The organism is Undibacterium parvum (genome assembly GCF_003955735.1).
GTDB lineage: Bacteria > Pseudomonadota > Gammaproteobacteria > Burkholderiales > Burkholderiaceae_D > Undibacterium > Undibacterium parvum.
This window is the reverse complement of record NZ_CP034464.1, coordinates 1,614,666-1,672,336: the sequence shown is the minus strand read 5'-3', so window position 1 is coordinate 1,672,336 and position 57,671 is coordinate 1,614,666. Positions and strand designations below refer to the sequence as shown.

The window sequence follows — 57,671 nt, the reverse complement described above, 5'->3', positions numbered from 1 at the left end:
TTTTGCTGGCGGACGAGGTATTTTGATAGCGAGGGCCATGCTGCGGTATGCCTTCCAGATCCGGATAAATCTTGCTGGCGTCTCCCAGCATGTGATCGAAAGAGCGGTTCTCCAGCATGAGCACGATCACGTGGCGTATCGGGTCGGGATGCGTGGCCACACTGATTGTTGGGTTGGCGCCCAGGATGCGCTTGTGCTCCTGCTCTTTGACGATAGTCGCATCGGCGCGCTTGCGCACATAACTGCGCCCGAATTTCACTTTGCCTTTAATCGCTATCCGCTGCTGCGCCTTCTTATCATCGGGGGCCGCATAGGTTTCATGGGTGCGCGACTGCGGATCGTAATAACCGACATAGCCACCCGGATTGACGCCGAAAGAGTTGAGCGCTTTGCCCTTCGTCAGGCGGCCGAGAAAATCATTACGCCCGCCTTCCTGTTCTTCTGTGGTGAAATACAGCGGTAAGACAAAATTCGATACCTCCACATCGTCAATGGCATAGGTATCCGATTGCACCGCATCGCACATCTCAAACCAGTGAAATACTTCTTTACCCGGGATGCTCGGGTGCGGCCCCTGCACTAGCAGATTGGCTTGCGCATCACCGATTAATTCCATCGCCTCATGCGACAACGTTACCGTCCAGCTTTCCTTGAGCTGTTCGCATAATTCTGTGAACACAAAACCATACGGGATGCCACGAAAATTTTTATCATGATAGCCCAGCGCATCTTCTACATCGGCCTTGTCGGACAGATAGAGTATGGCGTCGCCACGTAATTCTGGCAGCGCATTTTTATTGACGCTTTTGCCGATTCGGCCCTCTAAGCGCAGCGTTGCGCCAAAGCTCCAGTAAGGCTCGAAATCTTCCTTTACCTGACGGTTAATCGCGCGTATTGCATTCTGCACCTGTTCGTCAGTGATTTTTTTGGAACGGTTAATGATGCTGATTAGCATGCTGTGTCCTTTATTTTCAATTGTCTTAATTTGCCAAAATCACTGCAGTATTTCTATGAATATTTTCTCTATTTTTGCTGCGGCTAGCAGTTGCTTAAACAATTTGTCGAAAGCTATTTTGCTCTGCCTGATTTCGTCTTGAAGTCTTTCCACTCCGACTAAAATGCAGCCCTCGGTATCTACATCGGTATTGCCGGGATGTATCCGTATCCCGTCAAAATTTGGCACTGCCAGCAACAAAGGCAAGGGCTTTTTAAATCGCTCTGAATAACTGATGATGACTTCGTAGTGTCCATAAGGGACCGCGGTGCTACCCTTGACCTTGACCGGACGTATCCTGTCCTCCAGCGTAAAACACTCAAACACCTCATTTACATAGAGGCTGCCGATACTACTTTTCTCAGTGAAAATCTCTCTAACAAGTCGCAGATTCATGATGTGTTTTCCATAAAAGCCTCGCACCGTAGTTCACTTATAAAAATCGGTGCGAGGTAATAATTAACCATTAGAATTAGGTAAAGGCTGTTTATCTATCTGGGTTGCGATTGCATTCAACGCATGATTTTTTTCTGAACTACCTTTGGAGCTGCCGAAGTAATAACCGAGTATGGTGGTTAAGGCCGAGGATAAGACGCCCAGCACGTACAGCATGATTTCCTTCATCGTTGCCTGGCGCTCTTTGACGGTGTCCAGCGCCGACTTAGCGTAGTCGCAAAGTATTTTGCTGTGCGCTAGCTTATTTCTTAGCTCATCTTCGGAATTTTGTTGGGCTATATTCGCTGTGCCTGGCTTGGCTTCAGGGTTTTTTATGGGACTTTTCACCGCGTCCAATTGCTGCTGTGCCACTGCCATATCACGTATGCAGGAATTGAGATTGTTAATTTCTGCCGATGGCCTACTGCTGACCCAGACGAAATAAAAAAACATCCCAAACGTCAACAACACCGTGACTAAGGCAAGCACCGGTCCGGTCACCTTTCCCAGCAAGGTATCGCGCTTGGAAAAAGTATCCAGCATCGCGGCAGATTTATCATCCAGAGTGTCTGTTGTACCCATGGCGCGCTCCGGTTTCAGTTTACATTTGTTTTTTCGTGAGAAAATTTTTCATAGGCCGCCGCCATCAGTTTGTCGTAATTGTTTTTCCAATACTCGGGGCCGTTATAGCCTTTGGCAAACGCCACCCAATCATGCTGGCGCAGTGCATTGCTGAGGTGATTGTGTTTGATGTATTCGCAAAAGGCATCGAGCTGGGATTTTTCATCTGTTTGCATGGCGTTGTAGAAATCATCCACCGAAGTAAAACCGCAGGTGGCAAAATTAAAACCCATCACCTGAAATTTGCCGTAACTGGCCGACATGCGCGCTGCGGTTTTATTCAGCGCCTCGGCCTCTGCCAGTCTGCCGTATTCTTTGATACCACCCAGATAATATTGCTTGGTCCAGGGCGTATAACAGATACTCGGATTGCTATCTTTAAAAGCCCCCTTGGTGTACTTGTAAAAAATATGTCCTTCAAAAAGAATTTTCGCCTTGCCTTCGTTTAAAAAGCCGTTCCCGCGACTCTCCACCTCAGCCACTGCTTTGATGGCCGCGACATCACAATCCAAGAGGTAGGCTGCGGTCTCGAAATCATGTTCTTCAAGTAGTTTAGACATTTTATTTATTCCATAAATTTCTGATCTTATGAACTAAAAGTAAAAAAACCAGCTGGCGTATGCAGTTAGCGTACAAGAACTGTAGCCTTTGATAAGATCTAATAATGCCAGCACAGCTCCCCCCAATTTTTATGTGATTGTTCTTCTCACGAATGTGCATCTCAAGTCAAAGCTCCACGTCAAACTTGACGCAAGCAACAGGGTGGATGGAACATGAATTTAGGTATCGTGAAACTGATAAAAATTGTTTCGTTCGACTTGTTGGCAATGAAAAATTACATAAATTTCCCACCATAATATTGCGCCCGTCCCTTGTTTAATTTTGCGTGTGGCAAATTCTAATTTGGCGCGGTATGCAATATTAGTGGTCATAATCAAGTCACCCTTTCGGCTTTCAGGACATTAAATTGGCGTATGATTTAGGATGGATGGACAAATGGCATTTTCTCCATAATTTTTCCTTGAAAAGCTCTGATGCCAACCATCTCCATTCACTACCTGCGTTACTTCAAAAGATGACAATATTCGTGGTCGTACGTCGGTAAAAGTTGCAATCCCTAGCCAGACTCTGTTCGAATCATCAAGCATTAACATATATCCTTTTGGAACTGTCATATTGGTATCATCGGGATAAAAAGCAGAAAAACATCCAGCTTGAGAAATTTTCCGGGAAGAAAATTTTTCAATATTCGGCAATAATGTTGGCAACGGGGTAACTGATTGTACTGCACCAGTTCCACCTGCGGCTGTGGGGGACGAGGCTACTACTTGATTTAAGGATGGCGTCTCCCAAGCAGTTGAATAGTCAATAAACTCAATATCCGTTCCCCTATTTAGTAATTTCAATGCAGCGTTTCTGTTATCTGGTAATGTTAAAATTCCGCGTATCTTCGCCATTAAATCGGGAATCTCAGCTTTCCATTTAGGAAAATTAGGGAACGTGGGTCCATAAGCTTTTTGACCATCAGGAACTTCAGGCAAAACTTCACCAAGTCCATAATGAGTAGCTATCATTTCTCCAGTATCTTTCAAATCTCTGAAACAGTCAGAAAACAGTTTAGTCTGGGGCCAATCGGACGAATGCATGGACTCATCAATAAAAGCTTTCATCGTAATTGCTCTATCGGGCTTACTTAAACGAATTTCGGTACTTAATTTTGTGTAAATTGCATTGCATGTCTCTGAAGTGTTTTTATTTGGATTTGAAAGATCTTGCCCTAGGCTTGGTGATCCTGAATTTAGTACTTGTAAAATATTCGGCAGACCCGGTTGCTCCGGATAAGCTAGGACATGCTTTGTTAAGGAGTTCTCTCTATTGGGGAGATAATTTGGTCCGATTGGCGCGGAATCAAAAATTGATCGAACGTAATCAAATTTAAGTACAACGGTAAATTGTTTATTATTACTGTCTAATTCCCCGCGTTGGAGCCGAGTAATTACGTCTGCCGCGCTCTCATCCCACTTTGTTTCTGCGAGATATACCGGGATCTCATATTTTATTGGGACTTTTCGAATCTTGATCCAATCTTGTTCAATGACCGAAGAACCGTTCGTCATATTTCCGGCATATTTTTCAAATCCTTCAATAAACGGTAACAATGCCGGTTCGCCGATTTTCCCCATTAACGTTGTGAGCGCGATTGTGGCGGCACCTGTTGTAAAAATTGCGGCGGCACTAACGGCGATTTGAGCCTTCTGTACAAGTTCATATTTTGTATTTGTCGTCGATCTGACGTTTAACATTATTCTTAGGTCCCCAACAGAACCGGATAAACTCGATTCCAGTCTAGTTAAAGGAATTACTGTGATTGGTAATTTAGCAGGAGAGATACAATCCCCTTCGTGACCAGTGGAATCAAAAGTGGCAATAGGGATATCTTTATCGGAAAGATTTGTTTGGAATCCGCTTGTTTTTAAAGACAACGCAACTTGTGTCGTTTGTTTACTACCAAAGAAAGGGTTTTTTCCGAGTGCGATACAGCTTGTTGGCGGTATTTTTACTTCAGCAGAGATTCTCACGTACCCATCATCTCCATTCGCTAGAGACATCCAAAGAGGCGGATCCATAGATTCGCTTAAAATCGGTTCTGCTTTTGGAAATAATACTTGTTCTGCATTTGACGCTTGGCTAAACAAGTAGGACATAGTAAATACTAGCCAAACTGCCTGTGTTTTTTTAAAGAAAATTTTCATCTAAATCTCGCTATTTTTGAGTTGGAACTGCTACATGTGCGACTCAAACGACTTGTTACTTTAATTGGGTATTTATTATTAATATTGATAATCCCTATAAAAGTAGAACATTTTATAAATAAAACAAGAATTAAATTTAATGCAACGTTTTGTTGCTGCTCAAGAACTGTTCTTCCCAGCACTTTTTTTAAATAAGCTAGCTTCGCTATGACTAGACTCTCGACTATTGTTTACCGTCAAAGATAGAAAAATCGTAAGCGTCCAACAGATCCGTCTAGCATTTATTCCTAAAGCGCATTAACAAGGCAGCGGTAGCAGTTCATCAATCCGGCTGTTTGGATGCGTCGGTAATTTTTCGAGTGTGCCTTTAAGCCATGCCAAAGGTTCTATGCCATTGGCTTTCGCGGTGGCGAGCAGGCTTTGAATGGCGGCAGCTTGTCGGCCTGCTCGTTCAGAACCGGCGAAGAGCCAGTTCTTTTTGCCAATGGCAATAGGGCGAATGGCGTTTTCAATCGGATTATTGTCGATTGGCAGATGACCGCTATTGGCGTAGCGTTCAATCGCGCTCCAGCGTTTGAGGCTGTAGTCGATGGCTTTGGCGAGACTGCTGCCATCGGCGCTCTGTTGGCGTGTGTGAATCAGCCAGGCATGCATCGCTTTGAGTTCTGGCAGCGCCTGTGTAGCACGTCGTTGTTGTCGTTGTTCGATACTGTCGCCTTTACCCTCGGCCTCAATGTGATACAGCTTTGCAATGCGTGTAAGTGCCTCATTGGCAATCGGATGCCCATTGGCGGCGTGCAGGTCGAAGAATTTGCGACGGGCGTGCGCCAGGCAGGCCAGTTCGGTGATGCCCAGCGCGAACAGGGCTTTGTAGCCGGCATAATCATCCACCATAAGATGGCCTTGCCAATGCCGCAGAAACGCGCGCGCATGACTGCCACTGCGTCCGGTTTGGAAATCGAACACGATGATGGCAGGCTGGTCTTCTAAGGCATTGCTGCGATATGCCCATAGATAGGCACGCTTGGTCTTACCATTGCCGGGGTCGAGCAGCGGCACCGGGGTTTCGTCGGCATGCAGCACTCGTCCTTGCTTGAGTATTTCTGCCAACCGGTCACTGAGCGGTTGCAGGGCGACGCCAATACGTCCTACCCACTCGGCCAGTGTGGAGCGGGCAATGCCAACACCGTGTCGACTGCTGATTTGCTCAATCCGATACAGTGGTAAGTGATCGAGATATTTTTGAATTACCACCCATGCCAATAATCCTGGTGCCGCCAGACTACGATCGATCACTGCCGGGGGAATGGCTGCTGCGGTGACTGTCTCACAAGCGCGACAGGCGTATTGAGGGCGAATATGCCGATGCACAAAGAAGCGTGCTGGTTCGACGTCGAGTTGTTCACTGATGTCTTCACCGATCTTGATCAGGTCTTTGCCGCATTGAGCGCAGGTGCAGCTTTCTGGCTCATGACGATGTTCAATGCGCGGCAGTTCCGCTGGCAGTGGCCTACGTCCGGTAGGGCTTGGCTTACGTGGTGTTGTCGCTGAAGATAATTGGGCAAGCTCGGCCTGCATCGCAGCCAGGTCGCTTTGTTCGCACTCTAAAAACAGGTCGCGTTGTTGTACCGTAAACGCTTCGGCTTTTGCGCTGAATTTGAGACGTTTGTGATACGCCAGTTCTAAAGTCAAGGCTTGAATTTTGCATTCTTTGACGTGAAGATCGTGCTCCTTGCGACGTAATTGATCCTGCAAAGCAGCCTTCTCCGCCTGTGCCAGTCCGGCCCCATTCAACTGCGCCATCACCCATTGAGTCAGTGCGGGGTCAGCGTTGAATTGGGCGAGTTTGGTGGCGATATCCATGCACGAAAGTATACCTCGCCCGACCGAAAGTTAACAGGGGGAGGCATCCCTTTTTATACGCGCCAATTCGATTGTGGCGGCGCGTTAAGTCGGGGCCAGTCAACGCCCGTGGTGAGCCATTGCCATTCTTCGTTCGACAAGACACACGCCGCATCATGGCTCTGCGGCCAGACGAAGCGACCTTTGTGCAAGCGTCGCATACATAACCAAACACCGGTGCCATCCCAGATCAATAGCTTGATGCGGGTGCTATTCTTGTTACGAAATGCATAGGCACTGCCATCGCAAGGTGGCTTACCCAAACTTTCTTGTACATGCAGGGAAAGTCCGTCAACACCGCTGCGCATATCGATCGGTTCGACAGCGAGATACACCTGTGCCGGAGTCAGTGGCAGGCTCATGGTAGTTGCCGCAGCAATTGCGCCAACACGGGTAAGTCAACATGGTTAGAAATAGTCACCTGCCAACCGGCCGGGCTGCACAAGACAATCTCGGGAAGTGATGCCCTGATCGACACCGGCACCAACTTGCAAGGCTTCATGGCTGGCCGCGGCGATGTCGATGCGATTGTCGTGAGGGAGGTGTGCTTAGCTTGAGAAACTACTGGCGATTTTACAGCGGGTGTGGCAAGTGTGACACTCTGATCAATAACGATGGAAGCGAGGCGTTTGCGCCAGGTATAAAACGTTGAATAGCCGATGGCTTCACGTCGACAATACGCGCTCAGTGATAAGCCGCTCTCAGCCCAGTGCTGCTGATGCTTAGTCCAAAACGCCACTTTGAGAGGATTGAAATTCATGCTAACTCCAGATCATTGAAAGAGTCGAGTGTCACTTATATCGTTATCGATTTCCAGATGGTTGCGTTGGACGCTTACGAAAAATCCACGCTGGGGGCCGGATGAAAAACCGAATGGGCATAAAAAAAGCCCGGAAAAACCGGGCTTTTTGCTTTTGGGGAATATTGCTTTACATATTTCTACGATATTGGCCACCGACCTCAAACAGCGCCGTGGTGATTTGCCCTAGCGAGCACACTCTTGCTGCGTCCATCAGTTTGGCGAAGACGTTTTCGTCGTTGATCGCCGCTTGTTGCAGGGCGACCAGTGCTTGCGGTGCGACGTCGGCGTGGCGGCTGTGGAAATCGGCCAGGCGATGCAATTGCGATTGCTTCTCTTCGTCAGTCGAGCGTGCCAGTTCGATTTTCTGGGGCGTGTCGCCTTGCTTAGGATTGCGGAAGGTGTTGACGCCGACGATAGGTAAAGTACCGTCGTGTTTCATGTGTTCGTAGTGCATCGATTCTTCCTGAATCTTGCCGCGCTGGTAACCGGTTTCCATCGCACCCAACACACCGCCGCGTTCGGCGATACGTTCAAACTCTTGCATCACGGCTTCTTCTACCATGTCGGTCAACTCTTCGATGATGAAGCTGCCCTGGATAGGGTTTTCGTTTTTGGCTAAACCCCATTCGCGGTTGATGATCAGCTGGATCGCCAAGGCACGGCGTACTGATTCATCGGTAGGCGTGGTGATGGCTTCGTCGTAGGCATTGGTGTGCAGGCTATTGCAGTTATCGTAGATCGCGATCAAGGCTTGCAGCGTGGTGCGGATGTCGTTGAAGTCTATCTCTTGCGCATGCAGGCTGCGACCGCTGGTCTGAATATGGTATTTCAGTTTTTGGCTACGATCGTTCGCGCCGTATTTATCGCGCATGGCAATGGCCCAGATGCGGCGTGCCACACGACCCAGGACCGTGTATTCAGGATCCATGCCGTTGCTGAAGAAGAAGCTGAGGTTGGCGGCGAAATCGTCGATGTGCATGCCGCGCGCCAGGTAGGCTTCGACAAAGGTGAAACCGTTCGACAGCGTAAACGCTAACTGAGAAATAGGATTGGCACCGGCTTCGGCGATGTGATAACCGGAGATCGATACCGAGTAGAAATTGCGCACCTGATGATGCACGAAATACTCCTGAATATCGCCCATCACTTTCAAGCTAAATTCGGTAGAGAAGATGCAGGTGTTTTGGCCCTGGTCTTCTTTCAGGATGTCGGCTTGTACCGTGCCGCGCACGTTCATCAGCACCCAGGTTTTGATCTTGGCGGCTTCGTCCGCAGTTGGTTCGCGCTTATTATCCGCACGGAATTTATCCAGTTGCTGATCGATTGCCGTGTTCATGAAGAACGCCAAAATCGTCGGCGCCGGACCGTTGATCGTCATCGATACCGAGGTAGTCGGATCACACAGTTCAAAGCCGTCGTACAGCACCTTCATGTCTTCCAGTGTCGCCACCGAGACGCCGGAATTGCCGACCTTGCCGTAGATGTCAGGACGGATCGCCGGATCGGCACCGTACAGCGTGACCGAGTCAAACGCGGTGGACAGGCGCTTGGCATCCATGCCTTGCGAGACTAGCTTAAAACGGCGGTTGGTGCGGAAAGGATCACCTTCACCGGCGAACATGCGGGTCGGGTCTTCGCCTTCACGCTTAAAGGCAAACACCCCTGCGGTGAACGGGAAGGAGCCAGGCACGTTTTCCAGCATCAGCCAGCGCAGGATTTCGCCGTGATCGACAAAGCGCGGCAATGCCACTTTGCGGATTTTGGTACCAGACAAAGTACTGCTGACCAACTGGGTGCGGATTTCCTTGTCGCGGATTTTCACTACGTATTCGTCACCGGCGTAAGCCGTCTGCATGTCTGGCCACATCGCGACCAGTTGCTTGGATTCGGCGCTGAGGTGATTGTCGCGTTCGCTGATCAGTTCGTCGAGACTGGCAAAATTCTCGCTCGCCTTATTCGCCTTGCTCAGCATGCGTCGGGTTTCTTGTAATTGCTGACGCTCGCGCGCCAGCGTGACTTGCTTGCCGCTGTGTTTGTGATAGTGGCGCACTGTGTCGGCGATTTCGGCCAGGTAACGGCTGCGGGCTGGCGGCACGATCACGTTTTTACCGCTAGAGTATTTCACCGCGATCAAAGGCAATTTACCGGGCAGCACTTTCAGGCCGCGTTCGGCCAGCGCTGGCAACAAGCCCTGATACAGGGCGGTCACGCCGTCATCGTTAAAACGCGATGCCTGGGTACCGTACACCGGCATTTCGTCCGATTTTTTTGTCCACAGTTCGCGGTTGCGCTGATATTGCTTGGCGACATCGCGCAAGGCATCTTGCGAACCCTTGCGATCAAATTTATTGATGGCGATGAAGTCGGCAAAATCGAGCATGTCGATTTTTTCCAATTGCGAAGGCGCGCCGAATTCTGGTGTCATCACGTACATGCTCAGGTCGACATGCTGCACGATGGCAGCGTCGCCCTGGCCTATGCCTGAAGTCTCGACGATCACCAGATCAAAGCCAGCCAGCTTGCAGGCGGCGATCACATCGGGCAGCGCTTGCGAGATTTCAGAGCCGGCTTCGCGCGTGGCCAGCGAGCGCATGAAGACCTTGAGTTGGCCTTTCCACGGATTGATCGCGTTCATGCGGATACGGTCACCGAGCAAGGCGCCGCCCGATTTACGACGCGACGGATCGATAGAAATGAGCGCGATATTCAGATTATCGTTTTGATCCAGACGTATGCGGCGTATCAGTTCATCGGTGAGTGAAGACTTACCTGCACCGCCGGTGCCGGTGATCCCCAGTACCGGAATCTTAATTTGTGCTGCGGCCGTATGGAGTGCTTTGAGCAGCTCCGGTGCGACGCGCTGGTTTTCTAAAGCCGTGATCAATTGCGCTAGCGGCCGGTGTTTGGCAACAATGTCGCCGCTGCTCAAGACATCGAGGCTAGTCGGTGCGTAGGTCGAAAGATCAATATCGCAAGCTTGTATCATGGATAAAATCATGCCGACCAGGCCGAGGCGCTGGCCGTCTTCCGGACTAAAAATGCGTGTCACGCCATACGCGTGCAGCTCGGCAATCTCTTCCGGCACGATCACGCCACCGCCGCCACCGAATACCTTGATATGCTCGCCGCCGCGTTGCTTGAGCAGATCGATCATGTATTTGAAGTATTCGACATGCCCGCCCTGATAGCTGGAAATCGCGATGCCTTGCGCATCTTCCTGCAATGCGGCAGTGACGATTTCTTCTACCGAGCGGTTGTGGCCAAGGTGGATCACTTCGGCACCATTGGCCATCAGGATGCGGCGCATGATGTTAATCGAAGCGTCGTGGCCGTCAAACAAAGAGGCGGCTGTGACGAAGCGCACTTTGTTGGCGGGTTTATATTCGTTTAATTTTTCGGCTATGGACAGGTCGGTCATGTCTTCCTCAACGGGTCTGAAACTGGGGGGCGCACAGTAATGGCTGCGGCTACTCACTAATTGTTTGGTTATTTATATGACGCTAAGTTAGCTTACGTTAACGTAAACGTCAATGTAAACGCTAGAAAAACGCAATATCTAAGCCTAGCTAAAATGCTATGCGCAATATCCATGCGCCTCACAGACCGAAAATGGCTGGAAAGGCCCATAAACATTGCGCAATACGTTTTGGAAACCTCTAAAAACCCCATAATCGGGCGCATCGCTGCGTCGATTGTTCAATGCGATCCTCGCAATACCGACGTATTGCTCCGGTTTGCGCCTTGCGCTGCATCCCGATTAAAGGGTTTTTAGAAGTTCCCTTTTAAAACACTAAGCCGCGTGCGGCACTGTTGGAATCTGGCCTATTACTTTCGCTTTAGGCGGTTGCAATAAGATCGCTTTTTGCGTCTGATACTCTTGCATGGCTTTTTCTTTAACATGGCCAAAACCACGGATTTTCTCGGGCAGGTTCGCTAAGGCGATGGCCTGCTCCAGATTCTCTTGATCCAGTTTGGTGCTCAGCATCAAGATCATCTCGCGGTATTCTGCGATCAGGGCGCGCTCGCTCTTACGTTCTTCACTATAGCCAAAAATATCTAATTTACTACCGCGCACGCCCTTGCACTTGGCCAGCAGCTTAAACGCCTGCCATACCCAGGAGCCGTATTGCGCCTTGATCAGATGACCCTGGCTATCTTTTTTCGAGAAGATAGGCGGTGCCAGATTGAATTTCAGACTAAAGTCGCCCTCAAATTGCTGCTTGAGTTTATCGGTGAAATCGCCATTGGTGTACAAGCGTGCGACCTCGTACTCATCCTTGTAAGCCATCAGCTTAAACGCATATTTCGCCACTGCCGTGCTTAATCGGTTGCCTGCGTTGAGCTTGGCTTCGGCCTGGCGTACTGCGCCTAGCAAATCAGAATATTGCTGGGCATAGGCGGCGTTTTGGTAATCGGTCAAAAAGCTGACGCGTCGCTGTATCAGGCTATCCAGACTTTGCGGCATCTGCACGATCACCGGTTGCGCTGGAATCGCGATTTTCTCTACCCGGCTAAAATCGACGGCAGCACGTCGGCCCCAGAGGAAGGCTTTCTTGTTCGACTCTATCGCTACGCCATTGAGTTCTATGGCGCGCAGTAAGGCCGCTTCAGTCACCGGGATCGCCCCTTTTTGGTAGGCAAAACCGAGCATGAACAGATTGGTCGCGATCGAGTCACCCATCAGCGCCGTGGCTAATTTGGTGGCATTGATGAAATCAACCTGATTCCCGACCGACTCGGCGATCAGGTGTTCGGTCGATTCTAGCGGGAACTGCCAATCCGGATTTTTGGCGAAAGGCCCGGTCGGCTGCTCGTGCGTATTGATCACGGCACGGGTGCGGCCTACCCGCATTTTGGAGATGGCGTCATGGGCACCAGCGGTCAGGATATCGCAACCAAGGATGAGGTCGGCTTCACCGGTGGCGATGCGCTGCGCGCGCAACTTGCTGGCTTGCTCGATGATGCGGATATGCGACGTGACCGAGCCATTCTTTTGCGACATGCCCGTCATATCTAGTACCGAAGCACCCTTGCCTTCCAGATGCGCGGCCATGCCCAGCAAAGCGCCGACCGTAATCACCCCGGTGCCGCCTATGCCATTGAGCAAAATATTGTAAGAGCTGGCGCAAGCTGGCAAGACCGGTTCTGGCAAAGCGCCAAAGTCATCTTGCTTGGCGGTGCCGGTCTTGGATTTTTTCAGTTTGCCGCCTTCTACCGTGACAAAGCTAGGGCAAAAACCTTTAACGCAGGAATAATCCTTGTTGCAAGACGATTGGTCGATAGTGCGCTTGCGGCCGAATTCTGTCTCCAGCGGCATGATGGAAGTACAGTTCGATTGCACACCGCAATCGCCGCAGCCTTCGCACACGGCTTCATTGATGAACATGCGCTGATCGGGGTCAGGGAATTCGCCTTTCTTGCGGCGACGGCGTTTCTCGGCGGCGCAGGTCTGGTCGTAGATCAGTACCGTGCAACCCGGCAGTTCGCGCAATTCGCGCTGTACCGCATCCATATCCTTGCGGTCGTGCAATGTCAAAAATGCCGGCAAATTAGAGCGGTCGGTGTAGCGCGACAAATCCTCGGTCACCAGCGCGATGCGTTGTACGCCTTCGGCCGCCATCTGCTGTGCCATCATCGCTACGCTAATGGTGCCGTCTACCGGCTGGCCGCCCGTCATCGCGACGGCATCGTTGTACAAAATCTTGTAAGTGATGTTGACCTTGGCCGCTACGGTGGCGCGTATCGCCAGATAACCGGAGTGGAAATAAGTACCGTCACCGAGATTCTGAAAAACATGTGGTAAGGTCGAGAATGCGGCCTGGCCTATCCACGGTGCGCCTTCACCACCCATGTGGGTGGTGAGCTTATTAAATTCCGGGTAAATCGCGGTTGCCATCACGTGGCAGCCGATACCGGCTAAGGCCAAACTGCCTTCCGGCACCTTGGTCGAAGTATTGTGCGGACAACCTGAGCAATAGTAAGCCGGACGCGTCGGTGTAGTGACCTGCTTGGTCAGTACCACATCCTTGGCTTCTAAAAACGCCAGTCTGGCCTTGATCAGATCACTGGTATGGAAGCGTGCGATCCGCGAGGCGATCACACGGGCGATTTGCGCCACCGAAAAATCGGCCTTGGAAGTGAGCAACCATTCGCCGCGCGGATGTACCCATTCGCCTTTTTCATCAAACTTACCGATCACGCGCGGACGCACGTCGTCGCGCCAGTTGTACAGCTGCTCTTTCAGCTGGTATTCAACCATCTGACGTTTTTCTTCTATGACCAGAATTTCATCGAGACCCTGGGCAAATTCACGTACGCCATCCGGCTCTAGCGGCCACGGCATCGATACTTTATACAGACGGATACCGATCTCGGCGGCGAATGCCTCATCAATGCCCAGTTCTTCCAGCGCCTCCAATACATCCAAATAGGATTTGCCGGATGCGACAATACCCAGACGCGCAGTCGGGCTGTCGATGGTGGTGTGGTTGAGCTTGTTAGCGCGCGCATAGGCGAGTGCCGCATAAATCTTGTAATCCTGCATCAAGGCTTCTTGCTTGCGCGCTTGTATCCCCAGCGTATCCAGAGACAGGCGAGTATTGAGACCACCTTCTGGCATTACGAAGTCTTGCGGATACACGATCTTCAGACGGAATGGATCGGCGTCTACCGAAGCGGTTGACTCTACCGTATCGGCCAGCGCCTTGAAGCCTACCGCGCAACCGGAATAGCGCGACATGGCCCAGGCATGCAGACCGAGATCGAGGTATTCCTGCACATTGCAGGGATACAGCATGGGGATCATGCAGGCGGAAAATATATGGTCAGACTGATGCGGCAAGGTCGAAGAGTAAGCGCCGTGATCGTCACCGGCCACCAATAATACGCCACCGTGTTTGGCAGTGCCGGCGTGATTCATGTGCTTGAAGACGTCACCGCATCGATCCACGCCCGGGCCTTTGCCGTACCACATAGAAAATACGCCATCGTATTTGGACGGACCGATCAAGTCTACCGTCTGGGTGCCCCAGACCGCAGTGGCGGCCAAATCTTCATTCACGCCGGGCACAAACTTGACGTGGCTTTGTTCAAGTAATTTTTTGGTTTTCCACAAGGTCTCGTCCAAGCCACCCAGGGGTGAACCGCGATAGCCGGAAATAAACCCGGCGGTATTTAAGCCTGCGGCCAAATCACGCTGTCTTTGTATCATGGGCAAACGCACTAAGGCCTGGATGCCAGATAAAAAGATGGTGCCGCTGTTGGACGTATATTTGTCGTCGAGACTGACCGCTGCCAAGCCTGAATGTGATGCAGGGGGCGGAGAATTTTTCTCGGACGGAGTGGATGACGAAGCGGATGACGAAGTAGTCGAATAAGGTGCAGAACTAGACGCAGGCGCGAGCGCCGGACCAGCAGATTTCTTAGCTGTGTCGGATGACATGTGAGGCTCCAAAATTTGTAATTTAGTGTGCAAAGAACATGCGCTGTATCCGGTAAGAAACAATTTTGTTCAGAGGCTAGACTGAGGTATCAGAACTAGCTTCATATTGCGGTGGCTGTGATAGCAGCCATTTTAGTCCAATTCTTGCTCAAAATCGAGCCGCCAGCGAAGTGACAGCATGAATGATCACATTGATGATCACACTTTTGATCACACTTTTACCTCGCTAGTTGCGCGATTTTGAACAGACTGGGCGGCATCAAAGAAAGCTTTCGAAATAGTGCTGCAGCGCTTTCTCGACTCCTTTGAAATCTGCTGTGACTACAGTGTAGGGCCAGTCGAACAATTGCGAAAATACGAAATTTCAATAGGGCTATCATGAAAACTTATAGCCGATTATTTTTGGGTGAATTTTGTCTGAATTCTAGCTTAACGCTGCTCCAGTTGCCCGCGCAATTGGCTCACTATCAGGTCGACAAAACTCCTCACTTTGGTCGATGCATAACGGCTTTCCCTATGCACCACATGCACCGGCAAAGGCTGCGGTTCATAGTCGGGCATTAGCCGCAGTAATTTGCCCGACTCAAAATGCGCCGCCACCTGATACGACAACAGGCGGCTGATGCCCAGACCTAGCAGGCTAGCCTCGATCGCTGCATCATTGCTGCTGACGGTCAGACGCGGCTTAACCCGGATCGTGGTCTTGCTGTCCTGCCCGAACTTCCATTCCACAAAAGGTGTGACGCCACTGGCTGCAACGATGCAATGCTGCGCCAGATCAGCAGGGCTAGTAAGCGCGGCATGTTGCTCCAGATAAGCCGGTGTGGCGCACAGCACACGGCATATCTGGCCTACGCGTATCGCCTTCATGCTCGAATCGGGTAACTCGCCTATGCGGATGCCGACATCGATACCTTCTTCCAGCAGATTAACGACACGATCTAAAAACAGCGCCGAGACATCCATGCCCGGGTAACGGTTCAGGTAGTCGACGATGCCAGGCATGACAAACATCTTGCCAAATAAGACCGGTGCTGTTACCGCCAGATGGCCGCGCGGTTCGGCATTGATGCCGGCGGCGGCCTCATCGGCAGTCTCGACTTCGGCGATGATGCGGCGTGCGTCATCCAGATAGCGTTGGCCGGCATCGGTGACCCGCACAAAACGCGTGCTGCGATTGAGCAACTTGATACGCAAGCGCGCCTCTAAGGCGGCAATCGCGCGTGTTACGGCTGGTGGCGACATGCCCATACGACGCGCGCCGGCAGCAAAACCTTCTTCTTCGGCAACTGCCACGAACACCGTCATTAAATGCAGCTTATCCATAGCTTGGTCCTAGTTTTATGTCTTAGTTTGTTGCTAAAAATTGTAAGAAGAAATTTTAAGTCCTAGACGCTTTTACTTCAAAGCGCAATTCCCTAGGTAAGTGCTAAATCGTTACTGTTCAGCCCGCTATGAAGAAAGTCAAAACCACTCAACACAGAGGCACAGAGACACAGAGATTCACAGAGGAAAGCAAGGCAGTTCTCCGTTTGTCTCTGTGTCTCTGTGTCTCTGTGTCTCTGTGTCTCCTTTGAGAGGTTTTCGTTTTTTTTAATAATTTTAGTAGCAGGCTGAATAGATACGTTAAATCAAAATTTGAAAAGTGCTGCTGCCGTTGGCGCATAGCCCATGCGGCTTTCCGGCCTATCGGCCCGCTCAGGCATATTCCATGCGGCTGCCCAGCCTGCCTATCGCCAAACCCGCATGGGATATGCGCGCTCAGGCATGTGTGGAATTACTTGCGCTTATCTTTTTTCTCAAACAACAAGGCTTCGCGTCTTAGCCATAGTTCAAAGGCGAGCACAGTAGGGCTTTTCTTTTTGCCGCTGGCGGTCACCATGTAATAGGCATATTCGGAAGGGGCGATTACATCGAATAGACGCACCAGTCGGCCAGCTGCGATGTCGGCCGAGACCAGGCTGCTGCGACCGATCGCGATGCCTTGCCCGGCGATGGCTGCGGCCAGCATCAGATTACTGTCACTGAAATAGGTCTCATGTTTGAAGCTGGCGCTGTCTAGGCCCGCGAGTTTGCTCCAGGTGTCCCATTCCAGCGGACAGTCGTCGCAGAGCAGACGGTAGCGTTTTAAGTTATTGATATTGTTGGGCAGCTTGCCTTTATTGAAGTTCGGGCTGCAAACTGGAAAGATGCGGTCTTCCAAAAACTTTTCGGCCTCGCAATCAGCCCAATTCCCTAGGCCGTAGCGTATCGCGATATCGATGGACGAGCGTTCCAGGTCGTGGATTTCTAGCGAGGCATGGATGCGCACCGCCACACCCGGTTGCAGTTTTTGGAATTTGTTCAGGCGCGGCACTAGCCAATAGGTGGCAAATGAGGGCAAGGTCGATACCTTGATCGCAGGTGCCTCGTGGCTCTTGCCGAGTTCGCTTAAAGCCCTTCGGATTTGTGTTAAGGCCGGTTGTATCTGCTGCTGCAATGCGACTCCGGCTGCGGTGAGTTGCATCTGTCGCCCCTGCCGCACAAACAGCGTGAGTCCCAACGAGTTTTCCAGATTACGTATTTGCTGGCTCACCGCGCTATGGGTAATGTGCAATTCTGCCGCGGCCAGCGTATAACTTTGATGGCGGGCCGCGGCTGCGAAACTGCTGAGGGCATTGAGTGAGGTCGGGAACATCAGACATTGTTAGTTTTTCTTACAGAAGCTGTCAATAAATATCGTTCGCTTTCGATTGCCAGGCTCTTTATGATGGCAGCCTAAGCCATTCTGGCCATCATTTAAGTTCATCATGTCTAACTCCAATCTCGTACGACTCCTCTTGCTCAGCCTGATTTGGGGCACTAGTTTCATGCTGATGCGCATTGCCGCACCGGTGTTTGGCCCTATGCTGACCACGTTTGGTCGGGCCGGACTCGGTGCTCTGGCCTTGTATTTGTTTGCGCGCTATCGTGGGGTGGATATGGCCTGGCGTCGTAATGCCAAATTCTATCTGGTGGTCGGTCTGGCCAATACTGCGATACCTTTTAGTTTATTTGCCTGGTCGGCCTTGCATATTCCCTCGGCGTATATGGCAACCATGAATTCACTGGCACCTATTTTTACGGCCGTATTTGGCTTTCTGATGTTGGGTGAGCGTCTGACCACGCTGCGCATCGCGGCTTTCTTGCTGGGTTTGTTTGGGGTCGCGGTGTTGGTCGGCTTAGGCCCGACCACGGTGACGCCACTGTTGATCGCGGGTGTGCTGGCTGGTATGGGCGCTGCCATCAATTACGGTTTCGCTGCGACCTATACCCGCATGCACGCCGGGAGTATTCCCTCGCTCGCCACTGCCGCAGGTAGTCAGTGCGCGGCAGCCTTAGCTCTGTTACCGTTTGCCTTGCCCGGCATCCCGCATGCCTTAGAGTTTGGCACTGTGCATGCGAGTCTGGCGGTGCTGTTTCTGGGCTTAATCTGCACTGGTGTGGCGTATGGCTTGTTCTTTCATTTGGTCAGCAGCGAAGGAGCTAGCAAGGCCATCACCGTCACTTTTCTGGTGCCAGCCACCGCCTCGGTCTGGGCCTGGTTACTCTTGAATGAAGCCATTACCTTGGGGAGCGTGATCGGTATTTCTATCGTCTTACTGGCGACCTCGATGGCCTTGGGTATCCTCAAGTTACCGGCACGGGCTGCCGCATAAATATGCTGAGGGCAGAGCCGGGTAGGGCTGCTGCTTGGAGTCGGTAAGTCGCATCGTGCTGGCAAGTCATATACAGAATTGCTGTTAATTAGGCAATTAACCGAATTATAAAAGGCCTGGATAATTCGTCATGGTAGCGCTGCAGGCGCAGTATCCATGCGGGTTTGCCGCCCTATGCCGCCAACAGCCGCATGTTTACTGCGTGTCCGGCCAGGCGCTAAATCGGATTCAAGCTGATAGAATGGCGACTGCGAGCTTTTGCGCGTGGTTTCGGCGCGAGGGCTTAGGCTCAGATTTTAGTATCAGCTGTACATCACTTACCTACGAGGACAAAATGACACAATTAAAAGCTATCATGCAAACCAATAAAGGTACGATTAACATCAACCTGTTTGCCGACAAAACGCCGGTAACTTGCGCCAGCTTCGCCAACTTGGCAGCACGCGGCTACTACAACGGTCTGACATTTCACCGTGTCATCAGCGACTTCATGATACAAGGCGGTTGCCCTGACGGTACCGGCATGGGCGGCCCAGGCTACCAGTTTGAAGACGAGTGCACCGGCGATCTGCGCCATGACAAGCCAGGTATCTTGTCGATGGCAAATGCTGGTCCACGCACCAATGGCAGCCAATTTTTCATCACTCACGGCCCTACGCCTCACCTGAATGGCAAGCACACAGTGTTTGGCGCGGTAGTGAGTGCAGAAGACCAAAAAGTGGTCGATAGCATCGCTAAAGGCGATGTCATCGAAAAACTGACTATCGAAGGCGATACTTCAGAATTGATGGCACAAGTAGCCGAGCAATTAGTTAAGTGGAACCAGGTCATCGACAAGCGTTTCCCACAATTGACACCAGCCGCATAATTGCAGCTGAGTTGGTAGCGCGCCGCCAGGCGCATTAAAAAACGCACTAACCGGCAACGGCTAGTGCGTTTTTGTTTGTCTGCGAACTGCAAACTGATATTTGCTTGAGTTTAGTGGGGCATGGCCAGATACAGTTCTTCTACCCGGGTTCTGGCCCAGGGTGTTTTTCTGAGAAACTTCAGACTAGATTTGATACTCGGATCGATGGTGAAACATTTAATGTCGACCATGCGACCCAGACCTTCCCATCCGTAATGCGCCACCATTTGCGTCAGCAGCGCTTCCAGGGTGATACCGTCTAGCGTGCGGTGTGATTGTTGATTGCTCATGTTTTTTCCTTTTCAGACCGAATCATAGCAGCATGGGACAGCGCTGCGCTGCTGAAAAATTTCCATCCCGGCTACTGTCAGAGCACAGAGCGTGTCAAAATTGCGTATGCGACCAAAACCAACATCAGCAGTAAGCAGTAAGCCCTGTGCGGCCAGCACGACAAATCCGACTGGCAAACTGCATACACGCAATCGGCATCAGGGGCGCTATGACTTTGCCCGCCTTATCCTGGCCGAGCCCGCCTTAAAGCAATTTGTAAATCTGAACGCGCATGGCGAGCAAGGCATAGACTTTGCCGACGCTAGCGCAGTCAAGACGCTTAATCGTGCCTTGCTGCAGGACAGTTATGAAATCAAGGGCTGGGATATTCCTGAAAACACTTTGTGTCCACCGGTGCCGGGGCGGGCCGACTACGTGCATTATCTGGCCGATTTATTAGCTGGCAGCAATCGTGGCAAGATCCCAAAAAAATCGGGCGTGCAGGTGCTAGACATAGGCACTGGCGCCAATCTGATTTATCCCTTGTTAGGCGCGAGTGAATACGCTTGGCAGTTTGCCGCCGCCGACATCAACCCAGCCTCGCTGGCAAACGCGCAGATTATTCTCGATGCCAATCCCAAGCTGGCGCAGCAGATCGAACTGCGCTTACAGGCTAGCGCAAATGCAATCTTTAAGGGCGTCGTTGCCGAGGACGAGTGGTTTGACCTGAGCATGTGCAATCCACCATTTCATAGCTCACTGGCAGAGGCGCGCGAAGGCACGCAACGTAAATGGCAAAACCTGGGAAAATCCGCCAAGCAGTCAGATACCGCACTCAATTTTGGTGGTCAGGATGCTGAACTCTGGTGTCCGGGCGGCGAACTAGCGTTTATCCAACGCATGATCAAGGAAAGCACGCAGATTGCGACGCGCTGCTTCTGGTTCACGACCTTGGTCTCGAAATCGGCTAGTCTGCCCGGCATTTACGCGGCACTCAAGCAAGCCAACGTCGTGACGCAAAAAACCATCAGCATGACGCAGGGACAAAAGCAAAGCCGCTTTGTGGCCTGGACTTTTTTAAATCCGGCACAGCAAGCGGCTTGGGCTAAATTGCGCTGGTAGGCTGAGTAAACCTTATTGAAAGTCTTGATAGCCAACATACGGTATGTAATCCTGCGAGTGGTTAACGCTAGCTGATTCTGCTTTTGCTCTGGCAATATTGCGCAATTCTGCCTGTTCTGCTTCCAGCTTGAATACCTCCGCTAATTGTTCTTTAGAGAGAACTAAATGTGCTGAAAGTAGAACTCCGCATTTTTCGCAGCGAGGATAGCGATTGTTGAACACGGTGAAGCCGCAATCCTGGCAACGAGGTGATTTTTCTTCTGGCATTTTTTCGCTCGCTTTACTTATCCCTCTTTTTTCTTCAGTAAACCCTGCAATGCCGCAAATGGGTTATGGGTCGCGTGCTTAGTCGAGTTGCTGCCGGAATCTGAATTTCCTTGCTGATCCGCTTCCAGATAGCGTGAGTGTTCATTGTCGTGGCAATACAGACAGAGTAATTCCCAATTGCTGCCATCGGGTGGATTATTGTCGTGATTATGATCGCGATGATGCACCGTCAATTGCGACAGATTGGCATGCGTGAATTCCCGCATACAACGGCCGCAGATCCAGGGATACATCTTGAGCGAACGCTCACGGTAACCAGTGGCGCGTTGCGCCGCATTGCGATTCGCCTCGGCGACGATCTGGTCTAGTCTGTTGTTGTCGGGTTTTTTACTGATCATGTTGTGCTCCCTGAATAAACTTAAAAACGCTCGTAGCCTAGCAGATAACGCCACTCACCAACTGGTAGGCTGGCCATAGGCACCCTTGCGATACGGATGCGTTTGAGCGCCACCACGCTAAGGCCGACCTTTTCGCACATATGGGTAATTTGAAACGGTTGCGGACCTTTCAAGGCAAAACGTAGCCGGGTTTCATTCTGCCAGCTCACTTTAATCGGTGGCAGAGCCTTGCCGTTAAATGTCAGGCCGTGATTGAGTAGCGCTAAGCCGTCAGGCGCGATGTTGCCAGCCACTTCGACGATATATTCCTGTTCTATCTTGGCGGCATCGTCGACTAGTTTGCGCGTGATCAGCCAATCCTGGGTTAGCACCATCAAGCCACTGGCCTTGGTTTCCAACGCATCGGTAAAATTAAGATTACTGGTGTGGCGTTTTAAGAATGTTAGGCCAGAGCGGTTACCCGCGGCCATGGTCTCGGCCTTGATGCCGCGTAACACGGCTGAGGCTTCGACGCCGGCAGGTTTGTGAAACAAGATGGTAACCGGGGCTGCCGGAGCCAGGCTGGCTTGAGGCAATAGCGTGATTTGCTGTTCTGGCTGCACTCTATAGCCAGGTTCTTCTATGATTTGCCCATCGACCTGTACCCAGCCACCGGCAATGTACAGTTCGGCTTCCTGGCGCGAACAAGGTGTGATTTCGGCCAGTCGTTTGGCGAGACGTAAAGAATTTGGCATGTTGCTTAGCTAAAGAGATGAATTTGACCAGCATTGTAAAGGCTAGCAAGGTCTTCCCCTAATCCTATTCCTATCCGAAATTAATTCAAGTTTTTCAACAGACCAGACCGGCATCAGGCATGATGTTGTTTTTTTGAGAAATTCATAGTCAAAGAACTATTTTTCATCAGAACGCGCCATAGCGTGGTGCCGATGTGATGGAATATCAGTAAGCAGCCTAGGCGCGTAATTGCCCACGGCAAAATCAGCATTTTAGTATTTACCACCATTTTTTGAAGCTGCTTGTATCGTCAGCTTCTCTGCACCGAGATCCGCAAAGCGCTAGAACCACTATGTTAAGTAATCGTCGTTTTCGTAAGCCCCCTTTTATCGTGCGCGCATTGCGCAAGATGCGGGTACAAGTTGCTTCCATGCGCTTAGCTCCTAAGGCCAGTGTGCCTCCGTTAAGCAAAACTGCTGGCGTCGTACCCGTGATGCCCGTGCTTGGTGCGCATAAAGCGCCGCACTTGCCACCAGTTGTGCCTAAACCCGAGCAGAAACCGAAAGTAAAAAAACGCCGCATCTGGCCGTATTTTTTCTTGTTTTTTATAGGCTTGCTGACAGCAGCGGCCTGGTGGGTTTGGCAAGAGACGCGTAGTTACGAAAAACAGGCAGAGTTTTTTGCCAAGCTGGCCGCGCAACTCACATATAAAGTCGAAGCTGGCGCTAGTCCCGCCAACAAAATCCGTTTCCCGCACGACAGCCCTTACGATGAGCGTATGGGCTATGCAAATTTGCCGGATTTTTTGACTAAGCTGCAAGCCAAGGATTTTACGATCACAGCGCAAGCTCAGATATCTCCTAAAATGGTGGAGATGGCAGATCGCGGCTTCTTCGCGACCTATCGTGAAAAAAATGGGGTGGGATTGAGCATACTCGATTGCCGCCAGCAGCCCTTATTTGCGGCGCGCTACCCAGAACGCTTCTATGCCAATTTTGACGCGACTCCCAAAGTCTTGATCGATAGCTTGTTGTTTATCGAAAATCGTGAATTACTCGACCCCACTTATCCCAAGCGCAACCCGGCTATAGAGTGGGATAGATTGAGTAAGGCGGTGTTTGATAAATCGATGAACGTGATCGGCGGCGGCCATCGTTCGGCCGGTGGCAGCACTTTGGCAACCCAGATAGAAAAATACCGTCATTCAGCCGAAGGCCGCACTAATTCACTGACCGACAAATTTAACCAGATGGTGTCAGCCTCTTTGCGTGCCTATCAGGGCGGCGAAGATACCACGCAAGTGCGACGTCAGATCGTGGTTGATTACATCAACTCTGTACCTTTGTCGGCTAAACCTGGCTATGGCGAAGTCAATGGTATCGGGGATGGTTTGTGGGTCTGGTACGGCCGCGATTTTGCCGAGATTAATTTAGCCTTGAAAGGCCAGCTGGAAAGTGCCGCCAGCGCGCTGGCTTACAAACAAGCGCTCAGTCTGTTTATCGCACAGCGCCGTCCTTCGTATTATCTGGACGCTGGCGCTGCGGACCTGGAGCAACTCACCGATAGCCATCTGCGTCTGCTAGCGCAGGCGGGTGTGATCCCCGCCACTTTACGTGACGCGGCGCTGCAAGTTAAATTGCAGCCAGTCGGGCGCGGCGGCAATGCCATTGCTGCAAATAATTCTTTCGTCTCGCACAAGGCCAGCAATGCGGTGCGCAACCATCTGGCCAGTTTGTTGGGTGATTCTAGTCTGTATAGCCTGGATAGATTAGATTTGAGCGTGGTGAGTACCCTAGATGCGCAGGCGCAAGAAGCGGTGACCAATGTGCTGCGTAATCTGCGCGACCCGGAAGCCGCCAAGGCCGCCGGCCTGACTGGCAAGGGGATGTTGGGTAATGGCGACCCGGCCAACGTGGTGTATAGCTTCACTTTGCTGGAGAAGGGAGAGCACGCCAATTATTTGCGCCTGCAAACGGATAATTATGATCAACCGCTGGATATTAATGACGGTGCAAAACTCGATCTGGGCTCTACCGCCAAGTTGCGCACCCTGGTTACCTACCTCGACATCGTGGCGCAACTGCATCAGCGTTACAGCATTCTTGATGCTGCTGCGCTAGGCAAAGTGGTGCTTGATCCGAAAGACCGCCTGTCGCGCTGGGCTCTAGATTACTTTCAAGGACGTGGCGCAAAAGACTTGCCAGCGCTACTCGATGCCGCAATGGAACGCACTTACTCGGCCAGCACCAGCGAAGGTTTTTTTACTGGCGGCGGCATGCATTACTTTGGTAATTTCAAGAAAGAAGATAATGGTCGCATTCTGAGTGTGCGTGAATCCCTGCGCCATTCTGTCAATCTGCCCTTCGTGCGCCTGATGCGTGATGTCGTGCATTTTTACATGTTCCAGACTCCGGGTTCATCGGCCAGTTTACTGTCCGATGCGCACGATCCGCGTCGTGCCGAATATCTGAGTCGTTTTGCCGACCGCGAAGGACGAGAGTTTTTGCACCGCTTCTACGCCAAGTACAAGGGCAAGACTGCTAAGGAAGCAGAACAATTGCTATTGTCTAGCCTAAGACCAACTGCGTTGCGGTTGGCGAATGTTCATCGCACCATTGCAGCTGATGCCACGGTGGCGGAATTTGAGCGATTTCTGAATGAAAATTTAGCTTCGCAAAATGAAATCAGTAGCGAGCGCGCCGCCAAAATGTATGAACAATATTCTGCGCAAAATATGTCTTTGTCTGATCGTGGCTATCTCGCTACCATCCATCCGTTAGAGCTGTGGATGGTCGGCTATTTGCGCCAGCATCAGACGGCCAGCCTGAGTGAAGTGGTGGCGGCCAGTGCCAAGGAGCGTCAGATTGTGTATGAGTGGTTGTTTAAAACTAGCCGCAAACATGCCCAAGATAAACGTATCGCAGGTTTGCTGGAGGTGGAAGGCTTTCTGGAAATTCATAGACAATGGCAGCGCATGGGTTATCCATTTGCCTCGCTAACCCCCTCGTATGCCAGTGCTTTAGGGGCTTCAGCGGATAGACCTGCGGCATTAGCTGAATTGATGGGCATCATCGTGAATGGTGGTCTGCGCAAACCTAATCAGCGCCTCAATTCCATGCATTTTGCCAGTGGCACACCTTACGAAACTCTATTGATTCCCGGGCAAAAAGAAGTCAGCGAGCAAGTCTTAGCTCCTGAAGTGGCACGTGTGGTGGCCGATGCGGTGCGCGAAGTGGTGTCCTTGGGTACGGCCAGACGCGCGCGCGCAGCGTTTATTAGCAAGGATGGCACAAATATACCGGTAGGCGGCAAGACTGGCACGGGCGACCAGCGTTTTGAAGTCTACGGCGCTGGCGGGCGCTTAATCGAATCGCGCTATGTGAACCGCTCTGCGACCTTTGTCTTTAACATAGGCGAACGTTTTTTTGGCAGCATGACGGCCTATGTACGCGGCCCACAAGCCAAAGACTACGATTTCACTAGCGCATTACCTGTGCAACTGCTGACGGTATTGGCACCGAGCTTGATGTCGCTAATAGAGCCTCCAACAGAGGCTGCTACCTTGCCACATTGTTCGCATTGAGATTGCAGTGTGTGTGGGGGGGGCTTTGCATGGCGCCGCCCCAAAGAATGAGCGCTGAATCTCAGGCAATCGCAGGATAAATTTCAAAACCAGCTAAATGTGACTTGAGTGTTAAGATGCATTCTTTATATCGAAGTTGCAGACTTGTATGCATGGTTAAACTTGGTAAAATTGCAGCATAGTCCTTGTTTATCCGATAAAATCTATTTTTCACGCAGCATTCTGTCATCCAGAGATTATTTTGAGGTGATCTCAGGATACTCCATCGTATTGCCCAGAAATCAGAAAGCGGTTCGGCCTCAATGAGCATGTCACACGTAGCGAAAACTGATGAACTTTGGAATCAGATCGATAGTTTCCAAGTGTTTCAATGGAAAAACTACGTCCGTAACCGACGTTTGGGCTCTTTGCTAATCGTTTGTGGTTTATTGCTCAGCGTAGGCACCACTGCTGCCGCTTTTTTGGAATATACCCAGATTGCGGTCTTTCTAGGTCTGGGCACGACACTCTTCATCGGTGTCAGGGAAGCCTTCAATTTCTCTGAAAAAGCCGAATTTTTTTGCGAAATTCATGGCCAGGCAAAAAATCTCCGCGATCAGGTCCGCTTTTGTGTCAATTCCGAGGCAGATTTCAATGCCGCTTTTGATGCCTTGCAGCGTCTGCGTCAAAGGGTGGCACGTGATATTCCTAAAGGCAAGGGCCAGGCGCGTGGCGCCCGTACTCGGTAGTGATTGCTTAGCTGGTCCTAGCTCCTGACTCCGCATGTTTTAAAAGTATGCGCTCTCTGACGATACCGTTAGATTGCTTGAGAATATAGATTTCGTTAAAGTGGCTTTGCGGCATCTCTAATTGATTCACTCGGGCAGCGATTTCTTCAATTTCCTTCATCCAGGCCTGAAACTGCTCCGGCTCAGGCGGATAGTTCTCCCAAACTTCGTCTTCGAGTAATTTAATCTCACCATACCAAGCTATTAAATCGCGTTTGATGATGTGCTTGTATACCTTTGGCATTATCTGAAACAAGGGCAATAAGATAATCAAGAGATCTTCGATCAGATTTGCTAGCCAAAACGGCAGATAGCGCTGCAAAAAAGGATCGCCTGAATCAGCAAAATTTTTACATCCTACTGAATTTACCCCTGGTTTTTATGCTGAAAACGACAAAATGCAGATTCTTTCCCCAGCGCAAATGTACTGAGCTTATAATCAGCTATCTGTACTAACTACGAGATCAAAGAATGATGGAAGCGCACCTGTCCTCACAAATCCGCACCCTGTCGTATATAGAAAATGAAGACCATCCGGTGTTCGGCACTTTGGTCGAACAAATTTTGCATTTGCTCAATTCGCGGCTCAGTTTCAGTGACATTCTGATTCATCAGAATAGCCCTATCATGCTGCGCCAACCCAAAGGCTTGGTGGCGGTTTCGGATTCTCCGATTACCAAAGAAGAATTGGAAGAGTTTTTCGAGGTGATAGAGCCGAACTGGTTCGAACGCATACAAGATCGCGCGTTTGACCGCTCTATCGATCTCAATACCGCACGCATACGCGCTAACTGCTTTACCTTTCAAGGCAAAAAACGCCTCGGTTGCGTGATACGGCGCTTCCCCAAAGAGCCCGTGGCTTTGAGCCAACTCGGCTTACGCCAATGTGAACAAGATTTTGCCAAGCTCACCAGTGGCCTGGTTTTGATCATAGGCGACACCTGTCAGGGTAAGTCGACCACCATCGCTTCTATGGTAGACCAGATCAACCAGACCCGCTCCGGCCATATCATCACGATAGAAGACCCGGTCGAGACCCTGATACCGCAACGCAAATGCATCATCACGCAACGCGAAGTCGGTTTTGACGGTGACGTAGAAAGTTATTACCTCGGTGCGCTGGATGCCTTGCGTGAACGTCCTGATGTGATCGTGATCGGCGAAATCCGCGATGCCCAGACCGCACAGGAGGCGCTGGCACTGGCCGAGTCTGGTCCATTGGTATTGGCCTCGCTGCATGCGCGTTCAACTGAGCTGGGTTTGCAAAAGATGTTGCGCTTATTAGGCAATGGCGAACCCCAGGCGCAAGCGCTGGCACAAGCCTTGCGCGGCGTCTTGTGCCAGGCCTTATTACCGTCTCTGGCTGGCGATCGTTATTATCTGGCGACCGAATGCCTGACCTCGAATCCCGAAGTCGTCAAGATGATAGAGAGTAATGGCATTGCTGGCATACGTGCTTTGATGGATGGCGAGGCGGCCAAGGCCAATCCCGGTTGTTTCTCTATGAATGCGGCACTTAATTTGCTGTTACACGAGAAAAAAATCAGCGTTGATGACGCCAGAAATGCGACTACCGATAGAATTGGATTTATGGATGTAAAGCGAAAATAAACACCTCGACTAGTAATGCAAGAAGCAATCTTTACAGGCAGTGCAAAACTCAAGTTTTGCACTGTTTTTTTTCGGCCATTTAATCTGTCACTCATGCCGTAGCGCATAAAAAACCTTGCAAGGTTTTCGGGATTTATCGGTATTTTTTTAAAAATATTACCACCCTCTTGGCATTCCGTGAGGCGCGCCTTCCCGCTAAAATAGCCACGCATCTTCGCCGCAAGGCCGCTCAACAATTTCTTCAGAATTTTAATTTATCTTTCAGGAACAGATCATGGCCATGGACGTAATTGATTACCAAATTTTCGGCGACGACATGCAATTCGTCGAGATCGAGCTCGACCCTAACGAAGCTGTCGTAGGAGAGGCTGGCGCTATGTTTTATATGGAAGACGAGATACAGATGGAAACCATCTTCGGCGATGGCTCTGCCTCACAAAGCGGCTTATTGGGAAAATTGATGGGAGCAGGAAAACGTCTGGTGACGGGCGAATCGGTATTCACCACCGTGTTCATGAATGGCGGTCATCGCAAACGTAAAGTGGCGTTTGGCGCGGCTTATCCAGGCAAAATTATCCCTGTACATCTGGGCGATATGGGTGGCACTTTACTGTGCCAGAAAGATGCCTTCCTGTGCGCAGCTAAGGGCGTTTCGCTAGGTATCGCCTTCCAGAAAAAGCTAGGCGCGGGCTTCTTCGGTGGTGAAGGTTTTATCTTGCAAAAACTGGAAGGCGACGGCCTGGCCTTCATCCATGCCGGCGGCGCCATCATAGAGAAAACACTGGAAGCCGGGCAGACACTGCGCGTCGATACCGGCTGCGTGGTGGCGTTTAGTAGCAGCATAGATTTCGATATCCAGTATGTTGGCGGGGTCAAAACAGCTTTGTTCGGCGGCGAAGGCATGTTCTTCACCACCTTGCGCGGCCCCGGCAAGATTTGGCTGCAATCCCTACCATTGGCGCGCCTGGCCAACCGCATCGTCGGCGCCTCAAAAGTAGGTGGCAGCCACGGTGGAGAACAAGGCTCGGTGTTGGGTGGTTTGGGTAATTTGTTTGAGAAGGATTGAGTCATGCTAATTTTTGCAAATAAAAGGAAATAGAAATCCTTGCACTCCGTATTTCTACATAAAAAAACGCCTTGCGAAAACAAGGCGGTTTTTATTAGTTATTTACATCAACAGACTATCTTAGAACTTGTAGCTACCTGCCATGTAGAAGGAACGCAAAGTTGGATCTGCGTAACGTGGATCAAATCCAACTTGGTGGCCGGACGAGGCGCGCAAAGACAATGGTGGAGCAACATTGAAAATGTTCTTTACACCAGCGCGAATTGTCACCGCTTTGTTGAGGTTGTATATACCTTGCCAGTCAACCGTAGTGTAAGAAGGCACGTCCAGACGCAGAGTTTCATTCAGATTTGTGCTTAGATTGCGAACACTGGTCTCTGCATCTTGATAGCCATTGCGATAGCTAACAGTCAGAGTATTGGTGAGCGCACCGGTTTCCAATGAACCTGTGAATTTAAACAGATTGCTGAATGATACCGCATCGTTGATGCCGTATTTATCCATACTGTTTTCCCAGACATTATCGGTACCTGGAGCGGTGTAATCAGATTTTATCAGGTAGGTGCCTGCCAGGTTTCCAGTCAAAGTACCAAAATCAAATTTCTGACGTCCAGTCATATCCCAGTCGATACCACGATTGTGCGATTTACCAATATTGACTGACAGAGACTTAAAGGCCCAGTAAGTGTTTCCCGTTGCTGGTTCTGTATACGTAGTGAACAAATCACGGAATTTTACAGGGTCGGCAAACGCTTGCTTCTCACTTACTTGCGAAACCTGATTGCGCATCTGTACATCCCACAAATCCAAACCAAACGAGAAGTTTTGGATAGGTTCAATACGGAAACCTATAGTGTATTGCTTCGAAGTTTCAGGTTTGAGGTTTTCATTACCACCAGCGATCTGGTTGTATTGTGACTTACCAGGACGGCAGTAATCGGCGCTAGCAATCGGACATTCGTAGGCGCTAGCTGTGAAACCATTGTTTACCAATGGTTGACCAATTTCCAGCATGGTCGGAGCCTTGAAGCCTGTGCCATAAGAACCGCGCAACAGCACTGCTTGAGTTGGTTGATAGCGCATGGATAATTTATAAGTGCCAGCGCTTTGTTTTTCACCCATATCGCGATTTGCTATCGCGTTTTTAATAGCCGTGAAGCTGTCAAAGCGAGCTGAAGCTGTTAACTCCAAGTCTTTTGTGACAGGTGCAACCAGTTCACTGTAAAAGCCTTGGTTTGAACGGGTCATATCGTAGGCTGGGCTGGCGTTAAAGTTATAGATTAAACCCGCCAATGCCGCTGCCGAAGGTGTCTGCTCGTAATGGTATTCACGATAATCGGCACCGATACCTATGCCGGCCTTGCCGCCTGGCAGATCAAATAGTTCACGTGATCCGCCTATGTCAAAACCCTTTAAGGTCGTCGACGCAGTGCGTATTGAACCATTAAATAGTGAGCCTTTGATTAATGCCATGGTTTCTGCAGATTGTTTGCCGATAGGTGCAAATGGATCAAAGGAACGATTTGCCAGCATGCTCTTAAATTCTGTAGCTAATGCGTAACCACCAACATAAGACTCGTTGATGGCATTTTTGGATAAAGTCAAACCGCTTTTGAGATCCCAACCAGCCAAATTAGTTTCGCCACTCAATACCAAATGCGTAGAGTCTGTGATCGTGTTGCTGTCACGCGTACCCCAGTCATAGGTTCTGTAGTTACCAGACATAGTCTTGGTATTTGCTGCCTGAGCTGGGGTTAACCATGGCAAGACATTGTCGTTATAGTAGGCTGAGCCTTTGAGTATTGTGAACGGTGCAGTATTTGGGGCAATACGTGCGGTCAGGTCATAACGTGAAATAGCGACATCTGCAAATAATTTGGTGTCACTGCCGACTTTCAAGCTACCTTTAGTGAACAAACTGTCACGTTTAGCTTCAGGTACGATTTCTACAGTGGATGCGAAATCGAAGGCGCAATTTTGCGTGGTAGCAGTATTGTTCAAACTTATAAAGTTACGCTCTGGACAGGAACCATTCTTTTTCAGGTAGGGGCTAAAACCGATTGCAGGCAGTCCACCGGTAAATGTCACTGCAACGTTGGCCGGTACTGTGGCAGTGCTGGTGCGATCGTAGACATAGTTGGTACCGTTTTTGCTGAATGGCACATAGGCCGTTTTGGCAAATTCACGATCGGTCGCTTTCATCTGTGTCTGTTCGTCATGACGGAACGAGGCCAAAACGTTGTAGCCATTTTCGTCTAAATTGCCGAAACCATAGCTAGCATTGACATTCCAAAATTTCCCGCCGCCACTGGCTTGCGGTGCATTGAATACAGCCTCAGCCGTACCACCTTGCTGATTTTTCTTCATGATGAAGTTAATTACGCCAGCAATCGCATCTGAGCCGTACAAAGCACCAGCACCGTCAGTTAAAATTTCTATCCGTTCAATCGCACTCAGTGGAATTGCATTCAGATTGACCGCACTGCCCGAGCCTTGTGGTGCCATGCGACGGCCATTGAGCAACACAAGTGTGTAAGCAGTGCCGATGTCATGGATGGAGGCACCGACGTTACCACCTGAATTACTACCAGCTGCCGTGGCTGTGATAGTAAAACCTTGCATCGCAGGTAGAGATTGCATTAATTCCGATACGCTGGTCGCACCAGAGCGGGCAATTGCTTCAGCAGAAACACGTTGTACCGGTAAAGCACCTTCTACCGCGATGCGTTTGATACTTGAACCGGTAATTTCGACGCGTTGAACTTGTTCTTGCGCCATGGCTTGGCCTGCAATGAATAAAGAGCCAGCCAACACACCGAGTGCCAGACGCACTGAACGAACACCTATTTTTTCCTGAAGTCTCATCTTTATTCCTAAGTAATTGATTAAGCGGTGCTTAAATTTAAATGGATTATCTCTGCGTATGCCTATTGCAGTGCTCGAAGTTACGGCGCTGTAAAAACAAATATTGCTTAATTTACGTGCTTTACTGGCAAGGCTCTCATGAGAGAACGCTTAGGCTGAAAACATGCTCGCGGAGAATGGAATAATTATGAAGGTATATTTGTCAAAACCAAAAATAATTATGAAAACTATTTTTCAAATTTAAATTTAATTTTGTTTTTTTTAAATCGCCAGTGAAATATTCTGAAAATTGCTATTTGCATATATTTTTATGATGTTTTTATGTAACACACTGTAAGGCCACATACGGCTTGAAGTATCGATAGAAATTTTCGCTACCGAGCAAAGATGTGCTTGTTATCTAGGTGTTTCCAGTATTTTCTATTTTTTTTGACCTATCGGTTTCGTAATAATTTCGATATGCGGTTTTGAAATCTACTTTACGCCCCCCCGCAAATCGACGTGCAAATGTAGTAAGCCATGATTACCCGCCCGCTCAAAAATGCGGCAACAATATAAGTCCACTGTTCATCACATTTAGGAGACATCATGGCGGCTAAAAAAATACTTATGTTGGTTGGCGATTTCGTTGAGGATTATGAGGCGATGGTGCCGTTTCAGACTTTGCTGGCAGTCGGGCACGAGGTGCATGCAGTGTGCCCTGACAAAAAAGCGGGCGATTATGTGATGACCGCGATTCATGATTTTGAAGGGCAGCAAACCTATACTGAAAAACCTGGCCATCGCTTCGGCATCACCCATGATTTTGCCGGTGTGGATGCCAGCAATTACGATGCTTTAGTGATACCTGGTGGGCGCGCCCCAGAATATTTACGTCTGAATCCAACGGTGATCAGTATGGTGCAGCATTTCGCGCAGGCAAAAAAACCGATAGCGGCAGTCTGCCATGGGGCACAAATTTTGGCGGCCGCCAAGGTGCTGGAAGGGGTGCGTTGCTCCGCCTATCCAGCTTGCAAACCTGAAGTCGAGCTGGCTGGCGGGCATTATGCCGAGATCGCAGTTACCGAGGCGGTGACGGACAAAAACTTTGTCACCGCGCCAGCCTGGCCTGCACATCCAGCCTGGATGGCACAATTTCTGACCCTGCTAGGCACCAGGATTTCCTTGTAAAAAACCAAACATCCAAAGGTATAATGACAGCGGCAAAGCCTACGCAGGCTGTGCCGCCGGTTCTTCCCTTAGGAGTTCTTATGTGCGATATTTTCGTCAAAGCGGATCCTGCGCTGTACCAGGCCAAAGCCCGCTCGCTACGCCTGCATGGTGTGGTCACTTCTATCCGACTGGAGCAACTGTTCTGGCAGGTACTGCAAGAAGTAGCCGAACGCGATGGCATGAACACCAATCAATTGATCGCTAAGTTGCATGATGAGTTGATTGCCTACCGCGGTCAGATAGAAAATTTCTCTTCGTTTTTGCGGGTCTGTTGCCTGCGCTATTTATCTCTGATGGCCGACGGGGATGTTCCCCGTGACAAGCAATTGCCCTTATCCGCTCTGCATAATAATCAGAATACCCAGCCGCAAATTGCGGCTAAGACTAGCGCTTATTTGCTGTAATGTTTGCTGGATAGTTTCTTGGTACGAAGCTTATTTATGCGGACTAGACAAACCGTATTTTCTCAATAGTTTTTGCCACTCCGTGTCGGTTTTCATGTGCTGAACTTGCAGATCTAACCAGTCCGTCAAATCTTTATTGTCCAAGCCAGACATGATGCGTAGTTGATTGCGCTCCTGCGTAATCCAATTCTTGCTCACGTAGTAGTCTTTGGAAAACTGCGGGTCTTGCTGCGTCAAATAGCGATACAGTAGCTCAGGGATAAAGATCGCATCGACCCTGTCAGCAGCTAACTTTTTTAAATTCGATAGCATATTAGGGGCATCGTCACGCTGAATTTTTCCTGCTTCTATGTCTGGTGCGATAGTCACATACTGATGTCCAGCCACACCACCAAATCTCAGCCCATATAAGCTACTCGGACCTTGCCATTCTAAAGCGCGGGTGGGTAATGACAGGACTCTATCGCCATCTTCCAGTATCACCTTAGACCAATGGTAGCGATTGCGCGGTGTATCTTGCAGCCAGGCTGGCATGACCCAGGGTACGATGCCATTCCAGTTCGGGCGCTGTATCGTCAGCATCAGTCGCCTTTTGGGCAAGGTTTGTAGTTCGAATTGGTAGCGTCCCTGGCTGGCATTGCTCAGGTAAGTCGCCAAATCCTGATTCAGCCCGTGAGTCTCGCTAATCAAATACGGCGGATAGTCATATTGCGAAAGTAGGGGGATGCGCAGCGCGGCTGCGCGACTAGTGTTGCAACACAGGGTCGTCAGCACGCCTATCAGGATAGCTAATTTGGCGTACTTTTCGATAAAAATCATAGAGGGTTTAAGCCAGAGCATGGTCGCGAGTACATCTTCTCAGAAAATGCTGGGCGAGTCTAGCTAGCAGGCGAAGCGCCACGATTTTACCAACTTTTACCAAGGGCCCTGCCAGCGCGCATATTCCATGCGGGCTACAGGCCGATGTGCTTGAAGAAGCGCATGGAATATGCGCGCTGGCAGGGTGCGCCCGGTTCGGCTGCGCTAATCGGGCTTACGCGGATGTTCTTTTGTCGCTTTACTTCAATTGATACGGTGCATCGGCGAATGAGCTGGTGGCTGGCAGGTCGGGGTAGTTGGTCGGGCGTCCCTGTTGTTTGGCCATGAAGGCTTCCATCAGGTTGGCGCTTTGCCAGATGCCCGATTGCAGCCAGCCCATTTGTTGCAGGGCGTCGTGGGTGGAATGGTCGCGCGCGTAGTGGATCGCCTGTTTGCTGCCCCAGATGGCTACCGGCGGTTTTTGCGCGATTTCTGTCGCCATCAGCATGGCCGCTTCCAGCATTGCTTCCTGAGTTTCGAAGACTTCATTGACTAGACCCACGGCCAGTGCACGTGCGGAAGGCAGGCGGCGGCCGGTATAGGCCATTTCGTGGACTATGCCTTCCGGAATCAGTTTAGGTAGGCGTTGCAGCGTGCCCAGATCGGCGGTCATGCCGATATTGATTTCCTGTATGCAGAAGAAGGCATCTTTGCTGGCCAACCGGATATCGGTGGCGCAGATCAGATCGACCCCGCCGCCTATGCAGCCACCGTGGATGGCGGCGATCACCGGCATGCGCAGTTGCTCGATCAGGTTAAATGACTGATGCATGTCTTGCAGTACCAGGGCAATATTCGCGCGGCCGATGGCGCTGCTATCGTCCAGTGTCATACCGCCGCCGGCAAAGACGTCCAGCGCCATACCGGCGGTGAAATGCTTGCCCGTCGAGGAGATCAACAGTGCGCGGGCGCTGGCGTCGCGCTGCAAGCCTTGTAAGATACTGACCAGTTCGCGAAAAAATACCGGTTGCATGGTGTTCATGCTGTCTGGGCGGTTCAATTGCAGGTGGGCGATCTTGTTGCTGATGCTGAACTCAAAACATTGGTAAGTCATGGCGGCTCCTGGTAGATGGTAGGATTAATTAGGATTAATTTTCTGGATGGGCGAGTGAATACAGGACGGCGCGCACGGCGGCGCGATACAGCTCGTCTGAATGTTCTTTTTTCAGGTAATAGCCTTTCAGTTCCAGGCTGATCACGCCGTGCATGGCCGACCATAGCAGGCGCGCCGCCATGCCGGGGTTGGAGGCGGGCAGGCTGCCATCTTGCATGCAGTGCTCGAATTCAGCGATCAGCGGCGTGAAGGATTCCCAGGCCGCGGTGCGCGATTCCAACGGTGGCACGAAGCCGGCAATGGCGTCACCAAACATCACCATGTAGTAGCTGGGATTGCGGCGGGCGTACTCGTGATAGCTGGCGGCGTACAACCATAAGCGGTCTATGCCTTGAGTGGCGGTGCTGCTGACGTCAGCCTTGTTGAGATTGTTTGCACCGCGATTGCTGGCGCTGAAATTATTTTGAAACGCGGCGAAATCCTGCTTGAAGCGGGCAAAGCCTTCCAGATACAGGGCGTTAGACAAGCCATCCTTGCCGCCGAAGATTGAATACAACAGTGTGGTCGAGCAATTGACCGCGTCTGCAACCTTGCGCACCGTCAGCGCGGCGGCACCTTCTTCCACCAGCAAGCGTGAGGCGGCGTCTAACATACCCTGGCGCAGCGAAATGCGCAGCTCGTCCTGAGCCTGGCGAAAATCCACAACTTTTGTTGCGCTCATAAACTAACCTTAAAGAATCAGAGTGAATAACAACGTTTTTTCTGATAACATCATATCAGTAGCTTTAAAAAACACCAAGCTCAGCACTTAATTCATCACTGCTTCAGCCACTTTATCCGCGCCAACCGATAGGAAACCAATATGAGCAAGACCTCGCATTTGCCTAAAGCACTACAAAATTTAAGTATGCCGGTGATCGCTTCACCGATGTTTATCGCCAGTGGCCCTAAGCTGGTGGCGGCGCAATGCAAGGCCGGTATCGTTGGTTCTTTTCCAGCATTGAATGCGCGTCCGGCCGAATTATTGGATACCTGGCTGACTGATCTGCAAGCCGAGTTGGCGGAATTTCAAGCGGCCAATCCGGATGCCAAGGTGGGCCCGATCGCTGTCAATCAGATCGTCCATCAATCCAACGACAGGCTGGCGGCCGACGTCGCCATGTGCGTCAAGCATCAGGTGCCTATCATTATCTCGTCGCTGCGCGCACCGCCGAAAGAGATGCTTGACGCCATCCATAGCTACGGCGGTATCGTCTTGCATGACGTGATTTCTATTCGTCACGCCCAAAAAGCTTTAGAGGCGGGCGTGGATGGCTTGATCCTGGTGGCTACCGGTGCTGGTGGCCATGCCGGTGGTTTGTCGCCGTTCGCGCTGGTCGGTGAAGTACGTAAATTCTTTAAGGGCCCAATTGCCTTGTCCGGTTCTATCGCCACCGGTGACGCAGTGTTGGCCGCCTTGGCCATGGGCGCTGATTTTGCCTACATAGGTTCGCGTTGGCTGGCTAGCGAAGAAGCCAACGTCGATCAGGCTTATCGTGATGCGATCATAGAATCCGCTGCGGCCGATATCGTCTACACCAATTTATTTACCGGTGTACATGGTAATTATCTGAAAAAATCCATCATCGCTGCCGGCCTCGATCCGGATGCCTTACCGGTGGCCGATAAGAGCAAGATGGATTTCGGTGGTGCCAGCGGTGCCAAAGCCTGGCGCGACATCTGGGGCGCAGGTCAGGGCGTAGGCTTGATGCACGATGCGCCATCGGTGGCAGAGATCGTCGCCCGACTCAAGGCAGAATTTGAAGCCGCCAAGGCGCGCGTGTTGGCCAACTAAGCGCTGCATGCGCTAGAAAAAATAAAGGCATCCTTTTGATGCCTTTATTTTTGCCTCAAGCAAACAGCAAGAGTTTTTAAAATATTGCCATAAAGAATTCAAGTTTTAGACGAGTGAGCCGTAACCAGACTATCTCCTCTTTTTGATTGACCATTTTATGCGCCGTCTATCTGCCGTGTTGGTATCACTGCTGATCTGTGGATCGGCGATTGCCAACGATCCACCTGCTAAGCCTATCAAACAAGCCTCCGCCAAGGAAGACGCGCCGGATAAAGAGGACAGCAAGTCCAGCAGTAAAGAAACTAAGTCGAGTAAGTCTAGCAAGGACAAAGAGGCCAAGTCTGCCGAAGCCGCGCGCGCCAAAGAATCGATGGCGGCCGATGAGCTGGCCGTGAAGATTGCCGAAAGACTGTCGGTACTGCGCAAAGAAAAAGATGATGCCGCCAAAATGGCTCCGCGTCCGGTCGTGCGTAGTTATGCGCCACCCGTCAGACGGCCGGATCATGCCGAAGTAAAACCTAAAGCCGCTGCTGCAGACGGTCATGCGGCCAACGCCGCAGCTCTGGCCGGTGCCAGCGCGCATAGCGCGATTCACTGGAGTTATGAAGGTGAAGGCGGTCCTTTAAGCTGGGGCAAACTCAATCCCTCGTATGCTGCCTGTGACAATGGCCAGCGGCAGTCGCCTATCGACATCCGTGATGGCATCCATGTCGACCTCGATCCGCTTTCCTTTGATTACAAACCCTCGCGTTTTAGCGTGATCGATAACGGCCACACCATACAAGTGAATATGGGCGCGGGTAATTACATCAATGTCTCGGGTAAAAACTACGAGCTTTTGCAATTTCATTTTCACAAACCGTCTGAAGAACGCGTCAACGGCAAGAGTTTTGAAATGGTGGTGCATCTGGTGCACAAAGGCGGCGACGGCAAGCTGGCGGTGGTGGCGGTCTTGATCGAGCGCGGCAAGGCGCAAGCCTTGGTGCAAAGCGTCTGGAATAATCTACCGCTGGAAAAAAACGAATCGGTGCAGGCCCTCAGCACCATGGACTTAAACCAGCTGCTGCCCACCAAACGCGAGTACTACACCTACATGGGCTCACTCACCACGCCGCCGTGCAGCGAAGGCGTGCTGTGGCTGGTGATGAAAGAAAACATAGAGATCTCGCCAGAACAACTGGCGATCTTCAACCGCCTCTACCCTATGAACGCCAGACCAATACAAAAAACCGCGGGGCGTTTAATTAAAGAATCGAATTAAGCGCCCACGATTTAGTCGCGTCGCGCCTGTTTTAGCAGAAATCTCAGAGGCACCCGGCCAGACGCGCATATTCCATGCGGGCTGCAGGCCAGGCAAGCTGGAAAGCCGCATGGGATATGCGCGTCTGGCCTGCCTCTAAAAAATCAGGCTTGTCGCCTCTTAACGTCTTGCTTTTGCGCAGGTCTGTCAAAAGTGTTCTGATATATTCAATGAGCGCTGGCGCCATTGGTCACGTCACGTGTTCGTTTCTTTTGGGGCTTATTTCAATCCGGTATTGTGGTTTGTTCTTCCTCCAAGCGGAATAGTAGATTGTTTTTTTTGGTGATTCTCTTTGTTCTTCTGTGCAGGCATAGTCTCGACATCGTCAACACACCATCAAAGCACGCCGATATGAGCATTCACCAATTCGCCGCTCCTGCCAGCACGCCCCTGGTCACCACTCTGACAGCAGGTGAAATGCGCATGCCCCACGCCCCCAGCGTGGAGTTACCCAACGGCAAATCGTGCATCCCGCAGCATTACCTGAGTTACCAGCAAACTGCGGTGTCGATTGCCGAGATCGTGGTTGACATCGATTTTGATGCCCACACCCCTATTTTTGCCAGCGCCGACCACAGCGGCATGTACCTGCAAGTGGGATTGGTTGGCCGTGAGAACTACGACCGCAGCCACCAGCTACGCCCGCAAAAGTTGGTGTATGGCCGCAAGTGGCGCATCGACACCGATACACCCACCTCGGAAATCATTCAAACCGCGTTTCTGGCCATAAAAAAAGCCCGTGAGCATGAAGTGCGCGAGCTACTCACCCAGCGCGACCCTATCAGCGGCAAAACCAGCACCCCTTTCAGCAGCCACCTGGACTTGCCCCTGATGGCACTTAACCTTGACTTGGTGGGCAAGGCTGAAATTCATGCCCCGGCGCCATCCGCCGAACGCATCGCCGAGTTTCTGGCCCCTGTGCGTTTTGGCCAGCGCGTGATCGAAGTGCTTGACGTGCTACCCCGCCCCAATGGCACCCTGCTAGTGGATCTGCAACTGGGGGCATTACCTCTGGCGCGGCAAGCGGAAGGCGATCTGAGCGAGTTCAACCATCTGAGCTTTACTGTGCTGCTGCGCGAGCTAAGCCAAAGCGAGCTGCTGCACGAGATCATGGCTGCCATGGTGCTGCACAGCGACCGGCTGGTGGACGAGCGTTTCACCTACAAGGGTTTTGCCCGCTTCAGCCGCGTCCATGCACCGGCCCGCATCGCACAGCTCTCCATCGCCACTCGCCCCTATGCCCGCGATGCTGCCAATGCCAGCTTTACCCCGGTCTTCAAAGCCATGAACTATGAGGTGGATGCAGCACGTGCTCCCGCTTTGGGTAGCGGCGCCTTGGCTAGCAAAAATCGCAGCAAAATAGCGGCATTTGGCCCTCAATTGGGGGGGCATATGCCAGCAGGCTATCGGCCAACGCAATTCGCATATGACGCTGTCGCATAAACGGCATCTTGAGTTGCTAATACTTTACAAAACCAGAGGGAGCTGGTCGGCCCGAGCAAGCTTACTTCCTACCCTATGAGTCAGGTGTTGAGAAAAACGGCGGAGCCATAGCGGCATGCGGCCACCGCTGCGCCCCGACCTGGATTCGTCAAACTTAAGCAGTAGCGCGCAATTCTGGCCAGGCTAGCATGGCCAATTCCGCCATTTTATCTAATGCCGCCAAACCTGCGCCATCGTGGGCCTGTACTGCCATGCCTTGCAACACCATGGAAATATACGCGGCCAGCGCGGCGCTATCCGACTTTGCGGGTAACTCTCCAGCGGCGATGGCGAGCTCCAGACGTTGCTGTATGGCTGCTTGTGCTGTCTGGCGCGCGCTGCGTGCTGCTTCGGCAATGGCGGCATTATCAGTGGCGCTATGAATATTCGCGGTCGCGACCATGCATCCGGCGGCATGTTCAGCGCCCGTATATTGGCGTGCGGCGCCCATTAGCAATGTAGAAATCGCCTCCTTGACAGGGAGCGCTGCCGATAGTGCGGCACTAAAAAAGCTGCCATATTGGCTCTGGTAAAGCGCCAAAGCTTCAAAGTAAAGCTGATCTTTTGATCCAAAGGCGGCGTATAAACTGGGCGCGGCGATGCCCATGGCGGCGGTCAACTGGGCGGTAGAGGTACCCTCGTAGCCATGGCGCCAGAACAAATCCATCGCAATCGCCAGAGCCCGCTCGCGATCAAATACCCGGGGTCTTCCCGCACTGCGCTTGGCTGCGACTTCGTTCATCACCACTCCCTAGTAAAGTTGTTATACGGCAAGTAATGCCGTGAATTCACCATTATTATAGCGGTCACTAAATAAATCTTGAAAAAATTATTTACTCGAATTAATATGTAGTGATCGCTACATATTAATAAGGAAACACCCATGACTTCTCGTCACTACCAATTAAGCCCAGGCACTGAACGCGCCGCACTACAAGCTAGCACACGCACTTTGGCTGCGCTCAAACCGAACCAAGTACTGATACGTGTTGCTGCTGCCAGTTTGAATTACCGTGATCTGTTGGTACGGCAAATGCAAAGCGATAACCGCGCCTCTCTCACCCCCTTGTCAGATGCTGCCGGCACCGTTGTTGCGGTGGGCAGCGCAGTGACACAATGGCGTGAGGGAGATCGAGTCAGCCCTGGCTTTTTTGCCGATTGGGTAGATGGCGCGTTTCGCCCGCACCACATGGCGTCGGCCTTAGGCGGCGGACAAACCGATGGCGTGCTGGGTGAATACATCCTGGCAAATGAGACCGCGGTGGTTGCCGTACCAGCGCACTTAAGCCTGGCAGAGGCGGCAACTTTGCCTTGCGCTGGGGTCACCGCATGGCATGCATTGTTCGAGCGCGGCAATTTGCAAGCCGGTGAGACTGTACTGGTACAAGGCACCGGTGGTGTCGCGATGCTGGCTTTGCAATTGGCCAGCGCGTATGGTGCCAAGGTGATCGTGACTTCATCCTCAGACGAAAAACTCGCCCGTGCACGCCAGATGGGTGCGTGGCAGACGATTAATTACCGTGAGCATGCCGACTGGGATCGCGTGGCACTTGAGCTTACCGATGGTGCTGGCCTAGATCATATTTTAGAATTGGGCGGTCCGGACACTTACACGCGCTCGCTCAACGCGATTGGCTACGGTGGACGCATTGCCCAGATCGGCGTACTGAGTGGATTCGACGCAGCACCGCACATCACCCCGATGCAGTTTAAGAATGCCAGCATCAACGGCATTTGCGTTGGCTCAGTCGCGCACTACACACGCTTAAATCAGTTCATCAGCCAACACCAGATCCATCCCGTGATTGACCAAACTTTTGCTTATGAAGATGCCGGCGTAGGGTACAGCGCATTGGCCACCGCCAAGCATTTTGGCAAGTTAGTCATCAGCGTCAACTAGTGTTGCAAAAAATAGTAACGCACACAAAGTATCGCTACACCTTTTACTCCACCGCAGGGCGCACCAGCGTGCACCATGCGTCATTTTGTCACTTTCTAAGGAAAATAATCATGAGTCAATTCCCTATTCACAACATGGAAACCGCCCCAGAAGACAGCAAACCGCTGCTGCAAGCGGCAACGCAAGCCTACGGATTCACCCCCAACTTGTTCGCAGGGATGGCGACATCACCCTCATTGTTAGAAGCTTACATGAGCGTGACCAGCATCTTCAACAACACCAAGCTGAGCGAAACGGAACGTCAAATCATTTTGATGAGCGCGAACCGCATCCATGGCTGCACCTATTGCATGGCCGCCCACAGCCTCATCGCCAGCAGTTCAGGTGTGCCCGCCGAGGTGGTGACAGCTCTGCGCAATAACAGCCCGATTGCCGACGCTAAATTAGAGGCCTTACGCCAGTTCAGCATCGTGATGGTCAATGCTCGTGGCTGGCCATCAGAAAACGATATGCAAGCGCTCATCGCGGCCGGTTATAGTCAGCAAACTGTATTGGAAGTGATACTCGGCATTAGCATGAAGGTCATGTCTAACTACACTAACCACGTGCTGCAAACCCCATTGGATGGCGTGTTCGAAAGTACCGCCTGGACTGCACCCAACTAATACACCCGGTGCGCCGAATAATAGTATTGGTCGCACCCCATCATACTTAAGGATCATCATGCCCGCTTACATCACCGTCGATTTCAGCCCCACTGACAAAGAAAAATTACAAGAATATGGCGCCGCCGTGCCCGCAAGCCTGACTAAGTTCTCCGGCGAATACCTGGTAAAAGGTCCTGCCGAACAATTATTCGGTGATACTGAATTTCAAATGCAGGTGATCCTGACTTTTCCGTCACGAGAATTGGCCTTGGCGTGGTATCACTCTCCCGACTACCAGACACTGGTACCGCTGCGGAATGCGGCAATGCGTTCGGAGTTTAGATTAGTCCATTCCGTGCAATAAAGAATTGCGTTCAAACCGCATTCTCATTTATTTAGATCGGTATATAGTGAACAAACGCGTTACATGCGTACTGTTCACTAAATACTAAAGGAGATACAAATGGATCTTGAATCAGCAATCGGCAAACATGCAGAGTGGAAAGTAAAATTTCGCGCCGCCATTTCAAAAAACCAAAAAATGGATATCGCCCATGTCGGAAATGTCCATATCTGCGAATTTGGCACATGGCTAGATGGTGATGGTAAAAAACAGCACATGCATTTACCGGAATTCTCTAGCTTGGTCGAGATTCATAAACACCTGCACCAGGAGGCAGTGAAAGTCGCCAGTTTGATCAATGCGGGAAAGTATCCAGAAGCAGAAGCGGCTTTGAGTGGGGCAAGCTATTCGGAAGCGTCTAAGAATATGAGCGCAGGGGTCATGAAATTAAAAAAAGCCGTGCAGGTTCGATGAGCTTGCTCATGCATCAATCTGGAAACTAGGCGAATAGCCAAGTAAAAAATCAGAAAATATGTTCTCTGAGGGTCCAAGGAGGAGCTCATTTTTGCGCAACTATTTTGCTTGTCAGCCATGCTCGCACTAGTTGGCAGACTACTTCCGGGCGTTCTAGTGGTGACATGTGGCCACAATCTTCTATGATGTTCAAGTGCGAGTTGGGTAGTGCATCCGCCATATTTTTGGCTTCTTCGATACTACGCATCTGGTCGTTGCGGCTGGCGATTATCAGACTGGGGCAAGTAATCTGGGCTAATTCGGCGTGACCGTCCTGGCGTACCAGACCCAGTTGGCGCAAGAAAACCCCTTTGCCTAAATTGAGTGACATGGCCTGCAGATGTGCCAGCAGCGGCGCATCGTCGGTCCTATCCGGATGCAGGGCGCGCTTGAGCGCGCTGAGCGTCTGCCCTTTGAAAGGATACAGCTCGGACATGCTGATCTGTTGCTGATTGCGCTGCAATTCTTGTTCTGTGCTGGCGCGTGCCGAGCTGTTGACTAAGACCAAACCCGCTAGTTTTTGTGGTGCCAGATAAGCGATACGACGCGCCACGTAGCCGCCTAGTGAAAATCCTATCAGTACGCAGTGTTCTGGCAGGCTAGGGATGATGTGCTCTGCCATCGCTGCTATGCTGCTGCCTTCATTGATGTCGGCAAACTGGATTGCTGCGATCTTGGATAATTCCGGCAGCATGGCTTGCCACAGGCTGGCATCGCACATAAAGCCAGGGATTAGCACCAGGGTGAGCGGGGCAGGGCAGAGTGGTTTCAATTTTATTCTGTGCCAGTATTATCAGGCGCTGAGGGCTAGGCGAAGAGTGTAAACCATCTTCACTTTATCCTCATACGCAGGCCTTATTCATACTTGCGCACATCATCGATTACCTTGCCGTCGTTGGCCAGACTACCAGTTGCGACAAATGCGACCTCGCCGCGTAGTTTGGTGATCTCGCGTATGCTCGCCACTATTGCCGCTGTCAATGTTTCGCCTGGTTTTTCATCTCTGATTTCACACTGCAGTGTCATGGCGTCGTTCGCCATTTCGCCGGTCACCACCAGTCTGGCCTTGCTGATTTCGGGATGGCGTTTGATGACTTCCGCCACTTGTGATGGGTGCACGAACATGCCCTTGACCTTGGTGGTCTGGTCGGCGCGCCCCATCCAGCCCTTGATGCGGGTATTGCTGCGACCGCAGGGCGAGATGCCGGGCAGGATGGCTGACATGTCGCCGGTGCCGAAGCGCAGCAGCGGGTAATCCAGATTAAACGAGCTGATCACCACTTCACCGACTTCACCTTCTGCGACCAGGTCGCCAGTACCTGGTCGTACGATTTCTATGATCAGATCCTCGTCCAAAACCATGCCGGGATTGAGCTGGCCACTGCTTGCTGTTTCATAAGCGATATTGCCGATGTCGGCCGATGCATACATTTGCAGTACCAGCGGTACCCCATGTTGTTGCAGCCATGTGCGCAGCGACGGCGGTAGCGCTTCGGCACCGACCACGGCGCGCTGCAAGCTAGAAATATCGGCACCCAGTTCCAGGGCCTTTTCTATTATAATTTTTAAGAAGCTAGGCGTGCCTATATAGGCATCAGGGCGCAACTCTGCGATAGCCTGTACCTGCATTTCGGTTTGGCCTGCCCCCGCTGGAATGATCACGCAACCGAGTTTGGCAGCACCGCCCTCGACCATGTAGGCGGCCGGCGTGAAATGATAGGAGAAACAGTTTTGCACCAGATGGCCGCTACGTAAACCGGCAGCGTACATGGGCCGGGCGAAGCGCCACCAATCCTGGCCTCTACCCTCAGGATCAAAGATGGGGCCGGGCGACATGAAGATGCGTTTTAATTGCTGCGGCGCGGTGCTATTGAGCCCGCCAAACGGACGCTGCTGGCGCTGTAAACCGTGCAGATCGGATTTGCGCGTGACTGGCAGTTGCGCTAAGGCGCTACGGCTACGAATGTCGGCGGCGCTCACGCCTTGCAAGATGCTAGCCCAACCGGCGGCGCTTTGCGCTTGTGCCACCAACTGCGGCAGGCGCGTCATCAGGGCTTGCTCGCGGCTGTGTGGATTGCGCGTCTCTAGAGCGTCCAGATATTCACTCATGTGTGATCTCTCGTTGCAGTTTTTTTGTTAATCTTGAAAAAATCAAATTGTAAGAAGCTTGCAGTAATTCCAGAGCCTCGGCGTCGCTCATCGCCATCGCATCGACCACCTGTATCCATTTGGCGCGTGCCATATACGGCGCCGGGACGATGTGCGGCCTGTCGGTAAATTCCAGAAAACGTTGATCTTCTACTTTGAAGCTGAAATTGCGTAAGACATCGTCTCTTAACCAACTCACCGCAAACATTTTTTTCCCTACCGAAAACACCAGGTCCGAGCCCCACTTGGTCTCGACCACTGCACCCGGTAGCCTGCTACAAAAATCGCGTGCTAGATTAAAGTCCATACCCACTCTCCTGCCTTAAGCCAGCCAGCGTTTGCGGCGGCGATAAAACTTCATCTCGCGAAAACTCTTGCGACCGGCGCTGGAGACGCCCAGATAAAATTCTTTGACGTCTTCATTGGCGGCCAGATCTTTGGCGTCGCCTTCCATCACGACCCTGCCGTTTTCCAGAATGTAACCAAAATCGGCATAGCGTAAAGCGGTATTGGTATTTTGCTCGGCCAGCAAAAACGAGACATTTTCTTTGACGTTGAGACTCTTGACGATCTCAAAAATTTCTTCTACCAGTTGCGGCGCGATACCCATCGATGGTTCGTCCAGTAAGATCATGGAAGGTTTAGCCATCAGGGCGCGCCCGATCGCACACATCTGTTGTTCGCCACCCGAGGTGTAGCCGGCCAGCGAACTGCGGCGCTGGCGCAGACGTGGAAAATAGTGATACACCATCTCCAGCGATTCTTTCAGTTCTGCGCGCGAAATCTGGCGCGTGTAGGCACCGGTCAATAGATTTTCTTCTATGCTCAAGTGGGCGAAACAATGGCGGCCTTCCATTACCTGCGACAAGCCGCGCTTAACCAGTTCATTCGGGGTCAGATGGTCGACCCGTTGGCCTTTAAAACTGATGTCGCCCTTGGTGATGTCGCCACGTTCATTGCGCAATAAGGTAGAGATGGCCTTGAGCGTGGTCGATTTTCCGGCACCATTTGCACCTAATAATGCGACGATTTTCCCCTGTGGTACTTGTAGCGAAATGCCTTTCAATACCAGTATCACATGGTCGTAAATCACCTCGATATTATTCACGCTCAAGTAAGCCGGGGTGGCCGGGGCGGCGGGGCTGGCATTGCTAAAATTCGCTACGGTGGGGCTAGTCATGGTGTTCTCATCTATCTTCAAAGACAGTATTGCCTTACTTTAGGCGCTCGTTTTGGCAAGCTTAAAAAACCCCACTTCCACGCGGATAAAAAATACCTACCGCTGCGGAGGTGAGGAAAACCCAAGGAAAAACCGTTAAAATTTATTTCAAACAGCCTGGCGTGATTTTTTTCTCGGCCGCATATTTGGCCGAAGACTCTTCCAGCAACGCACGCGTCAATGCCTTGTCGCCCACGATCCAGTTGGGTGTTACGGCTATCCATTTATCGCCGTTCCATTGCTGCACTTTGACTGCGCCCGAACCTTCATGATCTTCACAAGAAGTTTTGACTGGTGGGAACATGCCCATCGCCCCCAGCGTTTTTTGACGCGCCTCATTCACATCGAGATTCTCAAAGCCCCAACGGATTTGCTCACTAGTCATGAGCTTACCTTTACCAAATTTCTCTTGCGCTTTCAGGATAGCTTCGGTCCACAGCATGGCAGCGGTGACGCCGCGCATGTGATACACCGAGCCTACCCGTGATTTATCGCTCAGATTGCCTTTGCCAGCGGCATACACCTTAGTGCGGATTTCATCGAGTACCGCGTAATTGCCTGGCGTGTTGAAGGTCATGGTGGTGTAACCTTTGGCGGCATCGCCTGCCGGTACCGTGTCTTCTTCTGAGCCAGCCCACCAGACGCCCAGTATCTTGTCGCGTGAAAAGCCATTACGCTGGGCAGTTTTTAGTGCCACCGCATTCATCACGCCCCAACCCCATAAAATCACGTAATCAGGATTGGCCTGGCGGATTTGCAGCCATTGCGATTGCTGCTCATTACCCGGGTGCGCTACCGGTATTTTAATCAGCTCAAAACCATATTGCTTAGCTTGTGCTTCCAGGACTGGCAGAGGTTCTTTGCCGAAGGCAGAATCGTGATACAGATGGACGATTTTTTTACCCTTAAGTTTTTCCATGCCACCGGATTTGTCACCCAGATATTTAGTCATGGCAGCGGCTTGATTCCAGTAACTGGTAATCAAAGGGAAGATATAAGGAAAAACCTTGCCGTTTGCGGCATCAGAACGGCCATAACCGAGTGTGGTCATAGGGATCTTATCTTCTGCCACTCTATCCAAAATGCCGTAGGCGATGCCGGTAGAGAGCGGCTCCACCAGTGAGGCACCGCCATTGTTTTTCTTGAGGCGCTCGTAACATTCGACCCCGCGCGAAGGGTTGTATTCAGTCTCGCATTCTTCCCAGGAAATCTTGACACCATTGAGACCACCTTTGGCGTTGATGAGATTGAAGTAATCGATGGCGCCGCCGTAAAAACCGGATCCACCAGCCGCATACGGGCCAACGCGGTAAGACAGGATAGGGATGTATTGTTCTGAGGTTTGAGCTTGCGCTAGTGGCACGGAGCCGAAAGCGCCTAGTATCGCAGTGCTTAAAATAACGGATTTAATCAGTTTCATGGTGTCTCCTGGTGTGGTTAACAGCGGCTTGGTAGTACCTGGCGCTTGATGGCTAGCTATCCCCATTGCGCCTTCTTATAAATATAGGACTTACGCAAAACCGCCCCAACGTCGTTGTATCCGCCTTGCCGTACTAGCGTACTGTCTTCGGCGGTACGCCTAGCTGGAACAATTTTGCGTGAGTCCTAAAAGTGCTTAGAAAAATTTCTTGAAACGACGAACAAAATCTAATGCGGGAAAGGCCAGAGCCGCAGTTTCTCTTTGGTGATTTGCCACAGTCGCGCCAGACCGTGCGGTTCTACGATCAGGAAAAAAATGATGAGCGCACCAAACACCATCAATTCTAAATTCGAAGCCACATTGGTTGGTAAGGACAGCGCGTGTGCCAGCAAATTGAGGCCAATAGGCAGCAAGATGATGAAGGCCGAGCCCAGGAAAGAGCCTAGAATAGAGCCGACTCCGCCTATGATGATCATAAATAAAATCCGAAACGAGAGATCGAGATTGTAGGCTTCAGGCTCGACCGTGCCGAGGTAGGCGTAGGCGTACAGCGCACCGGCAATGCCGCAATAAAATGAGGAAACCGCAAAGGCCAGTAGCTTGGTACGCATCAGTCGAAAGCCTATCACTTCGGCCGCCACGTCCATGTCGCGCACCGCCATCCAGGAACGGCCTACGTTAGAACGCACCATGTTCTTGGCCAGCAATGCCATCACGCAGACGATGCTCAAGGTGAGTAAGTATTTTTTCATCGGAGTGTTGATGCTGTAACCAAAGATCAACATTTCTTGCGCGGTGATCACGCCGGACGAGCTGTAATTGGTGAACCACTGTATCTTGGTCAGGCACCAGACTACAAAAAATTGGGTGGCCAGAGTAGCGGCGGCCAGATAAAAGCCACGTATGCGCAGCGACGGCAGACCAAAGGCGATCCCTACCGCAGCGGCCGATAAACCGCCCAACACAAAACCGAGTAACAGCGGTATGCCGGGGATGCGCAAAATAAAGTTATACGAGGCAAAGGCCCCGACTGCCATAAACGCGGCCGAGCCTAGCGACAGTTGACCAGCGTAACCCGTGAGAATATTCAAACCCAGCGCGGCCAGCGAAAAAATCAGGAAGGGAATCAAAATCGCCGAAAAAGTATACGGGGTGGCTATTAAAGGCACGACCAGAAACGCCAACGCCAGTAGCGCAGCCATCGCTATCCTGTCCTGGCGGATAGGGAAGATCTGATTGTCTTCGGCATAGCTAGATTTAAATTGACCTGCTTCACGGTAGAACATGGAATTCCTTTATTTCAATTTCAATTGCGCAATCAACATGCGGGTTCCCAGCCATTTATGCCCTGCAAGGCGCATGTTTATTGCGTACTTAAAAGTTGTACCTTTAAATTCTGCGTATAATTTTTTCGCCAAACAGACCTTCAGGGCGTACCAGCAAAAACAGCAAGGCCAACACATACGGGAACCAACCTTCTATGCCGCCACCGACTAAGGGGCCGATATACACTTCCGCCAGTTTTTCAGACGCACCTATGATTAGGCCGCCGACGATCGCACCGGGGACCGAGGTAAACCCACCTAAGATCAAGACTGGCAAGGCTTTCAGGGCGACGAAGGTAAGCGCAAATTGCACCCCATTACGCGCGCCCCACAGCAATCCCGCCACTAGCGCGACAAAGCCGGCCACTGCCCAGACTATGCCCCAGATCTGTTGCAAGGGAATGCCCACCGCCAGCGCCGCCTGATGATCGTCAGCCACTGCGCGTAAGGCCCGCCCGATTTTTGTTTTAGAAAACAGTAGCGCCAATCCTGTCACCAGCAGGGCGCAGATCAGGGCTGCGATCACATCAAATTGCGAGACGATGATGTTGTACTTTTCCAGCAGCCATTCGATAGGCACGTCTTCAATTGGCAGTTTTAACTGATGCGGTTGCGAGCCCCACAGCAATTGCGCTAAGCCTTCGATGAAAAACGTCAGGCCTATGGTGGCCATGAATAGGGTGATCTCAGGTTGATTCACCAGCGGCCGCAAGACGATGCGTTCGATTGCCAGCCCGAGGGCCACCATGACTAACATGGTTAAAGGAATAGCCAACCACAAGGACAGGCCGAACTGCTCGGTCAGACCGACGCAAGTCAAGGCCGCAAAAAACACCATGGCACCCTGGGCAAAGTTGAAGACGCCCGAGGCCTTGTAGATCAGCACGAAACCCAGTGCCACTAGTGCATACATCACACCAGATAGCAGGCCACCGATCAGGACTTCGAAGAAAAAATTGATATTCATTTTTGTTTAAAAACCTTTTTTAGTAACCGTTCAATTCGCCAACTGAGTGCTGATGTTATCCCCTCTCCCGCTGGCGGGAGAGGGCTAGGGTGAGGGTGTTTGCAAGGGCTGATTCAGTTCAGAAATCCTAAACACGACGACTAGCCATATTAATTGCAGACCTGTTCACGACTAGCCTCATCCCCGACCCTGGATTTACTCAAACTCGCCGCCCGCGGGAGAAGGGAGTAAAACCTAGTGCGCCACACCTAAATATGCATTAATCACTTCCTGATTCGCCAGAACCTCGTCGGGTGTGCCGTCGCCAATTTTTTTGCCGTAATCGAGTACCACCACCCGATCTGAAATATCCATGACCACACCCATATCGTGTTCGATCAAAACGATAGTCGTACCGAGTTGATCATTGACGTCCAGGATGAAACGACTCATGTCTTGTTTCTCTTCAACGTTCATACCGGCCATAGGTTCATCGAGTAAGAGTATCTCAGGCTCGGCAGCCAGCGCGCGTCCCAGTTCCACGCGTTTTTGCAAGCCATACGAGAGCCGCCCTACCGGGGTTTTACGGATGTGCTGTATCTCTAGAAAATCAATGATCTCTTCCACCTTTTCTCTATGCGCTATTTCTTCTTTTTGTGCAGGGCCCCAGTACAGTGCCTGCATCAAAAAATTACTCTTCATCTTCAGATTGCGTCCGGTCATGATGTTATCGAGCACGCTCATCCCTTTAAATAAGGCGATGTTCTGGAAGGTACGCGCGATGCCGCTCTTGGCCGCGGCGTAGGTGTTCATATCCTTACGCTGCACGCCGCGATAGGTGATCTCGCCTAACTGAGGTCGATACACGCCGTTGATGACGTTGAGCATCGAACTTTTACCGGCACCGTTGGGGCCGATGATGGCGCGGATTTCATGTTCCTTGACGTTGAAGGAGATATTCGTGAGCGCCTTAACGCCACCAAATGACAGGGAAATTCCCTGTAAATCGAGTATCACCTCACCAATTTTTCTAGTCTGTGTCATCGCTGTCTTTACGCTGCTTGCTGGGCTGGATGGAAAGTTTTGACATCGACGATGCGCAGATCGGCGGCCACCGTGCCTTGCCGTCCATCTTCAAACTTGACAAGGGTTTCTATGTATTGGGATTGTCGGCCGCTGTACAGTGCGTCGATTAGGACCTTGTACTTTTCTGCCACGAAGCGTCGCCTGACTTTACGGGTGCGTGTCAGCTCATCATCGTCGGGATCGAGTTCTTTGTGCAGTATCAGGAATCTATGGATTTGGGTACCGGCCATCAGCTCTTCGCTGGCCAGATCGGCATTGACCTTTTGTATGCATTCGGAGATCAGATCGTAAGTCTCTTTTTTTGCCGCCAGATCGGTGTAGCCAGAATAGGCAATGCCGCGTCGTTCTGACCAGTTGCCGACCGCTTCTATATCGATATTAATAAAGGCGCAGACCATGTCTCTATCCTGACCGAAGGCCACCGCTTCTTTAATAAATGGGAAAAATTTCAGCTTGTTTTCTATGTAGTTGGGCGCAAACATGTCGCCATGGGTCATCTTGCCGACATCGGCCGCGCGGTCTATGATTTTTAGATGGCCTTCATGGTCGAATATACCGGCATCACCGGTGTGGAAATAACCATCGGCATCGATCACCTCAGCGGTGGCATCGGGGCGTTTGTAGTATTCCTTGAGCATGGCGCAGGATTTCACCAGCACTTCGCCATTCTCGGCTAACTTGACTTCTACCCCGGGCGCGGCCAGACCAACGCTGTCGAACTTGATATTGCCATCCGGTTGCAGACAGACATAGGCACAGGTTTCGGTGGCACCGTAGAGCTGTTTCAGATTGATGCCGATAGAACGGTAAAAGCGAAACAGATCGGGGCCGATCGCCGCACCGGCGGTGTAGGCGACCTTGACACGGCTCAGGCCCAGTACATTTTTCAGGGGGCCATACACCAGAGCGTTGCCGACTGCATAGTTCAGTTTGTCTAGCGTCGCGACCGGCTTACCATCGAGAATATCGGCACCGACGCGGCGCGCCACTTCCATGTAGTGATGAAACAGACCGCGCTTGATGCTACTGGCGTCTTCCATCCGTATCATGACGGTAGTGAGCATGTTTTCAAATACGCGTGGCGGTGCAAAATAATAGCTAGGCCCGACTTCGCGTAAATCACTGAGCACGGTATCGCCCGACTCAGGGCAATTGACGGTGAAACCGGCGACCAAGGCCTGCGCATAAGAAAACAGGTGATCACCGACCCAAGCCATAGGCAGGTAGGAAAGGATATCTTCGTTGGCGCTGAGTTTATCGAAAGCGATTCCGCCGATGGCGGCGCTCATGAAGGATCTGTGGGTCTGGCAGACCCCCTTCGCTTTGCCTGTGGTGCCCGAAGTGTAGAGCATGACGGCAGTATCATCAGGCTGACCCAGATTGACTTGTTGCATGAAAAAATCAGGATGGGCGGCATCATATTCTCGTCCCAGATCTTGCAGTTTTTGGTAAGACACCAGGCCAGACTGGTGATAGTGACGCATGCCCTTGTGGTCGTCGTAGGCGATGTTGGCCAAGGCCGGATAGTCTTGCTTGATGGCGAGTAATTTATCTACCTGTTCCTGATCTTCCACCACGGCAAAGCTGATCTCGGCGTTCTCCAGCACGAAAATCATGTCGGCGGCGGGGGCATCCTGATACAGAGGAACTGCGATGCCGCCCAGACATTGCGCGGCTGCCATTGCCCAGTACAGGCGCGGACGATTGTCACCGATGATGGCCAGGTTCATGCCACGTTGAAAACCCTGTGCCGCTAATCCGCAGGCCAGTGCCCGCACTTCAGCAGCGACTTGTTGCCAGCTCCAGGTTTGCCAGATACCCAGATGTTTTTCGCGAAAAGCGGGGTGCAAAGGTCGCACTAGTGCATGCTGCAGCATGAGCCTTGGAAAAGTCGTGTTCGCTAGATCGTTTTGGTTCATGGTCTCCACCAAGGTTCTTTTTTGACACTAGTCTCTGCAGCTATACTTACGGGGTGCTTACGCCCGCTCGTATCTGCTGGTATCTGTAACTGAGCTGTTGTCTTTTATCTGCGATTGATGAAAAGTATCGTAGAGCTGATCACTGGTACTAGCAGTTGTACATAGTGGCTTACAATGTCTCTGTATCAATTTATATCTTTTGTTGGAATGATAGTAGAGGCTCGCTATTTCGCTTGCTGTCATTTAACCGACAATCTGTCTGTATTTATCAACTATCGGTGGTGCGCTGCACAATATGATTGAAGACGCAAAGAATATTAAGCAACAAGAAACCAGTGAACCAAAAGAACGTTTTGCTAAAAGCATGTGGGCCAAGATGTTGGCGCCAGAACATCTGCAAAGAGTAGAGAGCGAAGTGGTGGAGCGTTTTGTACCGGCTGGTTCCTATGCCTGCCGTAAAGGCGATAGCGTCGATCATTGGATGGGTGTGATAGACGGTTTCCTGAAGATGAGCAGTATTTCGCCCGAGGGTAAAACCATCACCTTTAGTTGCATGTTAGCGGGCGGCTGGTTTGGCGAAGGCTCGATGCTGAAAACGGAAAATCGCAAATACGATGTGGTGGCCTTGCGCGATACCCGGGTTGCGTATATGCCGCGCACTACCTTCAACTATTTGCTCGATAACAGCATCCCATTTAACCGGTTTTTATTACAGCAACTCAATGAGCGTCTCGGCCTGTTTATTTCCCTGGTTGAGTTTGACCGCATGTTAGATACCGATACGCGTGTGGCGCGCTGCATCGCCGCCATGTTTAATCCCTACCTCAATCCTGGTGGTGGTTTGCAGTTGCAAATCTCGCAGGAAGAAATCGGCTATATCTCCAGCGTCTCGCGCCAGCGTGCCAATCAAGCCTTGCAGTTACTGGAAAAGAAAAAACTTCTTTCGGTCGATTATGGCGGTATCACCATTCTTGATTTACCCGGCTTGCGCAGTTTTTCCAGCCAGTTTCCTGATTAAATTTATAAATACATTCGTGATGAAGAGTTTGACTAAGAGCTTAAATATTATTGGCGCCGGTAAAGTGGGGCGCGTCTTGGGACGGCAATTTTCTCAGCATCAGGTGTTTCATCTTGGTCAAGTGTGCAATCGCAGTCTGGCCTCGGCATTGGATGCATTGCAATTTATTGGTGCCGGTGAGGCGATCAGCGATATGGCCCAATTGCAGCCCGCCGATGTCACCATGCTGACGGTGCCGGATGACCAGATACAGGCCAGTTGTGCCGCTTTATTAGAGCTTGGTTTGCTGTTGCCCGGTAGTGTGCTGTTTCATTGTAGCGGTGCCAAAGCCTCGACAGAATTAGCCGCCGCCAGTGCTTTGGGCGTGCAGATTGCCAGCCTGCATCCGGTGCGAAGTTTTGCCGATCCGGCAGCGCTGGCGGCCAATTTTTCTGGCAGCATTTGTAGTATCGAAGGTGACGCCGCGGCTCTCATAATCCTTAGTACTGCGCTAAACGCGATCGATGCCAAGGTGGTCGAGATACAGGCGGAAAATAAATTGCTATATCACGCAGGCTCGGTGTTTGCCAGCAATTATCTAGTGACCTTGATGGAGACCGCCTTGCAGGCCTATCAGGCAGCGGGCATCCCGCGCGAGACGGCCCTGGCGATGGCGCAACCCTTGGCTACGCTAAGCCTGGACAATGTATTTAAGCTAGGTACTGCGGCGGCTTTGACCGGCCCGATTGCACGTGGGGATATGCAGACGGTGGGCTTGCAACAGCAAGTGGTAGAACGCTGGGATAAGACGGCCGGGGATTTGTATCAGGCGTTCATTCCGCCAACCATAGAATTGGCAGCACGTAAAAAAACCTTGTAAGGCTTATTCTGAAAAATACACGCTGTTGCGGCCGTTTTCTTTGGCTTGATACAGCGCCACGTCGGCCCGCTCAAACACGCTGTCTTCATTCTCTTTATCTTTGCATAGCGCCACCCCCATACTGACCGTGATGCTCAGACGCGTTCTGGCCAAATCGGTGGTGCGGGAAAAATCGTTATTGGCGATGGTCAGGCGTAGATTTTCTGCGATCGCGGTGGCTTTTTCTAAGGTACAGTTTTTCAGCAAAATAACGAATTCTTCACCACCCCAGCGACAGATGACATCGCTCTCGCGCAGGGAGCGTTTGGCAATCATGGCAATCTCTTTGAGCACATGGTCGCCGACTAAATGTCCATGTTTATCATTCACTTTTTTGAAAAAATCGATGTCTATGATAGCCACGCACAGAGGTTGGCGCGAGCGTTCGCTATCTAACAAGGCGTTTTCAAATACAAAATCGAAAGCCTGGCGATTTGGCAATGAGGTCAGTTGATCGGTCGCCGCGGTTTTTTCTATGCGATTTTGATGACGCCGCACCGTGATCAAGACCAGACTCAATACGATCAGCGTAATGATGGCGCTGATGATTGCATCCATGAGCAAGACATCGTGTAGTGGTTTGAGTTGCTCGTTCAATTCTTGTTCGACCAGTAAATGCCAGCCTAACTCAGGAATAAAGCGCGCATTGAGTAAGATTTTTTCATCCTCTAGGTTGTACTCTAAATGCAGGGAGTCGTTCTTGCTATTGGCTAGTATCTGACTGGCGATACTACTGATACCGGGGGCTTTAAGGATGTTAGTGCCGAGACGCTTGACCGCGCTGCCAGCCAGTACCAGATTGCCTTTGGCATCGACAAAATAGATATTGCGATGAAAGCGTGTTTGATAACTGTCTATGACACGCTTCATACCGTCCAGAGTCAGACCTATGCCGGTAACGCCTATGAATTTGCCGCTGTAATCGAGTATTTTATGATTGATGAAGATCGTCATATTGTCGTGATTCGCCATGTCGGCATCGACATTGGTTTCATAAGCGGTTTTTAATTTGCGCACCCTGAAGTACCAGGCATCACGTGCTTCAGTTTCTTTGACGATCTTAAGAGTGCCGTCCGGATGGTAATACTGATGACTTACATCCGACACCAAGAAGCTAGAGACGGCATTGTTCTTGGCCTTAATCTCTTTTAGATACTTGCTGATCAGCGCAGGTTCTTCTTCGCCATTGATGATCCAATCACGCAAAAAAGTATCCTGCGCCATTTGAGCCGAAATGAAGACCGGGCGTAGTATGTCTTTTTGAATTTCTGAATACACACTGTCGCCGGTGATGGGCAGGCTTTTCTCTGCGATGCCTTGCTGTAGAGAATCTTTAGAGACTATATAACTAGTGAGTAAAATAGCTACAAATCCTGTGATCAGGATGAAAGTAAGCCAAATCAGCAGACTGTATTGTCTTAAAAATTTTCGCATGGACCCTGGGAAGGAAGTTGGGCGTGAAGCTTAAGCTTTCAGCATGTTAATCTCATTGAGGCACGATCATACTATAAAAGTAGGGTATTTCCTGGCAAATTCTGTGGGGCTAGTGGCTAGAAAGTGCGAGTTTGAATGAAAAAAATGCCGCAATTCGCGGCATTTTTTTCACGACTGGCGCGTGTAGTTCAAGGGCGCGTCAAGGGTGCGTCAAGGGCGCGGTGTCAGGGACACATGTAATTTCAGGCGTGAGCCTGGATCATACGGCATGATGCTGGTGTAGCTGCGGTTATGGTATTCGTAAGTGACGGCATAACCAGTGGTACGGGTTTCCCAGTTGTCAATATTGCGACAGATACGCACCGGGCGACTTTCTGTGACGGCTTGGTTATTGTAATTGTTGCCATTGTTGTTATTGTCTACGCGGTCACCGACGATGGCACCGGTCAGCGCGCCGACTGCGGCGGCTGCAATTTTGCCGTTGCCGCCACCGACTTGGCTGCCCAATAAACCACC

The 57,671-nt window shown here is 51.1% G+C and carries 51 protein-coding genes (2 of these 51 cut by a window edge); 18 read left to right on the top strand and 33 right to left on the bottom strand.

Annotation, left to right across the window (positions count from 1 at the left end):
* The 12 genes from EJN92_RS07210 to gcvA form a co-directional block, all read right to left on the bottom strand.
* Nucleotides 1–955, bottom strand: partial view of an alkaline phosphatase family protein gene (locus tag EJN92_RS07210; RefSeq protein WP_126127186.1) — the start only. Its footprint begins 1,313 nt before the window's first position; the window shows 955 of its 2,268 coding nt (coding positions 1–955); it begins with the start codon at nt 953–955; its stop codon lies beyond the left edge, outside the window.
* Between the two features lie 39 nt (nt 956–994).
* Nucleotides 995–1,390, bottom strand: coding sequence for a DUF5675 family protein (locus tag EJN92_RS07205; RefSeq protein WP_126127185.1), 396 nt, complete (start codon nt 1,388–1,390; stop codon nt 995–997).
* Between the two features lie 63 nt (nt 1,391–1,453).
* Nucleotides 1,454–2,011, bottom strand: a complete 558-nt coding sequence (locus EJN92_RS07200; protein WP_126127184.1) for a hypothetical protein — start codon at nt 2,009–2,011, stop codon at nt 1,454–1,456.
* Between the two features lie 14 nt (nt 2,012–2,025).
* Nucleotides 2,026–2,610 (bottom strand): N-acetylmuramidase family protein, encoded by a 585-nt coding sequence (locus tag EJN92_RS07195; RefSeq protein WP_126127183.1) that lies wholly within the window; start codon nt 2,608–2,610, stop codon nt 2,026–2,028.
* A gap of 402 nt (nt 2,611–3,012) precedes the next feature.
* Nucleotides 3,013–4,803, bottom strand: a complete 1,791-nt coding sequence (locus EJN92_RS07190) for a hypothetical protein (protein WP_126127182.1) — start codon at nt 4,801–4,803, stop codon at nt 3,013–3,015.
* A 297-nt stretch (nt 4,804–5,100) separates the two neighbouring features.
* On the bottom strand, nt 5,101–6,666 hold the full coding sequence (gene tnpC, locus EJN92_RS07185; protein WP_126126216.1) for an IS66 family transposase: 1,566 nt from the start codon (nt 6,664–6,666) through the stop codon (nt 5,101–5,103).
* Between the two features lie 53 nt (nt 6,667–6,719).
* Nucleotides 6,720–7,067, bottom strand: a complete 348-nt coding sequence (gene tnpB, locus EJN92_RS07180) for an IS66 family insertion sequence element accessory protein TnpB (RefSeq protein ID WP_126126595.1) — start codon at nt 7,065–7,067, stop codon at nt 6,720–6,722.
* A complete protein-coding gene (tnpA, locus tag EJN92_RS07175; RefSeq protein WP_126126596.1) occupies nt 7,064–7,465 on the bottom strand; it encodes an IS66 family insertion sequence element accessory protein TnpA in 402 nt (133 codons plus the stop codon). Before tnpA ends, tnpB begins: the two co-directional genes overlap by 4 nt.
* Before the next feature lie 169 nt (nt 7,466–7,634).
* A complete protein-coding gene (gene icmF / locus EJN92_RS07170; RefSeq protein WP_126127181.1) occupies nt 7,635–10,925 on the bottom strand; it encodes a fused isobutyryl-CoA mutase/GTPase IcmF in 3,291 nt (1,096 codons plus the stop codon).
* A gap of 372 nt (nt 10,926–11,297) precedes the next feature.
* Nucleotides 11,298–14,948 (bottom strand): indolepyruvate ferredoxin oxidoreductase family protein, encoded by a 3,651-nt coding sequence (locus EJN92_RS07165; RefSeq protein WP_126127180.1) that lies wholly within the window; start codon nt 14,946–14,948, stop codon nt 11,298–11,300.
* Nucleotides 14,949–15,377: 429 nt separating this feature from the next.
* Nucleotides 15,378–16,274 (bottom strand): LysR family transcriptional regulator, encoded by an 897-nt coding sequence (locus tag EJN92_RS07160; protein WP_126127179.1) that lies wholly within the window; start codon nt 16,272–16,274, stop codon nt 15,378–15,380.
* A gap of 451 nt (nt 16,275–16,725) precedes the next feature.
* Nucleotides 16,726–17,625, bottom strand: coding sequence for a transcriptional regulator GcvA (gene gcvA, locus EJN92_RS07155; RefSeq protein WP_126127178.1), 900 nt, complete (start codon nt 17,623–17,625; stop codon nt 16,726–16,728).
* Nucleotides 17,626–17,737: 112 nt separating this feature from the next.
* Here gcvA and EJN92_RS07150 point away from each other — a divergent pair, with 112 nt between their 5' ends.
* Both EJN92_RS07150 and EJN92_RS07145 read left to right on the top strand, forming a co-directional pair.
* Nucleotides 17,738–18,625 carry a DMT family transporter gene (locus EJN92_RS07150; RefSeq protein ID WP_126127177.1) on the top strand — a complete coding sequence of 296 codons (888 nt, stop codon included), beginning with the start codon at nt 17,738–17,740 and terminating at the stop codon, nt 18,623–18,625.
* Between the two features lie 334 nt (nt 18,626–18,959).
* Entirely contained in the window at nt 18,960–19,493 is a 534-nt protein-coding gene (locus tag EJN92_RS07145) for a peptidylprolyl isomerase (protein WP_126127176.1), read from the top strand.
* A 110-nt stretch (nt 19,494–19,603) separates the two neighbouring features.
* On the opposite strand, the gene EJN92_RS07140 is transcribed toward EJN92_RS07145, so the two are convergent.
* Nucleotides 19,604–19,822: a VF530 family protein gene (locus tag EJN92_RS07140; protein ID WP_126127175.1), complete on the bottom strand. Its 219-nt coding sequence runs from the start codon at nt 19,820–19,822 to the stop codon at nt 19,604–19,606.
* 91 nt (nt 19,823–19,913) lie between these two features.
* Between EJN92_RS07140 and rlmF the strand changes: the two genes are divergently transcribed.
* Nucleotides 19,914–20,924: a 23S rRNA (adenine(1618)-N(6))-methyltransferase RlmF gene (rlmF, locus tag EJN92_RS07135; protein ID WP_227869748.1), complete on the top strand. Its 1,011-nt coding sequence runs from the start codon at nt 19,914–19,916 to the stop codon at nt 20,922–20,924.
* 12 nt (nt 20,925–20,936) lie between these two features.
* Here the strand turns inward: rlmF and EJN92_RS07130 are convergent, their stop codons facing one another.
* From EJN92_RS07130 to EJN92_RS07120, 3 genes are read right to left on the bottom strand one after another with little or no spacing between them, the layout of a single operon-like run.
* Entirely contained in the window at nt 20,937–21,191 is a 255-nt protein-coding gene (locus EJN92_RS07130; protein WP_126127174.1) for an SIR2 family protein, read from the bottom strand.
* Between the two features lie 17 nt (nt 21,192–21,208).
* Nucleotides 21,209–21,589, bottom strand: a complete 381-nt coding sequence (locus EJN92_RS07125) for a YajD family HNH nuclease (RefSeq protein ID WP_126127173.1) — start codon at nt 21,587–21,589, stop codon at nt 21,209–21,211.
* Between the two features lie 20 nt (nt 21,590–21,609).
* Complete coding sequence (locus EJN92_RS07120; RefSeq protein ID WP_126127172.1) at nt 21,610–22,323, bottom strand: rRNA pseudouridine synthase; 714 nt, start codon at nt 22,321–22,323, stop codon at nt 21,610–21,612.
* A 473-nt stretch (nt 22,324–22,796) separates the two neighbouring features.
* Here EJN92_RS07120 and EJN92_RS07115 point away from each other — a divergent pair, with 473 nt between their 5' ends.
* Together EJN92_RS07115 and EJN92_RS07110 are read left to right on the top strand one after the other, a co-directional pair.
* A complete protein-coding gene (locus tag EJN92_RS07115) occupies nt 22,797–25,886 on the top strand; it encodes a transglycosylase domain-containing protein (protein ID WP_126129825.1) in 3,090 nt (1,029 codons plus the stop codon).
* Nucleotides 25,887–26,194: 308 nt separating this feature from the next.
* Nucleotides 26,195–26,614: a hypothetical protein gene (locus EJN92_RS07110; RefSeq protein ID WP_157984320.1), complete on the top strand. Its 420-nt coding sequence runs from the start codon at nt 26,195–26,197 to the stop codon at nt 26,612–26,614.
* Between the two features lie 7 nt (nt 26,615–26,621).
* Here the strand turns inward: EJN92_RS07110 and EJN92_RS07105 are convergent, their stop codons facing one another.
* Nucleotides 26,622–26,975 carry a hypothetical protein gene (locus tag EJN92_RS07105; protein WP_126127170.1) on the bottom strand — a complete coding sequence of 118 codons (354 nt, stop codon included), beginning with the start codon at nt 26,973–26,975 and terminating at the stop codon, nt 26,622–26,624.
* A gap of 152 nt (nt 26,976–27,127) precedes the next feature.
* Here EJN92_RS07105 and EJN92_RS07100 point away from each other — a divergent pair, with 152 nt between their 5' ends.
* Together EJN92_RS07100 and EJN92_RS07095 are read left to right on the top strand one after the other, a co-directional pair.
* The gene (locus tag EJN92_RS07100) at nt 27,128–28,264 is read left to right on the top strand and encodes a type IV pilus twitching motility protein PilT (protein WP_126129824.1); all 1,137 of its coding nucleotides are present in this window, start codon (nt 27,128–27,130) and stop codon (nt 28,262–28,264) included.
* A 274-nt stretch (nt 28,265–28,538) separates the two neighbouring features.
* Nucleotides 28,539–29,330, top strand: coding sequence for a TIGR00266 family protein (locus EJN92_RS07095; RefSeq protein WP_126127169.1), 792 nt, complete (start codon nt 28,539–28,541; stop codon nt 29,328–29,330).
* A gap of 120 nt (nt 29,331–29,450) precedes the next feature.
* Here EJN92_RS07095 and EJN92_RS07090 read toward each other — a convergent pair whose 3' ends face one another.
* The gene (locus EJN92_RS07090) at nt 29,451–32,195 is read right to left on the bottom strand and encodes a TonB-dependent receptor domain-containing protein (RefSeq protein WP_126127168.1); all 2,745 of its coding nucleotides are present in this window, start codon (nt 32,193–32,195) and stop codon (nt 29,451–29,453) included.
* A 588-nt stretch (nt 32,196–32,783) separates the two neighbouring features.
* Between EJN92_RS07090 and EJN92_RS07085 the strand changes: the two genes are divergently transcribed.
* Both EJN92_RS07085 and EJN92_RS07080 read left to right on the top strand, forming a co-directional pair.
* Nucleotides 32,784–33,365: a DJ-1/PfpI family protein gene (locus tag EJN92_RS07085; RefSeq protein ID WP_126127167.1), complete on the top strand. Its 582-nt coding sequence runs from the start codon at nt 32,784–32,786 to the stop codon at nt 33,363–33,365.
* A gap of 80 nt (nt 33,366–33,445) precedes the next feature.
* Nucleotides 33,446–33,811: a ribbon-helix-helix domain-containing protein gene (locus tag EJN92_RS07080; protein ID WP_126127166.1), complete on the top strand. Its 366-nt coding sequence runs from the start codon at nt 33,446–33,448 to the stop codon at nt 33,809–33,811.
* A gap of 30 nt (nt 33,812–33,841) precedes the next feature.
* Here EJN92_RS07080 and EJN92_RS07075 read toward each other — a convergent pair whose 3' ends face one another.
* The 3 genes from EJN92_RS07075 to EJN92_RS07065 form a co-directional block, all read right to left on the bottom strand.
* A complete protein-coding gene (locus EJN92_RS07075; RefSeq protein ID WP_157984319.1) occupies nt 33,842–34,630 on the bottom strand; it encodes a substrate-binding periplasmic protein in 789 nt (262 codons plus the stop codon).
* 238 nt (nt 34,631–34,868) lie between these two features.
* A complete protein-coding gene (locus EJN92_RS07070) occupies nt 34,869–35,723 on the bottom strand; it encodes an enoyl-CoA hydratase-related protein (RefSeq protein WP_126127164.1) in 855 nt (284 codons plus the stop codon).
* 34 nt (nt 35,724–35,757) lie between these two features.
* On the bottom strand, nt 35,758–36,444 hold the full coding sequence (locus tag EJN92_RS07065) for a TetR/AcrR family transcriptional regulator (protein WP_126127163.1): 687 nt from the start codon (nt 36,442–36,444) through the stop codon (nt 35,758–35,760).
* Nucleotides 36,445–36,585: 141 nt separating this feature from the next.
* Between EJN92_RS07065 and EJN92_RS07060 the strand changes: the two genes are divergently transcribed.
* The 3 genes from EJN92_RS07060 to EJN92_RS07050 all read left to right on the top strand — a co-directional run bounded on the left by EJN92_RS07060 (nt 36,586) and on the right by EJN92_RS07050 (nt 40,300).
* Nucleotides 36,586–37,557, top strand: coding sequence for an NAD(P)H-dependent flavin oxidoreductase (locus tag EJN92_RS07060; RefSeq protein WP_126127162.1), 972 nt, complete (start codon nt 36,586–36,588; stop codon nt 37,555–37,557).
* A 157-nt stretch (nt 37,558–37,714) separates the two neighbouring features.
* The gene (locus EJN92_RS07055; protein ID WP_126127161.1) at nt 37,715–38,818 is read left to right on the top strand and encodes a carbonic anhydrase; all 1,104 of its coding nucleotides are present in this window, start codon (nt 37,715–37,717) and stop codon (nt 38,816–38,818) included.
* Nucleotides 38,819–39,280: 462 nt separating this feature from the next.
* Nucleotides 39,281–40,300, top strand: coding sequence for a hypothetical protein (locus EJN92_RS07050; protein ID WP_126127160.1), 1,020 nt, complete (start codon nt 39,281–39,283; stop codon nt 40,298–40,300).
* Between the two features lie 154 nt (nt 40,301–40,454).
* Here the strand turns inward: EJN92_RS07050 and EJN92_RS07045 are convergent, their stop codons facing one another.
* Entirely contained in the window at nt 40,455–41,081 is a 627-nt protein-coding gene (locus EJN92_RS07045; RefSeq protein WP_126127159.1) for a TetR/AcrR family transcriptional regulator, read from the bottom strand.
* Nucleotides 41,082–41,222: 141 nt separating this feature from the next.
* Here EJN92_RS07045 and EJN92_RS07040 point away from each other — a divergent pair, with 141 nt between their 5' ends.
* The 4 genes from EJN92_RS07040 (at nt 41,223) to EJN92_RS07025 (ending at nt 43,703) form a co-directional block, all read left to right on the top strand.
* Nucleotides 41,223–42,239, top strand: coding sequence for a zinc-dependent alcohol dehydrogenase family protein (locus EJN92_RS07040; RefSeq protein ID WP_126127158.1), 1,017 nt, complete (start codon nt 41,223–41,225; stop codon nt 42,237–42,239).
* Between the two features lie 110 nt (nt 42,240–42,349).
* Nucleotides 42,350–42,904: a carboxymuconolactone decarboxylase family protein gene (locus tag EJN92_RS07035; RefSeq protein ID WP_126127157.1), complete on the top strand. Its 555-nt coding sequence runs from the start codon at nt 42,350–42,352 to the stop codon at nt 42,902–42,904.
* Between the two features lie 58 nt (nt 42,905–42,962).
* The gene (locus EJN92_RS07030) at nt 42,963–43,250 is read left to right on the top strand and encodes a DUF1330 domain-containing protein (RefSeq protein ID WP_126127156.1); all 288 of its coding nucleotides are present in this window, start codon (nt 42,963–42,965) and stop codon (nt 43,248–43,250) included.
* Between the two features lie 99 nt (nt 43,251–43,349).
* Nucleotides 43,350–43,703 carry a CZB domain-containing protein gene (locus EJN92_RS07025; protein ID WP_126127155.1) on the top strand — a complete coding sequence of 118 codons (354 nt, stop codon included), beginning with the start codon at nt 43,350–43,352 and terminating at the stop codon, nt 43,701–43,703.
* A gap of 85 nt (nt 43,704–43,788) precedes the next feature.
* Here EJN92_RS07025 and EJN92_RS07020 read toward each other — a convergent pair whose 3' ends face one another.
* The 9 genes from EJN92_RS07020 to EJN92_RS06980 all read right to left on the bottom strand — a co-directional run bounded on the left by EJN92_RS07020 (nt 43,789) and on the right by EJN92_RS06980 (nt 53,805).
* Nucleotides 43,789–44,514, bottom strand: coding sequence for an alpha/beta fold hydrolase (locus EJN92_RS07020; RefSeq protein ID WP_126127154.1), 726 nt, complete (start codon nt 44,512–44,514; stop codon nt 43,789–43,791).
* A gap of 83 nt (nt 44,515–44,597) precedes the next feature.
* Nucleotides 44,598–45,851, bottom strand: a complete 1,254-nt coding sequence (locus EJN92_RS07015) for a phenylacetate--CoA ligase family protein (protein WP_126127153.1) — start codon at nt 45,849–45,851, stop codon at nt 44,598–44,600.
* Nucleotides 45,844–46,197: an MmcQ/YjbR family DNA-binding protein gene (locus tag EJN92_RS07010; protein WP_126127152.1), complete on the bottom strand. Its 354-nt coding sequence runs from the start codon at nt 46,195–46,197 to the stop codon at nt 45,844–45,846. Before EJN92_RS07010 ends, EJN92_RS07015 begins: the two co-directional genes overlap by 8 nt.
* 15 nt (nt 46,198–46,212) lie before the next feature.
* A complete protein-coding gene (locus EJN92_RS07005) occupies nt 46,213–47,070 on the bottom strand; it encodes an ABC transporter ATP-binding protein (RefSeq protein WP_126127151.1) in 858 nt (285 codons plus the stop codon).
* 142 nt (nt 47,071–47,212) lie between these two features.
* Complete coding sequence (locus tag EJN92_RS07000; protein ID WP_126127150.1) at nt 47,213–48,529, bottom strand: ABC transporter substrate-binding protein; 1,317 nt, start codon at nt 48,527–48,529, stop codon at nt 47,213–47,215.
* A gap of 227 nt (nt 48,530–48,756) precedes the next feature.
* A complete protein-coding gene (locus EJN92_RS06995; RefSeq protein ID WP_126127149.1) occupies nt 48,757–49,815 on the bottom strand; it encodes a branched-chain amino acid ABC transporter permease in 1,059 nt (352 codons plus the stop codon).
* A gap of 103 nt (nt 49,816–49,918) precedes the next feature.
* The gene (locus EJN92_RS06990) at nt 49,919–50,815 is read right to left on the bottom strand and encodes a branched-chain amino acid ABC transporter permease (protein WP_194074984.1); all 897 of its coding nucleotides are present in this window, start codon (nt 50,813–50,815) and stop codon (nt 49,919–49,921) included.
* 240 nt (nt 50,816–51,055) lie between these two features.
* The gene (locus EJN92_RS06985; RefSeq protein ID WP_126127147.1) at nt 51,056–51,844 is read right to left on the bottom strand and encodes an ABC transporter ATP-binding protein; all 789 of its coding nucleotides are present in this window, start codon (nt 51,842–51,844) and stop codon (nt 51,056–51,058) included.
* Between the two features lie 8 nt (nt 51,845–51,852).
* Nucleotides 51,853–53,805, bottom strand: coding sequence for an AMP-dependent synthetase/ligase (locus EJN92_RS06980; RefSeq protein ID WP_126127146.1), 1,953 nt, complete (start codon nt 53,803–53,805; stop codon nt 51,853–51,855).
* A gap of 295 nt (nt 53,806–54,100) precedes the next feature.
* Here EJN92_RS06980 and EJN92_RS06975 point away from each other — a divergent pair, with 295 nt between their 5' ends.
* Together EJN92_RS06975 and EJN92_RS06970 are read left to right on the top strand one after the other, a co-directional pair.
* Nucleotides 54,101–54,823, top strand: a complete 723-nt coding sequence (locus EJN92_RS06975; RefSeq protein ID WP_126127145.1) for a Crp/Fnr family transcriptional regulator — start codon at nt 54,101–54,103, stop codon at nt 54,821–54,823.
* Nucleotides 54,824–54,842: 19 nt separating this feature from the next.
* Nucleotides 54,843–55,682 carry a Rossmann-like and DUF2520 domain-containing protein gene (locus tag EJN92_RS06970; RefSeq protein ID WP_126127144.1) on the top strand — a complete coding sequence of 280 codons (840 nt, stop codon included), beginning with the start codon at nt 54,843–54,845 and terminating at the stop codon, nt 55,680–55,682.
* Nucleotides 55,683–55,685: 3 nt separating this feature from the next.
* On the opposite strand, the gene EJN92_RS06965 is transcribed toward EJN92_RS06970, so the two are convergent.
* Complete coding sequence (locus tag EJN92_RS06965; protein WP_126127143.1) at nt 55,686–57,155, bottom strand: sensor domain-containing diguanylate cyclase; 1,470 nt, start codon at nt 57,153–57,155, stop codon at nt 55,686–55,688.
* A 210-nt stretch (nt 57,156–57,365) separates the two neighbouring features.
* Nucleotides 57,366–57,671 carry the 3' portion of a glycine zipper 2TM domain-containing protein gene (locus EJN92_RS06960; RefSeq protein ID WP_126127142.1) on the bottom strand. Its footprint extends 243 nt past the window's final position, so only the last 306 of its 549 coding nucleotides appear in the window; its start codon lies beyond the right edge, outside the window; the stop codon is at nt 57,366–57,368.

Coding starts and splice junctions, on each gene's coding strand:
- EJN92_RS07110 (WP_157984320.1), top strand. CDS start 26,195: ATGTCACACGTAGCGAAAACTGATGAACTTTGGAATCAGATCGATAGT.
- EJN92_RS06965 (WP_126127143.1), bottom strand. CDS start 57,155: ATGCGAAAATTTTTAAGACAATACAGTCTGCTGATTTGGCTTACTTTC.
- EJN92_RS07160 (WP_126127179.1), bottom strand. CDS start 16,274: ATGGATAAGCTGCATTTAATGACGGTGTTCGTGGCAGTTGCCGAAGAA.
- EJN92_RS07090 (WP_126127168.1), bottom strand. CDS start 32,195: ATGAGACTTCAGGAAAAAATAGGTGTTCGTTCAGTGCGTCTGGCACTC.
- EJN92_RS07190 (WP_126127182.1), bottom strand. CDS start 4,803: ATGAAAATTTTCTTTAAAAAAACACAGGCAGTTTGGCTAGTATTTACT.
- EJN92_RS07165 (WP_126127180.1), bottom strand. CDS start 14,948: ATGTCATCCGACACAGCTAAGAAATCTGCTGGTCCGGCGCTCGCGCCT.
- EJN92_RS06975 (WP_126127145.1), top strand. CDS start 54,101: ATGATTGAAGACGCAAAGAATATTAAGCAACAAGAAACCAGTGAACCA.
- EJN92_RS07005 (WP_126127151.1), bottom strand. CDS start 47,070: ATGACTAGCCCCACCGTAGCGAATTTTAGCAATGCCAGCCCCGCCGCC.
- EJN92_RS07060 (WP_126127162.1), top strand. CDS start 36,586: ATGAGCAAGACCTCGCATTTGCCTAAAGCACTACAAAATTTAAGTATG.
- EJN92_RS06995 (WP_126127149.1), bottom strand. CDS start 49,815: ATGTTCTACCGTGAAGCAGGTCAATTTAAATCTAGCTATGCCGAAGAC.
- EJN92_RS07030 (WP_126127156.1), top strand. CDS start 42,963: ATGCCCGCTTACATCACCGTCGATTTCAGCCCCACTGACAAAGAAAAA.
- EJN92_RS07070 (WP_126127164.1), bottom strand. CDS start 35,723: ATGACTTACCAATGTTTTGAGTTCAGCATCAGCAACAAGATCGCCCAC.
- EJN92_RS07055 (WP_126127161.1), top strand. CDS start 37,715: ATGCGCCGTCTATCTGCCGTGTTGGTATCACTGCTGATCTGTGGATCG.
- EJN92_RS07115 (WP_126129825.1), top strand. CDS start 22,797: ATGCCCGTGCTTGGTGCGCATAAAGCGCCGCACTTGCCACCAGTTGTG.
- gcvA (WP_126127178.1), bottom strand. CDS start 17,625: ATGTTCCCGACCTCACTCAATGCCCTCAGCAGTTTCGCAGCCGCGGCC.
- EJN92_RS07120 (WP_126127172.1), bottom strand. CDS start 22,323: ATGCCAAATTCTTTACGTCTCGCCAAACGACTGGCCGAAATCACACCT.
- tnpB (WP_126126595.1), bottom strand. CDS start 7,067: ATGAGCCTGCCACTGACTCCGGCACAGGTGTATCTCGCTGTCGAACCG.
- EJN92_RS07130 (WP_126127174.1), bottom strand. CDS start 21,191: ATGCCAGAAGAAAAATCACCTCGTTGCCAGGATTGCGGCTTCACCGTG.
- EJN92_RS07100 (WP_126129824.1), top strand. CDS start 27,128: ATGGAAGCGCACCTGTCCTCACAAATCCGCACCCTGTCGTATATAGAA.
- EJN92_RS07015 (WP_126127153.1), bottom strand. CDS start 45,851: ATGAGTGAATATCTGGACGCTCTAGAGACGCGCAATCCACACAGCCGC.
- EJN92_RS06985 (WP_126127147.1), bottom strand. CDS start 51,844: ATGACACAGACTAGAAAAATTGGTGAGGTGATACTCGATTTACAGGGA.
- EJN92_RS06970 (WP_126127144.1), top strand. CDS start 54,843: ATGAAGAGTTTGACTAAGAGCTTAAATATTATTGGCGCCGGTAAAGTG.
- EJN92_RS07045 (WP_126127159.1), bottom strand. CDS start 41,081: ATGAACGAAGTCGCAGCCAAGCGCAGTGCGGGAAGACCCCGGGTATTT.
- EJN92_RS07080 (WP_126127166.1), top strand. CDS start 33,446: ATGTGCGATATTTTCGTCAAAGCGGATCCTGCGCTGTACCAGGCCAAA.
- EJN92_RS07050 (WP_126127160.1), top strand. CDS start 39,281: ATGCCCCACGCCCCCAGCGTGGAGTTACCCAACGGCAAATCGTGCATC.
- EJN92_RS07150 (WP_126127177.1), top strand. CDS start 17,738: ATGTCTAACTCCAATCTCGTACGACTCCTCTTGCTCAGCCTGATTTGG.
- EJN92_RS07025 (WP_126127155.1), top strand. CDS start 43,350: ATGGATCTTGAATCAGCAATCGGCAAACATGCAGAGTGGAAAGTAAAA.
- EJN92_RS07195 (WP_126127183.1), bottom strand. CDS start 2,610: ATGTCTAAACTACTTGAAGAACATGATTTCGAGACCGCAGCCTACCTC.
- tnpA (WP_126126596.1), bottom strand. CDS start 7,465: ATGAATTTCAATCCTCTCAAAGTGGCGTTTTGGACTAAGCATCAGCAG.
- icmF (WP_126127181.1), bottom strand. CDS start 10,925: ATGACCGACCTGTCCATAGCCGAAAAATTAAACGAATATAAACCCGCC.
- EJN92_RS06980 (WP_126127146.1), bottom strand. CDS start 53,805: ATGAACCAAAACGATCTAGCGAACACGACTTTTCCAAGGCTCATGCTG.
- EJN92_RS07035 (WP_126127157.1), top strand. CDS start 42,350: ATGAGTCAATTCCCTATTCACAACATGGAAACCGCCCCAGAAGACAGC.
- EJN92_RS07145 (WP_126127176.1), top strand. CDS start 18,960: ATGACACAATTAAAAGCTATCATGCAAACCAATAAAGGTACGATTAAC.
- EJN92_RS07095 (WP_126127169.1), top strand. CDS start 28,539: ATGGCCATGGACGTAATTGATTACCAAATTTTCGGCGACGACATGCAA.
- EJN92_RS07000 (WP_126127150.1), bottom strand. CDS start 48,529: ATGAAACTGATTAAATCCGTTATTTTAAGCACTGCGATACTAGGCGCT.
- EJN92_RS07040 (WP_126127158.1), top strand. CDS start 41,223: ATGACTTCTCGTCACTACCAATTAAGCCCAGGCACTGAACGCGCCGCA.
- EJN92_RS07125 (WP_126127173.1), bottom strand. CDS start 21,589: ATGATCAGTAAAAAACCCGACAACAACAGACTAGACCAGATCGTCGCC.
- EJN92_RS07140 (WP_126127175.1), bottom strand. CDS start 19,822: ATGAGCAATCAACAATCACACCGCACGCTAGACGGTATCACCCTGGAA.
- EJN92_RS07200 (WP_126127184.1), bottom strand. CDS start 2,011: ATGGGTACAACAGACACTCTGGATGATAAATCTGCCGCGATGCTGGAT.
- tnpC (WP_126126216.1), bottom strand. CDS start 6,666: ATGGATATCGCCACCAAACTCGCCCAATTCAACGCTGACCCCGCACTG.
- EJN92_RS07085 (WP_126127167.1), top strand. CDS start 32,784: ATGGCGGCTAAAAAAATACTTATGTTGGTTGGCGATTTCGTTGAGGAT.
- EJN92_RS07205 (WP_126127185.1), bottom strand. CDS start 1,390: ATGAATCTGCGACTTGTTAGAGAGATTTTCACTGAGAAAAGTAGTATC.
- EJN92_RS07075 (WP_157984319.1), bottom strand. CDS start 34,630: ATGATTTTTATCGAAAAGTACGCCAAATTAGCTATCCTGATAGGCGTG.
- EJN92_RS07065 (WP_126127163.1), bottom strand. CDS start 36,444: ATGAGCGCAACAAAAGTTGTGGATTTTCGCCAGGCTCAGGACGAGCTG.
- EJN92_RS07010 (WP_126127152.1), bottom strand. CDS start 46,197: ATGGACTTTAATCTAGCACGCGATTTTTGTAGCAGGCTACCGGGTGCA.